Here is a 57671-nt window from a genome sequence, read left to right as displayed (position 1 = left end):
TCCGTTACTTCGGTGACAAGATGAAGACGGCTCGTATCCTAATCAACATCCCGACTACTCACGGTGGTATCGGTGACTTGTACAACTTCAACGTTGCTCCTTCTCTAACGCTAGGTTGTGGTTCATGGGGTGGTAACTCTATCTCTGAGAACGTAGGTCCTAAACACCTAATCAACAAGAAAACTGTTGCGAAGCGAGCTGAAAACATGTTGTGGCACAAACTACCTAAGTCAATCTACTTCCGTCGCGGTAGCCTTCCAATCGCGCTTGGCGACCTAGAAGGTAAGAAACGCGCATTCCTGGTAACTGACCGTTTCCTATTCAACAACGGTTACGCAGATGACGTAGTGAAACTACTGAAAGCACAAGGCATGGAAGTTCAAACGTTCTTCGACGTTGAAGCTGACCCAACGCTATCTGTAGTAGAGAAAGGTGCTGCTCAAATGGCGAGCTACCAACCAGACGTGATCCTAGCGCTAGGCGGTGGTTCACCGATGGATGCTGCGAAAATCATGTGGGTAATGTACGAGCACCCAGAAACGCACTTCGAAGAACTAGCAATGCGCTTTATGGACATCCGTAAACGTATCTACAAGTTCCCTAAAATGGGTCAAAAAGCTGAGCTTGTTTGTATCACAACAACTTCAGGTACAGGTTCAGAAGTTACTCCATTCGCGGTTGTTACTGACGACAAGACTGGCGCTAAATACCCACTGGCTGATTACGAGCTAACTCCTAACATGGCTATCGTTGATGCGAACCTTGTTATGAACATGCCTAAGTCTCTAACTGCATTCGGTGGTTACGATGCAGTAACTCACGCTCTGGAAGCTTACGTATCTGTTCTTGCGAACGAATACTCAGATGGCCAAGCTCTACAAGCACTTAAGATGCTAAAAGAGTACCTACCATCAAGCTACGCGAACGGTGCAAACGACCCAATCGCTCGTGAGAAAGTACACAACGCAGCAACTATCGCTGGTGTGGCGTTTGCGAACGCATTCCTAGGTGTATGTCACTCAATGGCGCACAAACTAGGTGCTGAGTTCCACGTACCACACGGTTTGGCTAACGCACTGCTTATCTCTAACGTTGTACGTTACAACGCGAACGATAACCCAACTAAGCAAACTGCGTTCTCTCAATACGACCGTCCACAAGCACGTCGTCGTTACGCTGAAGTTGCAGACCACCTAGGCCTAAGCCAAGCTGGTGACCGCACTGCTCAGAAGATTGAACGTCTACTAGCATGGATGGATGAGCTAAAAGCGAACCTAGACATCCCAATGTCTATTCAGGCGGCTGGGATTAATGAAGCCGACTTCCTGAATAAGGTCGAACAGCTAGCGATAGAGGCGTTTGATGACCAATGTACTGGTGCCAACCCTCGCTACCCACTCATTGGTGAGTTAAGAGACATTCTCAAAGACTCTTTCTACGGACGCGCTTATACCGAGTCAGAGACAGAAAACGGCGTGACCGATAAAGAGGCCGAAAAGAAACCCGCAAAGTGTAACGTAAAAGCAACCAGCAAAGCTGCGTTGGCATAACCACTAAAACACGCCTCCTCTACGTCTGAGGGGGCGTTAATCTTACGCTACATACTTTCCATCAAAGCGGTCTCTCTGATAAGTCACAGCTCCACCAAATATTCTTATCAATGTACATCATCGCTTGCTTCTCAATGTCCACCACGCCTATACGTTACCTATCTCATTAAAAGCGGATGCCTTGATACATGACGCTATTGTCGTCGCTTTTAATGTAACTTTTTCACGGCTTCAATCGACTTTATTAATGCCTTAGGAGGCCGATTTTTCACACGCTCTAACGGCAAGAAGTTGGCAAATGTAAATTTTCACTCTCTTTTATCTCATGAAATGAAAATTTCGTAATTTTGCAAAAAGTATCATCCATCACACCATTATTTTGTTTTTAGTGAATCAACACGCCACAATCTAATCAGGATCACAAAAGCTGACAACATTTCAGAAAAACATTGCAATGAAATAAATGTTCCATAATATCTAAATCATTAGATTTAATATGCTAGCAAGGCATCAGGTCACAAGTTTCGTCTCACCTGCTGTCGACTAAATTATCTGGAGTAAAGTGGTTATGAACACGATTAAAATGACAACCGCACAAGCGCTGGTTAAGTTTATGAATCAACAGTATGTTGAGTTCGATGGAATAGAACATAAGTTTATTCATGGCATCTTTACCATCTTTGGTCATGGCAATGTTGTCGGTCTGGGACAAGCACTAGAAGAAGACGCAGGCTCACTCGAGGTATATCAGGGCTGTAACGAACAAGGTATGGCTCATATCGCGATGGGTTACGCGAAACAAAACAAGCGCAAAAAGATCTATGCCGTCACCTCTTCTGTCGGCCCTGGCGCAGCAAACATGGTAACAGCAGCGGCGACAGCAACGGCGAACCGCATCCCAGTGCTTTTCTTACCGGGAGATACTTACGCGACTCGTCAGCCAGATCCTGTTCTACAGCAAGTTGAGCAATATCACGATGCATCAATCAGCACCAACGACTGCTTCAAACCCGTTTCACGTTACTGGGATCGCATTACTCGCCCAGAGCAATTGATGTCTGCAATGGTTAACGCGATGCGTGTATTGACGGATCCTGCCGACACTGGCGCAGTCACGATTTGTTTACCACAAGATGTGCAGGGTGAAGCTTACGACTTCCCAGAGTACTTCTTCAAAAAACGCGTACACCGCATTGAACGTCGTCCAGCGACTAACCCAATGATTGATGACGCGGTTGCTCTAATTAAGAGCAAGAAGAAACCGATGCTTATTTGTGGTGGTGGCGTACGTTATTCAGAAGCACACGATGCATTCCGTCAGTTTGCTGAGCGACACAATATTCCTTTCGGTGAAACTCAAGCGGGTAAGAGTGCGATTGTCCACGACCACGAACTTAACTTGGGTGGCGTAGGTACCACAGGTTGTCTTGCTGCTAACCGAATTGCGCGTGATACAGACTTAGTCATTGGTGTGGGTACTCGCTTTACCGATTTCACCACATGCTCTAAATCACTATTCCAGAACCCAGATGTGGATTTCTTAACCATCAACGTCTCTGAGTTTGATGCAAGCAAATTAGATGCAACTTCGGTTGTCGCTGACGCCCATATCGCTCTCGAAGCAATCGGTGAAAAGTTAGCTCAACTTGGCTATGTAAGTGGCTACAGCGACGAAATTAAAGCAGCTAAACAAGCTTGGGACAAAGAACTAACCCGCTTATTCAATGTTCAAATAGGCGAAGGTTTCGTTCCGGAAATCGGTGGTCACTTTGATGATGAGTTGGCGGAATACCGTGAAGCACTTAATACCGACTTAGCCCAAACCCGCGTACTAGGCTTGCTAGATGAACATCTTGAACCTGATGCCATTATTGTCGGTGCGGCGGGCTCTCTTCCAGGCGATCTACAGCGCGTTTGGCGACCAAAACGTCCGGACACTTACCACATGGAGTATGGATATTCATGCATGGGCTACGAAGTGGCCGCGTCGATTGGTGCGAAAATTGCGAATCCAGAGCAACCGGTTTACACCATGGTCGGTGACGGTTCCTACATGATGCTGCATTCAGAGCTACAAACATCGATTCAAGAGGGCGTGAAAATCAACGTACTCTTGTTTGATAACGCGGCATTTGGCTGTATCAATAACTTGCAGATGAACCATAAAATGGGCAGCTTCGGCACCGAAAACCGTTTCAAAGACCCGAAAACAGGCAAGATGAGCGGTGGATTAGTGCCTGTTGATTTTGCAAAAAACGCTGAGAGTTACGGCTGTAAAGCCTACCGAGTGCATACAGAAGAAGAGCTCATCGCCGCATTGGCTGATGCTAAACAGCAAACGGTATCAACCCTGATTGATATAAAAGTGCTACCGAAAACCATGACAAACGACTACGAGTCATGGTGGCGCTGTGGTACGGCTCAAGTCGCTGCGAAACCAGAGATTGAAGCTAAAGCTCAGGAAAACTTAGAGAAATTGAAAAAAGCGCGTCAGTACTAAACGATCAAGAGCTCGGGGTAAATAAAGTCTCACTCACTTCCTCACCCTGAGCTCAGGATAAATACTAACAATAAGTTTAATCGAGCGGTTTGCCCGTCCAGCGTGACTCCTGAGACGGGCTTTTTTATTTGTCGTAGTTCGAAATATCGCCTTGGTTATAACGAGCCACCAGCGCTTAAACCCTATTTTTCAGCTACGCGAATCCATTTTTTCAACTTCCAACAACATTTGAAATTTATTTTCCGACTTGATCACAAAACGAATCAAATATCCCACTTTAAATTGAAAATGAAACAAATATTCCGTACAAAGGTTTTATTGAAACGTGAAACGCATATGGGCATTGCCTTAACGCAGACACAAAAACTTTAGCATTGGAACCATCCTAGTGATGACGGTAAGAGTTTAAGCTCTGAGGAGAAGAATGTGAGTATTGAGAAAAAGCTAGATGTCATTTGTATGGGCCGCATTGCGGTTGATCTTTACGGTCAACAGATCGGCGCTCGTTTAGAAGACATGGGATCTTTTAATAAGTACCTTGGTGGCTCATCAGGTAACGTGGCTTACGGCACAGCAGTACAAGGATTGAAATCATCAATGCTTGCACGCGTTGGTGACGAGCACATGGGCCGTTTCCTACGTGAAGAACTCGAGCGTGTTGGCTGTGATACTAGTCACTTGATCACTGACAAAGAGCGTTTGACGGGGCTGGTTATTCTGGGCATCAAAGACGAAGATACTTTCCCTCTGATCTTCTGCCGCGAAAACTGTGCTGACATGGCAATCAGCAAAGATGACTTTACTGAAGAGTACATCGCGTCTGCTCGCTGTCTGGCAATCACTGGTACTCACCTATCCAATCCAAAAACGCGCGAAGCCGTACTTACCGCATTGAAATACGCTCGTCGCAATGGTGTAAAAACAGCGCTAGACATCGACTACCGCCCAGTACTTTGGGGGCTGACTTCACTGGGTGATGGCGAAACTCGTTACATCGCTTCAGACAAGGTAACTCAAGAACTGCAAGAAGTACTTGGCCTGTTCGATGTTATTGTCGGCACAGAAGAAGAGTTCCATATTTGTGGTGGTACAGATAACACTATCGATGCACTAAAAGCCGTACGTAAAGTTTCTGATGCTGAACTAGTGTGCAAACGTGGTGCACTGGGCTGCTCTGTATACAGCGAAGAAGTGCCAAACGATCTTGATGACGGTCTGACCATTCACGGTGTTCGCGTTGATGTACTTAACGTTCTTGGCGCTGGCGATGCATTCATGTCTGGTTTGCTACGTGGCTACCTAAACGACGAAGGCTGGGAAAAAGCATGTGCATACGCTAACGCCTGTGGTGCATTGGTGGTTTCTCGTCACGGCTGTGCTCCGGCAATGCCAACTAAGTTAGAGCTTGATAATTACATCACTCGCGCTGCTGATGTGAAACGTCCTGACCTGGATGTAGAGCTCAACCACCTACACCGCGTTACGACACGTAAAGCTCCTCAGTGGGATGAGTTATGTGTGATGGCATTTGACCACCGAAGCCAACTTGAAGACATGGCTCGTGAAGCGGGTACAGACACGGCACGTATCAAGACACTGAAAAAACTTATCTTTAAAGCAAGCCAACAAGTCGCACAAGAAGCGAACTTAGCGGGTAAAGCAGGCTTACTGTGTGATAGCACATTCGGCCAAGATGTACTCAATGAAGTGACAGGACAAGGTTGGTGGATTGGCCGTCCTATCGAGTTACCGGGTTCACGTCCACTGTGCTTAGAGCACGGTAACATCGGTTCACAATTAATCGACTGGCCTCTTGAGCACGTGGTGAAATGTTTGGTGTTCTACAGCCCAGAAGACGAGTTAGATATTCGTACAGAGCAAGAAGAACTGGTTCAAGAAGTCTACCAGGCATGTTGTAAATCTGGTCATGAGTTGCTACTGGAAGTCATCCTACCTGCTGGCGTGAAGAAAGAAGACAGACTTTACATTCAGGCTCTGGAGCGTTTCTACGACCTGGGTATCAAGCCAGACTGGTGGAAACTTCCGGCTCTTGAAGCCGATAGCTGGGACACGGTCAGCTCAGTAGTCACAGAACGCGATGCATTCTGCCGTGGCGTAGTCATCCTAGGCCTAGATGCACCTCAGGAAGAGCTACAAAAAGGCTTTAATGCAACAGCGGGTAAAGAGATCGTAAAAGGGTTCGCGGTTGGTCGTACGCTATTTGGTGAGCCATCACGTCAATGGCTGGCGAATAGCATTAACGATGAAACGCTGATCGAAAATATCAAGCAGAACTACCACAACCTGATTGCACTTTGGCGTCAGCGTGGTTAATTCCCAATAAAAACGCTAGATAGGTATGACAGCTTTTTCTGTTGGGCTTAAGTACCTGTTCTTAGCAACCCCAAAGCGCCCATCTGGGCGCTTTTTACATGGAGCGAAGAAATGATCATCACAGACCCATGGTTTTATATCGTATCCATACCCGCGGTCCTCATCTACGGAATCGGTAAAGGGGGACTCGGTGGCGCTTTAGGTGTCATCTCAGTACCACTGATGGCTTGGACCATCTCACCAACCCAAGCCGCTGCGATTCTGCTGCCGATCTTATGTGTGATGGATTTCTTTGCCGTTAAACACCACCGCCATTTTGCAGATACTCGGGTGATAAAACGCATGTTACCAGCATCGGCCCTCGGAGTAGCTCTGGCAGCGTTGTATTTAGGAAGTATGACCGAGTCTAGCGTGAAGCTGATTGTTGGACTGTTGTCGGTACTGTTCTTCTTTATGCACCTGTTCCAGCGCAAACAACCAAAACCCGGAGGAACGTTTTCAGCCTGGTTCTGGAGTACGTTATGTGGCTTTTCCAGTACCGCCATTCATGCTGGAGGTGGCCCTGCCAGTCTTTACCTGCTCCCGCTAAGGCTCGAAAAAACCACATTAATCGCAACGATGGCCGTCCTGTTTGCCATTATCAATCTGTTTAAACTGGTGCCATTTACTTTGCTTGGCACCTTCGACAGCACCAACTTACTGACTTCTTTGGTTCTCATGCCATTGGCACCAATAGGCGTAAAAATGGGTGTGTGGTTACTGGATAAAGTCCCTCAGCAAACTATCTACCAACTGTGTTACGGCTTCTTACTCTTATCCGGAACAAAATTGCTCCTTGAAGGGATAAGCTAAAACCATTCTTTTACCCGATAATTCTTATTACAAAACGAAATGACAAAAGGAGCCTTGTGGCTCCCTTTTATCGTATCTGCAAAAATTAAAGACGATTAACTCACGCCCAATATCGAAAAACCTCGATAAATCATCTGAAAGTAAATGAATGCCAACAAGGTTTGTGTCATCAAGAAACTTATCTAAAAACTATCAACGAGCACCGAAGATGATTTGAATTGATTCATTAGAAGTAAATGAGAAATAGATCGAATTTGTCAGATATGACAGCTATATGAACGATTTCATTTTTAAGCTAAAATGAAACACTTAAAGCAAGTCACAGAATGAATCTATGGAGAACATAATGTCAGCACCAACCACACTAAGTGAATTGCAAGACCAAATCAGGAATCGCTACGGTGATTTAAGTAAACGTCTTCAACAAGTTGCAGCTTATGTACTTGATAATAAAAGCAGTGTCGCGTTTGAAACTGTTTCTGTTATTGCTGAACAAGCTGATGTTCCGCCATCGACATTGATTCGTTTTGCCAGCGCTTTCGGCTACAGTGGCTTTAACGAAATGAAACAACTATTTCGTACAAACTTACTTGAAGAGACATCTAGCTACACTGACCGAGTGAAACTTTCAAAAAGCATGGATGCCGACGAAGAGCCACCAGAGCGCCCTATTGATATTCTGCAAGCTTTTGCACGCGCCAATACCAGTGCAATACAACAACTTTCGACTCAAATCGACGAAGACAGCCTCAACAAAGCGGTAAAACTGCTCTCTGAAGCAGACAATATCTACGTCATCGGTCTTGGACGCTCATTCAGTATCTCTTCATACTTAACGTACGCATTCCGTCACCTGAACAAACGTGCGTTTCTTATTGATGGGCTTGGTGGCATGTTCAAAGAGCAAATCAACATGATTCGCGAAAACGACGTAGTCGTAGCGATCAGTTTCTATCCGTACGCGCAAGATACGACTGATGTGAGTGATGCGTTAGCAAACACAGGCACAAAGCAGATCATTCTTACCGACAGTCAAATCAGCCCACTTGCAGCCTTCAGTGATGTCTGCTTTGTCGTCAAAGAAGGCAAGGTAGATGCATTCCGCTCTCAGGTGGCGTCACTATGCCTGGCCCAAACGTTAGCGGTTTCACTGGCTTTTCAGGAAAGCGAAAACAATTCGGCAGCATAGTCCGCTCAAAAATTCTGGGTGTATTGAGATACGCCCAGCGTCCACCTCTCCTCCCTTTTTTCCTGTGTTGTTTCGCTATTTGTTGTTGAGATCCCAATTAAATAGATAAAACAAATGAAAAAATAATTTCATTTTAATCTATAATTGAATATTAATTCCTTTAAATATTTTCAATAGGTAGGAGAAAGATGAAGTTATTTGTTTTTGAACATTGCCCGTTTTGTATCAAGGCGATGATGCTCGCGAACTTAAAGAACATGCCTGTCGAGTTTGTGTACTTACAAAACCACGATGTGGATGCGCGTATCGACAAAGTTGGCGCAAATATGGTTCCTATCCTTGAAAAAGAAGATGGTACCTACATGGCAGAAAGCCTTGATATTGTGAAATATTTAGATGAATGGGATGGCAACCCTGTATTATCAGAGGCTGTACATCAAACTGATATCGACCGTTACAATCAGGCAGTCAAAGGTGTTGAAGGTCCACTTGTACATCCACGCTGGATGGCAATCACTTTGCCCGAGTTTGGTAGTGCAGAGGCCAAAGCTTGGTTTACCACCAATAAATCGAAAATGATCGGAATGTCATTTGAGCAGGCGATGGCGCAAAGTAATGAGTTTCTCATTCAACTGAACCAAGCGCTGCTCACTCTGGAGTGGCTGACGCTGCCTTCAAGTCGCGATAATGTTCTCAGTTACGATGACATTAATTTCTACCCTACTCTGAGAAACCTTACCCTAATCAAAGGCGTGGAGTTCCCACCAAACGTTCGTCTCTATATTGATGAAGTGACGGCGTTAACCAACATTCCGCTTTATGACCACGTAGCGGTATAACTAACTTAGCGCCCAATCACACGGGCGCTGATTGTTTTTAAAAAGCACATTGTTTTAAAAAGCACGCAGCCTCTTCACCTTCACTCGTACTAAGTCCCAGCATCGATAAACCATCAACGCGGTTAAAATAAGTACGATACCCAGAATTTTATTGGTCGACATCACTTCATTTAGCCACACCACACTGATCAACACCGTCCATAAGGGCTCTAATGTCATCAACAAAGCAGCATTGGTTGCATTTGTGCCGCTCTGACCTTTGATTTGAATGAAAAAGCGCAGACATGTCGCCGGAATGACACTAGCGGCAAACCAACCCAACGTACTCATACTGATTGAAGTGGGCCAAGACTCTATACAGGCGGAAAAAAGAATTGCCAATAGGCCGCCAGTGAAAAACTGAACACAAGTGAGGTAAAGCACGGGAATAGTTTGAGAGTGATGACTATTACAAATGAAATGTAACGCCACAAAAGCCGCCGAAATAAAAAAGAACAACTCACCCGTAGACATTGAGAAACTGCCCGAGAGGGATAGAAAATACAGTCCCGCGCTGACGAATGGAAGAGAAGCCCAAAAAGGGCGTGTTGGCCGCTGTTTAAACAGCATCCACCCCCAGATAGGTACAAATAGCATAGAAAGGCTCATGATAAATGCGCCCACACCCAGTTCATCACTGACCGAGACGGCATAAATCCACAAAGATAGAGACAAACCTTGCAGCAGCCCTATCCATCCCGCTGTGACAAACTGCCGGCGATCGCCACGAACCAGCTGCTTCATGCCGAATGGCGCGATAATCACAGCGGCGCAAACAAACCGAAATCCAATAAACGCGAGTGGTGGTAGCTCCGCAACAGCCTGCTTTGAAAACAACCATCCCAGACCCGCTAATATGGTGGCAGAAAACAGATACAGTTCCGCTTTTTTATTTGAAGTCATTACCGCCTCTACGTTTATGGAGAACCAGCTACACCCTATTAAATATCCAGAGCGTCGACCTGCGTCTCTTCATTTGTGTTGTAAATAAGTGCAACCACAAGTGACTGAATCAAACATTGGGTTGCGGATAAAGTCCGATACTTTTCTAACTGCGACTCTTTAATCACAAAACAGGCATCGCTATTGGTTGCTATAGGGCTTACCTGGCTGTCAGTAATCGCTATCTTCTTTACGCCTTTTTCTTCCACGACTTCACTAACCATTACCGATTCGTCAGAATAAGGTTCACTGCTGATGATGACGACCACATCGCCTCTGTGTATCGTCTGCATTTGCTGCAGATAAATTGCCCCCAAACCATCAACAAGAAACACCCGGCGGTCAATACGTCTCAGTGCGTAAACAAGGTATGATGCCATGCCAAAGCTTTGCCCGAAGCCAACCACATATATATTATTCGCCTCATTAAGCAACGTAACCGCTACTTGGAGTGTGTCGTGCTCAATTTGCACGTTTAAGTCTTCAAGGGAGTTGATGTTCGCCTTAGCTAACTGAGCAAGAATATTCGCTGGAGTCTCGATATTCTGATCATCATCTAGGCCCGCACCAATCCGGGCATAGCCGGTGTAACTCTCCGTTTGTTCAGCTAAATTAATACGAAACACTTTTTTAATGTCATTGAATCCACGATAGTGAAATGCGTGCGCAAACCGAGTCAGCGTCGATGGCGGAACCTCCGCATTACGTGCTATTTCGGACACTGAATCGAACGCGATACTTTCCGGTTTTTCAACGACATACTTAGCAACTTGTTGTAACCGTTGACTCAAATCTTCATACTTTGCGTATATGTCCCTTTGCAATTCTTTGACGTTTGTTGCTGCAATCATATTCCCTCCTTGGAATAAGCTGTGCTTTATGAACAAGGCAACCATCAACCATCTCAACAAATACAATCCCAGCCAGAAAAACGTGTTGTCGAGAAGTTCGGGATTTACACAAAAGATGATCAGGCAATATCAATTCATTTTTGGAAATTTCATTCCATTTTAAATTAAAAATGAAATAACAGTCAATATAAATGATTTTCTGCGATGAAAGCGAGAAAGTGCCAAACATGAGCAGGTCAGAGCGCTTGATAATCCGCACTCAGTCAGTAGCTGACTGTTCGATGGATTTATTAAGCGGCCAAGAAATTGATTTTAATTATCAATTAAACTCAGGTGATTCATTGACTAAACGAAGATTGGCACGAGTTTTCCCGTGGTACTTTGCTGTTCATTGCAAGGGATTTGGTCTTTTCGCCCTTCTATCTTACTTCTAGCTCACACTATTTCATGAAATTTAATATTTAAAATTAATTAATTTGAAATTTAAATTCCAAAAAATATACTAATAGTATGACATCAATACAAGGACTCCCTTATGTTAAAAGCTCTACATGGTATTTCTACAAAAAGTAGTAACGTTATTACGGATGCTCATATTGCACATGATATTGGTTATGATTGCTTAGAAATTCTGGGCGATAAGCTTATTCGCTACCAAGATAACGGTGGAACGAATAAAAAATTAAAGGAAGTTCTTGATGGCTATGGTTTAAGTGCTGGGTGTATCAATGCCCTTCTTTCTATAGAGCGTCATCAAGGCGAAGAACGTACGCAAATGCTCGAAGAGGCAAGGAGGTTAACTCAAGCAGCAGCCGAACTTGATTGTCCAACGGTGCAAATTCTTGCCCTCAATGGTATCGATCACCTCCCGGACGATCAAATCATGGATATTATGACCGAGAATATTGGTTCCATCGCTGATATCGGTAAAGAATACGGAGTCCGATATCAAATAGAAGTTATTGCCTTTACTAAGTTTCGCTCGCTAGAACAGGGGCTTGAAGTTATCCGTCGCTTAGGCCGTGACAACGTGGGTATGGTGGTCGACTTTTGGCATTTATGGGCAACGGGATCTAAACCAGAAGACATCGCAAAATTAGATAAGAACCTCATCTATGGTGTTCACTTTTGTGACGGCCGATTACCCTATGAAGGCGAAGATTGGGATCAACTCGTCCAACGTGGTTACATGCCAGGAGAAGGTGATATCGATATTCAAGCTTGGGTGGATGCAGTTAAAGCGACGGGTTATGACGGTATGTGGTCAGCAGAACTACTGAGTCCGAAGCACTGGGAATATGACTTATATGATATTGCACAACAATGCTTTGATAATATGAAAAAGTATATTGGTTAATATTTCATTTTAATCATAGATAAAACGTGCCGTTAAAAATAAGCGATTAGAATTAACGGCACATATAGGGCATGAAATTCACTTTAGGTTTACTATATGTTTTCTCGACAGTAAGTATCTATAAGCACAGGTTCAAAACTTAATGGCGACTGGTTATTACCCTCTGACTGATAAACTACTTTAAACAACTGCTCGATCAGCTGCTCTTTTCTCGTTGATAATACGGTGTGAACTAAACCTTCATTCAAAGCGTCTCGTGTTACATCTGTTAGTTCATGACAAACAGTAAAAATTTCCTTTTTAGTACGATGATTTTTTAGCGCTTCAATAACACCTTCACTTCCACCTCCTGCACAATAAATAGCAGAAAGATTTGGATGACAAACGAGAAGCTCTTCTGCCGACTCTAAAGCAAGCGAATAATTTTCAAGGCTCATTGTCGATTCAATGACTTCAGTATCAGGAGCATTTTCCTCAAAATAGGAATAAAACCCACTCATATACCCAGATTGGCAATGGAACCTTTTACTTCCGGAAATAATACCCACTGCCCCATTATCATTAGCCATATGATGAATGTACCAGGCTGCAAGCCTACCCATTACATTGGGATTAATACCTAAATGGTGTATCACTTCCGTTGTATTTAATTGGCTAAGTAACGATATGAGGTTGACGCCATTGCTAGCTAGCTTGTCAACGGCTTCTATAATCTGGGGGTGTTCAGGAGAAACCAGTGCAATGGTGTCGTATGCGTCTGATATTCGATTGAGCAGTGTGGTGTAAGTCAGGTGGTTTAAGTCGTCTAGATAAAATATCTGTACCTTGCAGTGTGGATATTTATAATACGCCTCCTGTTGAATACTTTCGCCTAACAGCTTATAGAAATGCTGGTTTTGGGAAAGAAGAATTACCGCAAGATTTTTCTCCAGGTATGTATCATTTAAGGCAGTTTCGACCAGACGAGTTGCGCGGAACCCAATCTCCTCGGCTGAAGCGAGTACTTTTTCTATAGTTTTACGTCTAACCGTCGAGCGTCGATTCAGTACCCTATCAACCGTTGCAGTACTAACACCCGCATGCATAGCAAGATCCGCTATTGTTACTCTTCTATTCTTTGCTTTCTTCGTCATTAAATATCTTTATTAAGAGTGGGTTATAAGGGTAGCCTTTCAATAGCTTTGAAACGATATTGAGCCAAACACCTATCTACGCTCGACTGGTCTGATCATAAGAATGGCGCACAATCCAGTGACCTAACCGATTCAAAAGATAACAGGCTTAGTATGTTCAAAAACAAATAACGCTAAAGTTTAATAACCTTAGCGCTACGCATTAATAAACGTTGATCCTTCTTATGCTTTACTGCCTAATATGTGCTCTTCCATCTTTTCCAATGAAACGCCCTTAGTTTCTGGCAGGAAGCGAGCAATAAAGAAGTAAGACATCGCCATACACGAAGCAAAGAGCCACATAGGGAATGCACCATTAAAATGCTCATTTAACCATGCGTTATCGTTCATAATTGGGAATACAAGGCCGATAAAGAAGTTACTTACCCACATGCTTCCGATAGCAAATGACATACCCAACGAACGCATTCTATTTGGGAAGATTTCAGAAACGACAATCCACGCGCCCAAGCTCCATGAAAATGCGAAACAAATCATAAAGACCATCATCCCGAATAATGTCCAGTAGCCCATTCGAATGGCTTCTTCGCCCACTAGACCACTTGATTGATAGATGAAGTACGAGGTGAGTAATAAGCCAATTGTCGCGCCAATCGAACCAGCCTTGAGAAGCGGAGTACGACCCACTTTATCCATTAATAAAGAACCAATGGATGTACCAATAAGTTGAATCACACCAACCCAGATGGTTAAGAATAAAGAAATTTCTGCATTTCCAGTTACTTTTTCTAAAACAACAGGGGCAAAGTACATCATGACGTTAACGCCACTGGCCTGTTGAAAAATCGCAATTGCAGATGCAATAAAGACAAAAAACCAAAAGTGTTTCTCACGTACTACTGTCTGCTTGCTTGCGACTTGCTTGCTCACGCTTTCATCAACAATTGATTCTTGAATAGTAACAAGCTTTTCTTTCGCTTTTTCTGGATTGAATACACGAGCAAGGATTTTCTCGGCTTTAGCCATCTCCCCCTTCATCACTAGCCAGCGCGGAGATTCAGGAATGATCAAGGAAGCCACCAGAAATAACACACAAGGAATCACTTCCGAACCGAGCATAACCCTCCAGCCAGTATCAACTAGCCATGTTTCAGCCATACCTTTCGCAATTAAGTAGTTGACGACAAATATCACCACTTGGCCACCAACAATGGCGAAGTTTTGCATGCTGAGCGCTCGACCACGAACTATCTTTGGCGACACTTCCGAGATATACATTGGCGAAATGGAAGAAGCTAGCCCGACAGCCAGTCCTCCGATCATACGAAATACAATGAACCAAAAGAAGGTGTCAGCAAGTGCCGAACCTACCGCAGAGACTGTGAATAGAATTGCCGCAAAAATTAGCGAACGTTTTCGACCATATTTAGCACCAATTCGACCCGATGCCAGCGCACCGATAATACAGCCAATCGCAACATTTGATACCGCCCACCCCACACCGAATGAGTCGAGTTGGAAATATTGTTTTATTGGTCCGATTGCGCCGGAAATAACGGCAGTATCATAACCAAATAATAAGCCGCCCAGTGCAGCAATACTACAAATCAATAATACGTACCTAACGTTGTACTCTTGTGATATGACAGGCTTTGATATATCGCTTATTGCGGACATACATCCTCCTTGAAAGATCAAGCTCTTTATTTTTTAAAATTAGATTCGGGTCGTTCCACTCACTTTATTTCAAGGTTAAGTGCAACTCGTTCTTTATTGTATTCGGCTCAATTAACAATCTGAGAAGTCATTCTCAATGCATACAGATATCGACAACAATCGCGTATCTATCGGCTGACAACGATTACTTCTGACCAGATGGTTTTGTGCTAAAACAACCTTCTTACTTTTTGTGAAACTTATATTTTACTTTTAAAATATTTGAAAAAATTAGTTCACAAAAAGAAATCTAAACGATAAACCGTGATGAGACCGTGACAAGGCTCTCATAACATTTCATTAACAAGCCTTAACGTCAACTCCATCAATACTTCATATTCAAAAATGATGTAAGCCATCATTTTTTGAATAACTTATAATTATCATAAAGTTAAGACCAATCTTCCTTATAACAATGTCCAATAAAGACATTAAACATCATTCAATACAGGCTATATCTAGTGAGATTGTGGTAATAGTTACGCGCTCTACAAATAAACCATGTTGCTAAAACAAAAGACCAATCACACAAAAAACGGGGGATCCGTGTATCAAAAACACCCACAAGATGAAAATTTTCGAATAATTTATTTCATTTTTATGCAATTAAACCTTTGTGCAAAAGGCATTGTGTAATCTAGCTCTAAGGCTGTCGTTCCCCAATTACAGGTAACTTATCCGTGATTAAGCGTATAATTGATGCTCTAAACGCTGCCTCCTTACTCTGCGCTGCTAAGTCGCTACAAATCGAGAAAACTAGGGGAAACGGAAATCTTTTTGGCTTTTTTAAACAAAAATCCCTCAAAATTTATTGAGGGATTTCGACTAAATTAAGAGTCCAAGACTATCTGAAAATAACGATCAAATCGCAAAAGTAACCGACTGTCTAGCACTCTGTGCAGTAACTATTTTATTGAATTCTATTTGTAGAACTCTGGCGTTTCCGGCATGTCGATATCAACAACCTTGCCTGAAACGCGTGCTTCAGCACATGCATCTGAAGTAACCGCTGTGAAGTAGCCATCCCATGCATTAGGGCCATTTACTTCACCTGCGTGAGTTGCATCAATCCAGTCTTGAAGCTCCACGTCATACGCTTCAAAGAAGCGGTCTTTCCAATCAGTCAGAATGCTCGTAGAAAGTTTCGCATCTTTACGAGTCAATAGGCTCATTGGCTCTGGCAGATTAGCAATCCCCTCTTCACCAACGACTTGGCATTGAATATCGTAACCGTATTTACAGTTAACAAAAATTTCAGCATCAATATGAATGCCACTCCGAGTTTCTACGATCACCATCAGTGGATCCTGTAGCTTCGCATGGGTGTATTTCGTACGTTTTGGATTAATAACCTGAACAGATTTGTAGTCGTCACCCACTAACCAGCGCAATACATCGATTTCATGGATAAATGTATCCGAGAAAGGCATATCGCCATGGTAAGCTTCTGGAACTTCAGGGTTTCTGTGAGCACAGTGTACGAGCAAAGGCTCACCGAGCTCACCATTTGCAATTGCAGCTTTAAGCAATTTGTAGCCCGCATCGTAACGACGCATGAAACCAACCTGTACCAGTTTTTTACCAGCAGCCATTTCGGCTTCAACAATACGTTTGCAACCTGCAGCAGTGTCAGCGAGTGGTTTTTCACAGAACACAGGTTTTCCAGCTTTGATCGACTCAAGAACAAACTCTTCGTGCGTCGGTCCCCAAGACGTCACAACAACCGCATCGACGTCTGACGAGTTAATCAGATCCTTACCATTAGCGTAAACTTCAGCCGGAATATTCTCTTCGGTCAAAAATGCTTTTACTGCGTCAGGATCCACATCGGTAGCAGCAACCACTTTTGCACCTTGTAGAAGGTTATGAATCCTTTTTGCATGTTCTTTACCAATTGCACCTAAACCAATCACACCTACTTTTAAAGTCATGATATTCGTCCTTTAATTTTCATTTATTTTAGAGGTAATAAACCGCCGTCTGAATTGCAGAGTTTTATTTTTATATGAATAAACCAATACAGATTCAAATTAAATAGTGTTTATAATTTTTAATAAAATAAAAAGTTAATAGTTACATTTATAAAAATAATTAGTTCGAATTAATTTATAATAAACGCATTATATTGATTTTAAATTCCTGCAACTTCTCGAATATATTTTCGCGCTTTTTGTGCGTACTCTAGTGGATCTGCAACGCTAGGGTCCTGCTCTGCTTCTATTACCATCCAGCCTTCGTATCCAGCTTTATCTAACGCGTCAAATATTGGTTTAAAGTCAATTACACCGTCGCCAGGAACAGTGAAAGCACCTAAACGAACGCCATCAAGAAAACAGCGATGCTCATCGATGACTTGTTGACGCTTTTCATTACGAATGTCTTTTAAGTGGACGTGTGGAATACGACCAACATGTTTATCTAAAACTTCAAGGATCGCTGCTTGCGTACCTTCTGAGTAGTAGATATGCCCCGTATCTAGGAGTAAGCCAACATTATCGTTCGTCATCTCCATAAATCGGTCTATCTCTGATGGGGTTTGAACACCAGTCCCCATATGATGATGCAGACAAACTTTCATGCCCTTTGCGGCTGCAAGCTCAGCAATTTTATTGTAGCCATCAGCAACACGTTGCCACTCTTCGTCAGTCCAGTGCGGTTTTTCTTCAAAGACAGCTTTTTCAGTGCCCTGAATACTGCCACTTTGCTCCGAGCAACCAATAACCTTTGCGCCCATTTCATGTAGGAATTCCATATGCGCAATAAATTCAGTAATTGATTGATCTTCCTTACCATCTGCAAAGAAAGTGCTAAACCAAGCGTTACAAATCTGAATGCCACGAAGCGCCAATTTCTCTTTTAGTACCTTGGTATCTTTAGGGAACTTACAACCCACTTCACTACCAGTGAATCCAGCCAGAGCCATTTCACTAACACACTGTGCAAATGTATTTTCTGCCCCTAAACTTGGTAGATCATCGTTTGTCCATGCAATCGGCGCTGCACCAAGTTTTACTTTATTTTTGTCCATTAACGGCCTCCCAATATAGAGTCCACTATTAACGAGTTAATAATGGGTTAAATACGCTCAAGGATGAATTCAATACTTTCTTTCGCTGCTTCAACGTGATCTGGAAGTTCCCAAACAGGCGCAGAGAATGGTTCAAATGAGAAATAGCCTGTGTAACCAGCGTCAAGCAATTGTTTGATTTGGCCAACATTATCCAAACGGTCTTGAGCATTAATCATTAGACGGTGGGCGTCTAACATTTCATCAAACGTTATGGATTCATCTTCAACACCTGAGATATGAACTAAACCCGTTTGCTGTGGGAAAAGTTCAGTTTCTGATGCGCCCTTGTGGTGGAATGTGTCGTGAACGATCTTGAACGTATCTTCGAAACCGAGTTCTTTAATCGCTTCCACCGCTTCAGCTTTAGTGCGAAGGGATGAAATAGGAAAACCTAGGGGCTCAACATAGCCTTTGATGCCGTATTTATCTAAGATAGTTTTGAGGTGAGTTAAAGACTCTTTCACTTGTTCCTTCGTACGTTGGTTACTGTCATTCAAAGGGCAAAGAACCAGCGCCTCCGCACCACATGCTGCGGCTAAATCAGCCAACGTTTCTGCTTTCTCTTTTAATTCGTTATCCCATACATTGAACGGGTATACGGCATTAATAGTTAGAATTCGAACACCTGCGGATTTTGCTTTAGCGCCAATAACTTTAGCTTGCTCAACAGAAACCAAGCTATTCTCGTTTACGTCATTACGTAATTCGATAGCATCCAGTCCCAGCTGCAGTGCATAATCAATAAGAGCTTCTGCCGATACTTTTGGACAAAGCATGTGATTTAAAGCAAATTTAATTTTGGTGGTCATGTTCACTACCTCGTTATAATTTCACGTATTTATTAAATTAAAATATTAAATGTGGCTAACTAAGTAATAAACTTAGTAATCGGCGACCCAAAAATAGTAGCGATTACATATCGTTTTTGGTACTTATGTTTTGATGGGTTTTCATCAATGAAATGTGATCTAGTTTAAAATTAAGTAGCCATTGCTTTTTAAGTTTTATTTGCGTACTCAACCAGCTTGTTGTTCTGTTATTAATCAGCACACTTTATCTTCAGCTGACGATTAAGATAAACGAGAATGAAGTAATTATTCTAATAAGCGAAGACAAAGAGTTATCTCTAGAAATTTAACCATGCCTAGAGTATTGTCAGCGCTAGGGAAACCGAATATTCGTCAAGTGATACCCATTGATACACCAAACCACTGCCGTGTACGAACTATAGAGTTATGAAGAAATCAACTTTTGCTGTAATTGCAGAAAAAGCGCAGGTAGGCATTGCTACCGTAGATAGAGTTCTGAACGAGCGCGGAGGCGTCTCTCCAAAAACGGTTCAGAAAGTGATAAATGCAGCTCGAGAGTTGGGGATTAAACGTACACTGCCAGAAATATACCAAGCTCCTTGGAGGATAGAACTTATCCTCAGTCAGAACCCTTCACAATTTTTCAAATCTTTAACCCGAGGATTTAGTAAAGTTGCTCAAGGACACCAGTATCGTAATTTTCGCTTACGATGCAGCTTAGTACCTGAGAGTCAGCCCGAAAAGCTTGCTAATCATCTAGAGAACAGCGCCGATAAGTATGACGGTATCATCGTATTTGCAAATGACAATGACACCATTTATCAAGCACTTGAGAAATGCCATTCTAAGGGAACCCCTGTTATCACACTAGCTACCGATTTGCCTGATAGCAAAAGGTTATGCCATGTGGGGATCGATCAGTATCAGATAGGAAGAACGGCCGCTTCACTGATGTCTAAAATGCTGCCAGAGCAAGGAAAAATCCTTCTTATGAGCGGGCGATTCGACTATCAGGCTCATATACAAAGAATGAAAGGCTTCAAAGATGTGATAAGAAAGCGAGATAATATTGCGTTAAGTGATGTTCTATATGGCAATGATGATAAAGAAACCATTAAGCGTATTTTGAGTCAACAAAATAACAGTGACATCATCGGTATTTATAATTCTGGAGCAGGAAACAAAACCATCGGTAATTGGATATCAAGTAGAGGTAAGGCTGGTTCTTGTGCTTTTATCACTCATGAGCTTTACGATACTACCGAAGAGCTATTAAAAAATAATACGCTTTCTTTCTCGCTAGACCAAAATGCTCAGCGACATGCAGAACTGTCGCTGGATATTATGTTTAACCACTTATCTAACGGCTACTCTCCCGATACTTATACAGATGGGAAAGTACCATTTAGAATTATAACTGAAGAAAATATCATCTAATTTAACGCGAAATAAAGAAGCATAAGCCATTAGCTTGGTGATTAGTTAATACTTACGTTATTACACAAAGATTGATGCCATAAATAAGTAGTCGTTTTCTGATTGTCATTTTGAAACTTCCATTTTCTCATTTTGAGAACCCCTTCCAGCCACAACCTAAACCATTGATATTTAGATATATAAACTTTGGCACACTACCTGCAATCCTGCTGTAAACACTAGCAGGAGATACGATTATGGAACTTCGTAAAATTGAAACAAACGACACTATCGTGACATGGGTGATCAACGGGAACCTTGACGCAGACGGTAGCCGCCAGGCGCAGCCACACATTGATGAAATTTTGGCTGAGCCATCAACTCGAGAAATAGAAATTGACTTCAGCAGAGTCCAGTTTCTTGATTCATCAGGCGTAGGTGCGATCGTGTACCTATATAAACGGCTTATCGAGAGCCAGAGAAGTATGCGCATTGAAAACGCTTCAGGCCAACCTCTCGAAATAATGAATCTGTTGCGTATTAACCAAGCGATACCAGTTAATTCTCGTAGTTACTAAATAACATCACTGACAAAGGACGTTGGCATGAACTTTTCTTTCAAACACATAGCCCTAGCTGTATCTATAACTTCCATGATTGGATGCAGTAGTTACCCAGAAGAAGGCCGTGGTGGTCTTGGGGAAAACTACATCCAATCAAACTTCACCCCCGTGATGCCAGATGAGCCCCTCGGTCCTGAGCACGGACTTCGGTTTGACTGGCAACTGACCAAGCTGCAATTAGACTCGTTGATCATCGAAGGCGCGCGTTGGTGTTTTCCGGCTGCAGTTGTACAAGCGTTGGAAAAACAAAACCGTATCGCTAGAGAGCTTGAAGGTGGTTTACTGCTTGATGCTGCCAACGACATTGTTATTCAGCGCAAGCGTCTTAATGAGCTAGAACTTCAACTGGACTATGCGACCTCACAGACCAAGTGTGTACCTCCTATGGATGAAAACGCATTTCAGAAGCGCTTAGCTATGATTGATCAACTTTATAGCTTGCTTAACGTCGATAATCAATTTGCATTTAATTCCACAGAAGTAAATCCAAAGTACATGGGCCATCTAGCCCAATCCGCGAACATCTTAAATGAGCACCAAAGCTTAAACCTCAAAGTTACTGGTCACGCTGATTCTGTAGGTGATGGTCAGTACAACCAGGAACTTGCCATGGGACGAGCGAATCAAGTCAAGCGCTACCTGACCATTTTTGGTCTTAACCCAAAACGTATAGAAACACAATCGGTCGGCGACACGCTTCCTCTCTATGAGGGTGAATCGGAAGGTGTTCGTCTTACCAACCGCCGCGTAAGCATCGAAGTGGTGGATACTCAAGAACAAACCAAGCAGCGTTTGCAGGGAGGCTTACAATGAAATGGATTAACCTAATTGCCCTACTTCTTCTTACTTCAGTTTTCTCTGTGGCGCACGCGAATGAAGAACGAGTACAAATTGGCGATCTCATTCAGGTCAACTTACCCGGTGAGTCATCGTTAAATAAAGGCTTTCAAGTCGACAAGCGTGGCCGCATCACTCTGCCTGAAGTTGGCGCGCTATACGTCGCGGGTTACAGTGAAGCTCAGCTTGAACAAGCCGTTAAAGAATCTCTGGAGAAAGTGTATCGAGACCTCTCCTCTGCATCTGTCTATATCGCTGAGCAACAAATTTTAGTCTCGGTACAGGGGTATGTGGCCTCTCCGGGCGAATACACTTTATCTAAGTCTTCTGATGTCCAAATGGCCCTTCACGCAGCGGGCGGATTACGCTCCGGCGCGCAGCTCAACAGTCTGTTTATCAAACGTGGCAAAGATAAGATCACCTTTAACTACAAAACGTTTCTCGATACAGGAGATGAATCACTGCTACCTGAGCTGGTCTCACTTGATACGATATTTGTGCCTGCGTCTCCACTGGTCGGTAATATCGAGCAAGAGTTCGATGCGAACAAACTCGCTAACGCGGGTGACAGTGCCGACGGCAGAACAGCAATTAAAGTGTTTGGCGAAGTAAACGCGCCGGGTTCATTCAGCTTTAAAGCCAATAGCGATCTGGTTGACATCATCATGCGAGCTGGCGGCGTTACTCGCTATGCCTCTGTCGAACAAATACGTGTCATTTCAAACAATACTCCTAAGCTGTTTAACCTTAAAACCTATCTCGATAGCGGTGATATCTCATTGCTACCGCCACTAACACCGGGAACCACCATCTTCGTTCCTAAACAAGAAGAAGAGATCAAGGCAGGCGCGAACGTGGTTTACATTATGGGTGAAGTAGCAAGCCCAGGTGCCTATGAAGGTAAAAAGAACGCGTCGTTTATGGATATTCTGGCTAATGCTGGTGGTCCGACTCGTTACGCAGAATCACGCCAGATTCGCGTCATTAAGTCCAACGGTCAGGTGATCAAATTTGATTTAACCGCGTTCACTGAGGGTCTGACCCGTAAAAGCCCGCCTAAAATTGGCCCGGGAGATGCGATCTTCGTTCCTGAGAAGACAGATATGAACGAAAAGTCTTGGCTGAAAATTGCACCCAATCGCGCCGTCAGTGTGATTGGAGAAGTGGTTCGCCCCGGACGTGTTGAGTGGTCAGATGAAATGGATCTTATGGACTTGCTATCTCATGTTGGCGGCCCAACGCTTCGCGCGGACACCTCGAAAATTGAAGTGGTCGCCGCTGATAACCAGCTACACATATTTGATCTCGATGATTTCATTCTAAAAGGCGCGCCGAACAGCGAATTACCTAACATCAGTGCTGGTGCAATTGTACGTGTACACGATCTGCCCCAAGATCCTTCCGACAACAAATCACAATGGGTTCGCCAAAGTTCAGATGCATCCATTTATGTATTTGGCCAAGTCAATGCCCCTGGCCGCTACCGTTTCACTAAGGATATGCATTTCCTCGATATTTTGTCTGCGGCAGATGGCCCAACAAAAGATGCGGATATCCATAACATTCGTATCACACATCGTGACAAAAGCTATTCCAAAGTAAGCAAGCTTAACCTATCGTTATACTTTGAGACTGGGGATGAAAGCTTGCTTCCAAGTGTCACCATGGGCGACACCATTTACATCCCTGAAAAAGATAAGATTTGGTTGGATCGTTCTAAGGAGTCAACGGTACGCGTACTAGGTGCAGTCAATAATCCAGGTCGATATGTATTTGACGACAACATGACCTTGTTAGACTTACTTGCCGAAGCGGGCGGCCCGTCTGACAGAGCCTATTTAGAGAAAATTTCGATCGTCAATATGTCGTGTTGCCAAGGCCAAGCAAGAACCTTTGACCTGGTTGACTTCAGTAAAACGGCCAACATTTACAAACTTCCGGTACTAAGAGCTGGCGATACCATCTATGTGCCCGATAGAAACGAAAGTATCTTCGAAAAAGCACGTTTGGGTCTGGAAGACGTTCTGCGCCTGACGACAACCATCGTGTTAATAGGAGCTCTATAATGATTATTCCTGCAACTCATACAGAAATAGAGCAAATCTATCTTGCAGCAGAAATGCGTGACAGTCGCTCATTATGCATTACCGCATGTCAATCTGGCGATGGCGTGACTTCCGTTGTCGCTGCACTGGCGGAGCGTTATCTGCTCGCGGGTCACCGAACCTTGGTGGTGGATCTTAATACCTTCCACCCAGCTTTCGAATGCATTGATATCACACCAGATATCGACCATCAGATTGGTTCTTTGGTCGCGCACGCTTCAACGCGACAAATGTTTACCGGGTTAACCGTGCCGAACAACCAATCAGCAGTTCTGGCGTACAAAGATCCCACACATCTAAGAGCCACGGTCAAACAATGGCTTTGCCAATACGACCGCGTTATTTGCGACACGTCACCGCTGCTTCAAGTCAATAGAGGAAATATTCCTGCACAAGTCGTTGCGAGCGCATGTGACCAGACAGCACTTGTGGTGATGGGTGGTAAAACGTCTTCCAGTCAACTTGAAAAAGCCATGCAATTAATTGATTCGCCTTCAATCACCTTGTTAGGCTCGATACTGAATTTAAAAGACCAGGCATCACTGGCTCAGGAGATGGTGCGCGAGCTGAATCGGCTCCGCTTTATCCCCAAAAGTTGGCGCGAAAAGTGGTCGCAGAATATTCTTACCAACGAGTTCCTTGCTCAGTCTGCTTAGGAGTTGCCATGAGAAAAACCTTTATCGCCCTTTCGACTCTGTTACTTTCGGCAGTAACCGTTGCTGAAACTCTTACATTTGGCGTTGTCCCTCAGCAATCTGCCAGTCGACTTGCCGAGCAGTGGGAGCCTCTCGTTGCTGAAATAAGCAGAGAAACCGGTTACGACATTGCCTTTAGCACGGCTCCTAACATTCCGGAGTTTGAAAAGCGTTTGTCGGCGGGCGAATACGATATCGCTTACATGAACCCATATCATTACACCGTCTACAGCAAACAGCCGGGCTATCGAGCCTTCGCCAAAGCCAAGGATAAAAAAATAAGCGGAATTCTGGTAGCAAGGAAAGCCAACAATATTGAGTCTTTACAAGCGCTACAAGGACAAAGGCTCGCTTTCCCTTCTCCTGCTGCCTTTGCTGCAACGGTTTTAACGCAAAGTGACTTGAGAGAAGCTAACGTCGAGTTTGAGTCTGACTACGTAACATCACATGACTCGGTGTATTTGTCTGTGGCGAGAGGTTTTTACCCAGCAGGCGGCGGTGTGATGAGAACCTTTAACTCATTACCTGACGAGGTTAAATCTCAGCTAGAACCGATTTGGACAACAAAACCGTACACACCACATGCCATAGCCCATCACCCGAGAATGACTCACAACCAAGTCAAATTGATCCAACAAGCGCTCAAGTCTATAGATCAAACACTCGAAGGGAGAACGTCCCTAAAATTATTAAATATCAACGGATTTGAATCAGCTATCGACACCGATTGGGACGATGTGAGAGCACTCAATATCAAAGTACTGGACTAACCGGAGGCTTTAATGACGTTGCGTTCTAAAACAATTCTTGGCATAGCTCTCATCGAAATTACGGCCCTCATCATTCTCGTGGCTAATGCGATGAGTTTTCTCTCAGATTCCAACGAGAAGCAGTTACTCCAAAGAGCTCATTCAAGTGCAGTTATGTTTACTCATGCTGCGAAAGACGCGCTACTTTCTACTGATTTAGCGACGTTGGACGACTTAGCTCAAGAGTTCATCAAGTTAGAAGATGTCGCTTACGTTCGTGTGTTACGCGGTGGCAACCAAATGGCCACAGCAGGCGACACTGCGCTACTTGCACGCTCAATGGTCAGTGATGAAACTTTAAAAGACGTTAATGACGGTATCTTTGATCTGCGTACCCCCATTGCAAGTAACGGTAATATCTATGGGTATGTAGATATGGGGTTTGAGACACACCCTATCAGCAATATGCTCATTAACGCGCAGCAAGCAATCATCAGTATTGCAACCATCGAAGTTATATTGGTGGCGTTTTTCTCCTTTATCCTTGGAACCTATCTGACTAAGAATCTCACCCGTTTAGCCTCTGCCGCCCAAACACTTCGGGAAAAAGGCCCGGGGTTCCAACTTAACCACTATTCCAAAGATGAGCTTGGTGAAGTCACCAAAGCATTCGATGAGATGTCGGCTAAGTTAGAACAAGACTACCAAAACCTCACTGCAGCACGGGAAGGTGCCGAACTGGCAAACGACTCTAAAAGCCGCTTTCTCGCCTCCATGTCTCATGAGATACGTACTCCAATGAATGGCGTATTGGGCATATTAAATATTCTTGAAGAGACCAACCTCACTAACGAGCAAAGAAAGCTGGTCGCAACCGCTACTGAATCGGGCAACTTCCTCCTTTCCGTCATTAATGACATTCTTGATTTCACTCGAATGGAGTCCAATACGCTTATTCTGGAAGATAAACCTTTTGACTTCAGACAGTGTGTCGAAAGCGTGGTGAATTCATTTTTGCCCGCAGCCAAGAGTCAAAACCTTATTTTACATTGCTACATTGAGGGCACTGTTCCAAGCAAAGTCAGCGGAGACAAAAACCGCGTCAAACAGATACTGCTCAACCTGATAGGCAATGCCATCAAGTTTACTCATGAAGGCAGCGTCACGGTTAAAGTTGGGTCGGAGGCATTGGAACAAGGGCGAGTAAAAATCACCTGCCAAATTCAAGACACTGGGATTGGCATCAAAAATAGCTCGATTGATTACTTGTTTGATGAATTTACGATGGCAGACCAAACCTATTCACGCAGCAAAGAAGGTTCGGGGCTTGGCCTCGCTATCTGTCGCCGACTCTGTACCCTTATGGATGGTGACGTCACGGTCGAGAGCACACCCGGCGTAGGCAGTACATTCACATTTGACATCACGCTCTCGGTAGCCGATGAGTTGCTGACCTCTCCAAATATTGATTCACTCCGTCAAGAATTGATTCGTTCGAACGCTCGTATTCTTGTCGCAGAAGATAACAAAGCAAATCAGCTCGTCATTCGAGAAATGTTCAAACGGGTTGGTCTATCTATCGATATTGCCGAAAATGGCAAACAAGCGGTTTCCATGGTTCAGGACTATCAATATGACCTGATTTTTATGGATATCTCCATGCCTGAAATGGATGGCATGCAAGCCTGCAAAGCGATTCGGAGCCTTGATGACAGTAAGGCGTGTGATATCCCAATTATCGCCCTAACTGCACACTCACTGGCTGGTGATAAAGAAAAGTTTCTTGCATCGGGCATGAACGACTACTTGTCAAAACCCCTAAGGCTGTCACAACTAATTGAAAAAATTAACCTATTCTTAAATGATGACCAAGAGGAAAACAAAGATCTAAAATCAGGCCCCTGTCATTTGATTAAGCATCAGAATTCATATGCAAATACCAACGTAGGTCAATCGAACCAACGTGAGGAAGCAGTAAATTTGGATTTAGTAGACGAACAGATTTTGCAGCAAATGATCGCAGACACCAGTGCCGATGTCATTCCATTGCTCATCGAGCATTATCTTGAAGAATCTCAGCAGCGTTTAGCAAAAATATATCTGGCTATGGAGTCTCAAGACAAAGAAACATTAGAGTTTGAAGCGCATACCCTAGGTAGTTCAGCTCTGGCACTCGGTAATAGAACTTTGTCCAATTTCGCGCGAAAAATCGAGCATCTTTGCTTAGACGGCAAACAAGAGCAGGCTTTCAGCTACAAACAAAAACTTGAAGTTGTTGCCTCAGAGTCACTAAAAGCATTAGAGGAAAGGAAACAGCAAGGGTTTATTGAACCAACACAACTATAAAGGCTTAAGAGAGGACAGCTCCAATGAAACCAAAAGTACTACTAATCGAAGACTCAACTTCTCTTGCTATTTTGTACAAACAGTATGTACAGCACGAGCCCTATGACCTGTTTCATGTAGAAACAGGCAAAGAAGCCATCGCCTTTATTGAAAGAAATGTTCCCCAATTAGTTATTCTGGACTTTAGACTGCCCGACATGGATGGCGAGCAAATTCTGGATTGGATTAACGAGAACCAAGTCCCGACATCCGTCGTCATTGCCACAGCGCATGGCTCAGTAGATCTGGCGGTTAGCCTTGTGCAAAAAGGAGCGAAAGACTTTCTGGAAAAACCAATTAATGCTGATCGTCTAAAGACCTCCATCGCTCTGCACTTGCAGCAAGTTAAACTGGAGAACCTTGTCGAAGACATAGAAAACAAATTCGATCGAAACCGATTCCACGGCTTCATCGGATCTAGCCTTCCAATGCAAGGTGTGTACAAGATCATCGATTCAGTGGCACCAACGACAGCAAGTGTTTTTATTGTCGGTGAAAGTGGCACAGGTAAGGAAGTGTGCGCCGAAGCCATCCACCGCGAGAGTAAGCGTAAAGATAAACCGTTTATCGCCATTAACTGTGGTGCGATTCCAAAAGATCTCATGGAAAGTGAAATCTTTGGTCACGTCAGGGGCGCATTTACAGGCGCAACTGCCGATCGCAAAGGTGCGGCCTCAATGGCCAACGGTGGTACGCTTTTTCTTGATGAGCTGTGTGAGATGGAACTTGAGATGCAAAAGAAATTACTCAGATTTTTGCAGACAGGTACCTTTACCCCGCTAGGCGCAAATAAAGAAATGAAAGTCGATATTCGTATCATCTGCGCGACGAACCGAGATCCTCTTGTTGAAGTAGAAGAAGGCCGTTTCAGAGAAGATCTCTACTACCGCGTGCATGTAGTGCCTATTGATATGCCACCATTACGCGAGCGCGGCAATGATATTACGACGTTAGCGACTCACTTTCTTAAACTATACGCTAAAGAAGATGGCAAAAAGTTTAACTCGATCCACCGAGATGCAGAGCCAACGCTAAAACGCTATGCGTGGCCGGGTAACGTCCGTCAGCTTCAAAACATTATTCGCAATATCGTGGTCCTTAATGACGATAGTCATTTGCGCCTTGAGCATTTGCCATCTCAGGTCACATCAAGCCGTGCGCCAAAGCAAAACAGCGTAGCTAAACCTGAGCCAGTCATCACTCCACAACCCGTCGTGATCAATGAGGCTCCTGAAAATAGTCACGACGCGGTTACTGAGCCGCAAATTGAAAGACCTGTAGCGATAAGGCCAATGTGGCAAATTGAACGTGAGGCAATACAGCAAGCCATTGATTACTGCGACGGAAACGTGCTGAACGCGGCGGTACTTTTAGAGCTTAGCCCTTCTACGGTATACCGTAAGAAGCAAGCCTGGGAAGCTGAAGATGAGCAACAACTCGTGTAACGAAGTCTGGCTAGTCATCGACAGCCTGACTTTCGGTGGCATTGAAACACATGTGCTTGAGCTCGCAAATGGACTCAAGCATTTTGAAGTTCCTGTCAAAGTCATGTTTCTGCGCTCTTATTCCAAACCGCAATTGCTCAAAGACAAGCTGAAATCAAGCGGCATTGCTGTCCAGTTTTTGGGCTCTGCAGGCACGAATTACTTTAGCGACTTAATTAGCCAAGTACGAAAGCAAAAACCCGCTCTTCTCCACGCTCATGGCTATAAAGCAAGCCTAGTGTGCAAGCTGGCAAGGGTTATAACCGGAGTTCGCCAAATATCTACGTATCACGCAGGAGAAACTCCAACGGGTAAGGTGTGGTTATATGACTGTGTCGACCGGTTCACCACGTTTGTGTCAAATCACTCAATCGCCGTGAGTGAAAGAATCACCCAAAAGCTGATAACCAAATCAGAAAGTTTCAATAATTTTATTGATACCAAGACGCTGTCTACCTCAACAGGAAACCAAATCGCGTTTGTTGGCAGGCTTAGCCATGAGAAAGGCCCCGATCGATTTATTGACTTGGCGCGCCTAAATCAAACATTGTGTTTTGATCTTTATGGCTCAGGGGCCATGCAATCGGAGCTAACACAGGGCGCTCCGGCAAACGTCAGGTTTCATGGTCACCAAACCAACATGGACGCCATTTGGCAACATATTGGCATTTTGATCATTTGCTCTCGTTATGAAGGCTTACCCATGACAGCGCTCGAAGCGATGGCGAGAGGTATCCCTGTTGTCTCACTTAATGTTGGCAATATGTCGAAGCTTATTAAACACGAAACCAACGGGTACTTAGTCGACAACGTCAATCAATTGAATGAGGCTTTAAACACCTATCTGTCCCTCGCCCCCCACCAGCAATTAGCAATAAAAAAGCAGGCGATTGATAGCGTTGAACAACACTATTCTCAATCTGCCGTCATCCCAAAAATGATCAAACTCTACTTCCCCAATAGCTCTCAATCTGATTGTCAAATTGAGAAACAATAAAGCCCCACCTCAAGCCTCCTATAAATCACCTTAAAAACAATCACATAGAACCACCGTCTTCTTGGCATCACATTTGCGTTAGTCCTATCGAAAAGTGCAATTAACGGTTTTATGCAAATGCGATGTGAGGGGTGGGTATGAAGAGAAAGATTCTATTTGTACATTACGGCGATGACTGGATCCGAGGCAGCGAGAAATGTTTGCTCGATCTTATTAAGTACATGGAACACCATCACTACGCTTGTTACGTTTGGACCAATAGTTGTGAACTCTCAAAACAGTTAGACCTGATGAATGTTCCAACTCAGCTTAATCATTTTCCACTGCTGCTTGGCTGGAAACCACCTAAATACAACGTATCAGGTTGGCTTGGTCTGACTAAGCAAGGTTGCGAGATCATCGAACGCGAAAAAATAGACCTTGTACACATTAATAGTGGTGCGCCCTGCCAGTGGATGTTAGCCGCTGCACGAATGAAGAAAGTACCCGTCGTTACCCAGCTCCACTGCCCTTACCCAGCACGCGACCGCCTCACGCTTGGCCTTCACCTTTCTCCTCACATTATTTCAGTCAGTCAGTACGTCGCTGAATTCATGACTAAAGATGGTTACCCTAACGAAAAAATATCGGTTATTCACAACGGTATTGATACCGTCTCCCTCTCCGCGCAGCAAAAAGTCGATGTTAGGCAAGCGTTATCTATTCCGGAGCAGGATTTTGTTTTTGCGACGGTTGGCTCTCTGATCCACCGTAAAGGTGTAGACCGGATCATAACCGCAATGCGTCACGTGACTTTTGAGTATCCTAACGTCAGTCTCGTTGTCATTGGCGATGGCGATTTAATGGACAAGCTTGTTCAACAAGCCAGTCGCCTGCACCTAAGCAATCGTATTCACTTTGTTGGCGAACAATCCAATGTCGTTGGATGGCTAAAGGGGTGTGATGCCTTTATCAGTGGTGCTCGCAGTGAAGCCTTTGGGCTGGCTGTAGCAGAAGCAGCCCTTGCTAAAATCCCGGTTATCGCGCCGCTTGAAGGTGGAATTCCTGAATTCATTACCCATGGTGAAACTGGAGTTCTGTATCCGAATCAGGGCATTGGCCCAATAGCAAAAGCGATGCGCGTACTCATCAATAGTCCTGAACTATGTGAACAGTATGGGATGAGCGGTTTTGACCACATTTCCCAAAATCATGATCTCTCTGTCAGTTGCCGAAAAATAGAACTTCTTTATAGAGACTTATTGGAACAGCCATTTGTGGCCAATCGGTCTCTAATAAGCACTTTATCCCCCCTCAAAACCTATGTGGTAAACCGTTTGTCGTTTGGAGGCCAGCATGACTAGTCAAAACAAGAAAACGCTTATTTTTGACCCTATCGCATTTAAAGGCGGCTCTAAGATTGCCACCAGTGATGCGCTCAATGTATGCCGTGTTGAGTCCAATGATTTCATTGTCGCAACCGTAGACACGGCATTCTGGAAGCAAACAGAGTTCTACGCCAAACACAATGTTACTTTGATTTCCATTTCCCCAGTTCCTTGGTTAATGAGTCAGCACAATGGGATTCTCTACTGGCTAAACCAACTGTATCTTCTATTGGTATTGCTAAAGACATTGATTGGGCATCGCGGCATTACTACGTTCATCGGCGCTTCAGGGCCAGGTATGGATATGCCAGTCTATTTGTTACAGATGGTTCTTAATATTGAAGTCGTTCAGTTTATCCACGGCAACGTCGGGCTGTCACGCTCTATTGGCTTCTGTCTTACCCGAGCGAACGCCGTGTTTTACTTACCCTCTACCCGTTGTAGCCTCAAAGCGGCACTAGAAACTTACCTTAAAACCGCGACCAAAATAAAAGACACCTCGGCAATGGCTGAAAGTTACTTAAACTCATCGCAATATCAGTCATTTGTGAATGGCATTCCGGCATCTCGTTGGCCACAGGAATGTCAAAAAAACACGCCAGTTTACTTTTGGGCTGCATCGCTGCTGAAATGGAAAGGTCTGGAAACGTTAATAAGAGCATCCAAACGTGCCGCTATTCGTCAGTCTGTCGTACTCAATGTTTGCTACATTCGCCCCGTCGATACGTGTTTACCAATCTCCAACGCTCCGGTTTTACTCTCCCACACCATATGGTACGAAGACCCTGAAAACTTGGATGATATCCGGAGTCAATCCAACATCTTTGTTTCAACCAGCTGTAATGAGCCATTCGGTTTATCAATTCTAGAGGCTCTGGCTGCGGGTATGTGCGTTGTCATTCCTCGAGATGGCGCATATTGGGACAAGACACTGACCCACAATGAAAACTGTATTAAGTATCAGCCGGGAAACCCTGATTCTTTGTGTGATGCTCTGCTCTACGCCAGTAACGACCAACAAGCATTTCATCGTTGCAGCCAGCGTGCGTTAGAAATAGCGGCCCGCTATAAAGCTGAACATTGCTACCAAAAATTTGCACAGCACATTAATGGTGACGTGGTTACATCCGCCCTTCACGCATGCAATTAATTCAGTTTGAATAGGATATTTTGCAATGAATGTTAGCCATCTGAAAAACATCAGTTTATATGCAGTCAGCCTGTTCCTCATTTAGGATATTTTGCAATGAATGTTAGCCATCTGAAAAACATCAGTTTATATGCAGTCAGCCTGTTCCTCATTAAAGGTGTGTCACTATTCACTTTGCCACTTATGGCTCAATACTTGTCACCGCAAGAAATCGGCCATCTCGAGTTGCTCGGTATCACAACGGTATTCTTTAGTCTGATTGTGGGCATTGCAATGCATGAAAATCTCTATCGATTTATAGGCACAATCAGTCGCTTCACGGTGCGAAAAAGAAAAGCTTCTCAACTGTACAGTGCATCGCTCATTGTTTCTTGCAGTCTGAGTTTGTTTATCTTGTTCATTTATTACCTGGTCCCTTTTAAGCTCTCGACGTTCACCAGTGAGCAAATCCTATTTATGGCTTTGGTTTTGTGTTACGAAGCGCCCCTTGCTATCAGCCTTGCCTGGTTAAGATTGCATAATCAAGCAAGCTTGTTCTTTAAGATATGTGTCGTGACCGTATTAGCTCAGGTTTCTTTACTTGTTGTCGTCCTGACATACAAACCCGACGTGACACTCGTTTTTGCCCTCAATATCGTGTGTACCTTTATCCAGTTTTTGTTTTTGCACGTTTTCATCAACTTTCCATTTTCCCTACCTAACAAACAACGCTTTATTCGTTATATACGCTACTCTGCGCCACTAATGTTGTCCGGTGTGGTGGCATTTGGTTTAAGTGGTGCAGAAAGGTGGCTGATCGCGGGAGCAACCGATTTAGAAACCTTAGGCATGTATGCGATTGCGGCTAAATTCGCGCTTGGCGTCGGTATTCTTATCCAACCTTTTCATATGTGGTGGATGCCAAAACGTTTCGAAACCATGAACAAAAATGGAGGTGAACATGTCGCTAGCGTGACGACTCAAGGGATACTGCTGTTGTGCGTTATTGCTGTCGCTGTGGCATGGCTTAGTCAGCTTTTTATTTCGTTCTCTTTACCGGACTCTTACCAGCCTGCCATCGCTTTGGTTGGAATGACCATAACAATGATGCTATTCAAAGAGCTGGTCGAGTTGACTAACTTTGGCATTCTCTACCAAAAGCACACCTCTCAGCTTTTGTACATTAACCTCGCCTCCACCGCATTGGCGATGGTGATTTGTATCCTTTCTGCTGACCTTGGCATTGAAGCAATGCTTTACGGATTGATCGCGGGGCAATTAAGTCGATTCATATTCACAATCTGGTTTAGCCAACGTGCGCATTATCTGGATTATCAAACCAGTCCTATCTGTGCGCTGATAGCGTTAACGGTGCTGTTTCTATTAACCAGTCGGTATCATCAAAGTATCGAGGTGTCCGCGTTAATGCTGCTGCTTCAGCCGTTAGGCGTTGTCGCTTTTTCCATTCGGTTCCAGTTGATTTCGGGGGCTTCACTCAAACGTCTTTCAAGTACGTTAACTCGCTACGTGGGTCGCTCACTATGAATAGTGTCAAACACGCCAGGCCAATAATGCTCATGACGCTGGTTACGTTTACGCTAGCCATGGTTTGGTATGTTATACCTCATCCAGCCATTGTCGTTGTGCTCTGCTTTTTACCGCTTGCGGCATTGTTTGTGCTCAATCAGACATTCTGGTTGGTGAGTCTATTTGTACTATTTTCCTTCTTTCGAATTCACGAAGCTTTACCCGCACTTTATTCATTAAAAATCCCTTTACTCCTCTCTTTAGGAGCGCTTGGCGCTTTGATTTGGCACACCTTGATCAGTCGCCAGCTACAAACTTTCTGGCACCCGAGTATGACGTGGCTCGTCCTATTTTGGGGGCTTGTTGTCATAGGCATTGTCTTGTCGTCTAACCCGGGCGTTGCCATAACCTATTTTAAAAATATCTATTGGAAAATCATCATCATGACTCTAGCCATCGCTTGGTTGGTGAATACGGAAGATGCAGTGCGAAAAATCGCAACCTTGATTATCTCAGCGGGTGGATTAATCGCCGTAGTTGCTTTGTATAACTCGGCTTCGGGGATTGGTTTAGTTGAGGGCACGAGAGTCACCATCGGTCGTCAGTTGGGCTCTGTGCTTGGTGATCCGAATGATTTGTCGCTGGTATTAATGTTCCCTCTGGCGTTTGCGATCAGCTTTGCCACCACAAAAGGCATAGGCTTCTCACGTATTCTTGGTATTACCGGGCTAGTACTGGCAATGGCAGCCGTTATCGCGACACAAAGCCGTGGTGGGCTTCTTGGATCAGTTGCTGTATTTGGTATTTTTGGTCTGCGCCTGATTCGCTCAAAATCACTATTGATCTTCATCGCTGTAATTGGGTTGCTGGGACTGTTTGCCGTAGCCGGAATTTCCGACCGTCAGTCAGGCGGTGCAGCAGAAGACGGCATCGACGCATCAGCCATGGGACGCTTATATGCATGGGAAGCCGCGTTTAAGATGGCGGTGGTGAGCCCGTTTAGTGGCGTGGGTTTAAACAATTTCTATTCGAATTACTACTATTACAGCTCACATTGGGACGGGCTCAACCACGCGGTTCACAGCACTTGGTTCGGTGTGTTGGCTGAAACCGGATTTCTTGGCCTGGCTGTGTTTATTGGTATGATCATTTCGCTTATTAAAACGAGCCGACAAACACTTTCTATCTTAAATCAGCGAAAAGGCTTGGTTTCCCCTTATCTCACAGCAACAGCGCTTGCGGTGTATGCAGGTGTAATAGGCACTGTGGTTTCCGGTACTTTCCTAACCCAAGGCTTCACGTGGCCGATTTATATCCTCGCAGCGCTTTGTATCGCTATCTCCCGAATTACTCAAATCCGTTCTCAAATTGAGAATACCAAATAAACACTCAACAAATAATTTTTATATCACTGTTTTTAAACAATTTATTTTTTGGCACGCAACGTGAAATAGTCTCTTTATCACCTCAATATAAGGGACAATATCATGTTGGCTCAGCAGTTAAATGACTTCAAAGTGTGGTTACAACACCACGAAAACCCTTCATATCGCAAATTGTTTCTCATTTTGAAATCGATTCGTGCATGTGATCTTCCTACACCGACGTGGATGAACAAGACGGTTCGCACTGTTTATTCAGCGAGTACCTCCATTTGGAGCAACTTGGTTCGGGTATTTATCCATACCCCCGCCTTTAAAGGTCGCCTTTCTCAATATGGTCGAGGGCTTTATCTCTTTGGTGGTGTGCCTTTTGTTTCGGGACCACTTTCTATCATTCTTGGAAACGATTGCCGCATCTCTGGTCAAACAACGTTTAGCGCCAGACCCCAATCCAGTGATCCACAACTGATTGTTGGCAGTAACGTCGATATCGGTTGGCAGAGTACTTTTGCGATTGGGAGCCGAATTGAAATTGGAGACAATGTTCGAATTGCCGGTCGCGCCTTTCTGTTTGGATATTCTGGTCACTCACTTGACGCTGATTTAAGAGCGAAAGGCTTTGGCGATCTCGATTGCGATGTTGGAGACATCGTACTTGCAAAGGACGTATGGCTAGGAACAAACGTCACGGTTTGCCCCAATGTCACGATTGGCGAAGGGACCATCGTGGGTGCTGGTAGTGTGGTCACTAAAGACCTGCCTGCGTTTGTTGTTGCTGCTGGTAATCCTGCCAGAGTGATACGTTCACTTAATCACTAAGGAGTTCACTATGCGAGATCTTATTGTTTTTGGTGAAGATTTTGGTGGCTTACCATCGAGCACACAACATCTGGTTACCCGGTTAGCAAAACAACGCAAGGTACTTTGGGTTAACTCGATCGGACTCCGTCAACCCAAGTTAAATATGCGCGATGTTAAACGCGCTTGCGGCAAGCTTGTGGGTAAAAGTAAAGGTGGTTACACCGACCAGCGAGAGCATCACGTAAATATTACGGTGATCAACCTTAAAACGCTTCCCGCTCCTAAGTCAGCATTCGCACGTTATGTCGCCAAAACCTTGATGCGTCTTCAGCTGAAACCCGTTATCGAGAAGCTTCAGCTGCACAAACCGATTTTATGGACTTCACTTCCGACTGCAGCCGATTTATGTGGAACTCTCGGTGAGTCATCGGTGGTTTATTATTGTGGAGACGATTTCTCATCGCTTGCCGGTGTGGATCATGAGGTGGTCAAACAGCACGAAGACAAACTCGTGGAGCACGCGGACCTTATTCTCGCAGCTAGTGCGCCGTTGCTAGCAAAATTTCCCCAAACCAAAACTCACTACTTGCCTCATGGCGTAGATACCTCACTTTTTAGTCAGCCAAGCCACCGTGCCACGGATTTACCTTCTCCAAATCACAAGATTGCTGGGTTTTATGGCAGCCTGTCTAACTGGCTAGATTACGAACTCATCGAGCAAGTTTGCCTCGCGAACCCTAGCTGGCAATTTGTGTTTATCGGCCCAATTGAACTCCCAAACTATCCGCTACCGAAACTGGCGAATGTGCACTACCTTGGCCCTAAGCCACATCGCGACTTACCCAGTTACAGTCAACATTGGGATGTGAGTTTACTTCCGTTTAAATCCAATGGACAAATTGCTTCATGCAGCCCTTTAAAATTACTGGAATACTTTGCGGCAGGCTGTCCCGTCATTACTACTCCTTTTCCCGCGTTATCGCCTTACAAAGCCTTGGTTTCAACCGTCACTGATTGCGAGCAATTCACAGACGCATTAAATCAGTTAGATCGTCAATCAACCTCTGAGCGACAAAAGTCAGTTATCAACGAAAGTTGGGATGCACGTACGCTTAAATTGAACTGTATGTTGGAGTCATTATGAACGAGTTAAAACGGAGATTTATCGTCATACTCAATTCAGCATGGCGACAACGGTATGTGATTGTCGTACCGATTCTTATCCTTCCATTCGTTGGATACTTTATTGGCAAAATTGCACCGACCAACTACGTGTCGCATACGTCAATGCTGATTCAGGAAACCGCGAAGATGAATCCGTTTCTGGAAGATATCGCGGTCTCAACCATGCTAAAAGAACGTTTAAATGCCTTGAGTACGCTACTGAAAAGTCGCCATGTACTCACTGCGGTGGCAAATGAGCATCAGCTGATTAACGACTCAATGCCACCAGCCAAGCGTGATTACATCATCAATCAGCTTTCAAACAGCTTAACGATCACTCAACCGGGCAAAGACTTTCTTAAAATCTCACTGACCGCTCCCCGCCCCGACGGTATGAAAGATTTATTAGAGTCTATCAGTGAACATTTCATCGAGCAGCTTCTCGCACCAGAGCGTTCATCTATTCAGGACTCGTCAGAATTTCTCGCTATTCATATTGAGAAACGCAGACAGGAACTCGACATTGCTGAAAACGAACTGGCTGATTTTAAAAATCGCTTTGCATCGGTAACGCCAGAAATGCAAAGTCAGTCGCTAGGTCGCCTGGCCTCTCTGAAACAAAGCTACGCAGAGAAAAAAGCCGAACTCGCTGGGGTTGAAAAGAGCCTGGGTTCTCTCGATCAACAACTATCTAAAACCAACCCCGTGGTCGGAAAAATTGAAGATCAGATCATCGAGATTCGTAGCGAGCTGACTCTTCTCAAAGCGAAGTACACAGAGAGTCATAGTGCTGTTCAAGGCAAAGAACGCGAGTTACGCCGTTTAGAAAATGAACGCGCCTTATTATTGAAAATGGAGCAACCTAATATCAGTAGCGATCAGCTTTGGGATATTGCCAGCAGCAATAAATCAAAAGATCTTGGAGAGATTCAACCTTTACTCGTCACCCAGCTACAAAGCTTGCAACTCGTGCGAGGTCGTTATGAATCGCTCACAGAAGAAACAAAAAGTTTAAAAGAAATGATTTCCAGTCTGGAGCAAGAAGCCAATCGATTCGGTGATAACGCGAAAACCATGCATCGTTTAGTTCGCAATGCTGAAATTAAGCGTCAACTCTATGATGAATTAATTCAACGTTACGAAATGGCTCAGCTCACTGGTTCTTTAGGGGTTTTCGAGCAAAACAAACGCGTCAAAATTATTGACCTTCCCTATACCCCTAGTCGTCCGGCGAACCTTCCGGCGATTGTATTTGTCATTGCAGGTTTGGTGGCGGGGATTGGTTTAGGTGCTGGTATTGCGTTATTGATCGAGCTGTTTGATTCATCGATCAGACGCAAAGACGAGATCGAAGCCATTACCCAGGCGCCTGTACTCACGCACATCCCAAGAATAAAGCCGTATTAATCATAACGATTTTCAAATTGACTTTCAACTTGAGAAACACGACAAAAAACTCGTAAACCATTGTATTAATTAGATAATAAATCTGGCACACATAATGCTAATACTAGTTCAGAGCTAAACATCCGTTAGGAGCGAGTATGAGCATAAAGTCCAAAACGATTATTCACGTGGTTCAACATCTTTCCCCTGGTGGATTAGAGGCGCTCGCACTCAACATGCTGGCGTTTTCGTCCCCACACCAGAAAGTACTCATTGTTAGTTTGGAAGGTACAAAACAAGAATCAGTATTGAAATGGTCAAAACTGAAATCGGTTGAAAACCAATTAATCTTTCTAAACAAACCGTCAGGCTATAGCGTTAAGACGCTGATACAGCTGGTTAAACTGTTTCTCACGTTAAAGCCAAGCGTTGTTCATACCCATCATATTGGTCCGATTCTATACGGCTCCGTTGCTGCTCGCTTGGCCGGGGTAAAAACTCGAATTCATACCGAACACGATGCATGGCATCTATCAGACCAAAAGCACCGCGCTTTACAAAACCTGGCACTAAAAATCGCTAAACCCTGCGTTGTTGCCGATGCACTCCTGGTAAAACAACGAATTCATCAACATTTTGATTATCAGGATGTCAGGGTGATCAAAAACGGTATCGACTGCGAGAAATTCACCACTGGCTCCAAGCACCTTGCCCGTCAGCTTTTCGGACTGCCTGTGCAAAGCACCATTATTGGTACGGCAGGTCGATTAGAACAAGTCAAAGGTCACGACATTTTGATCAACGCGATGGCATTACTTCCGAACCATATACAGCTAGTTATCGCTGGGGATGGTAGCCAACGTATCAAATTAGAACAGCAAGTGAAACAACTTGGATTAAGCAGTCGAGTAACCTTTCTTGGTCTAGTTGATGACATGACGCGATTTTATCAAACGCTGGACTTATTCTGTTTGCCCTCACGTCGTGAAGGTTTCCCGCTCTCTACTTTAGAGGCTCAAGCATGTGACATTGTCACTTTAGCAAGCAACGTTGGTGCAACAAAAGAAACCCTTTGCCCAAGCACCGGAGTGTTGTTTGAAAGTGAAAACTCACAGCAGTTGGCCGCTAGTATAAAAACCGCCTTAAACAAACCAGTAAAAGCATCCCCAAGACATTTTGTCTTAAAGCATAACGACATCAGGGACATGATGCGTGCATACGAAACATTAGCTGAGGAGAAAAGCGCATGATTGATTTACTACTTACCACACTGTTTATTATCAGTTGCGTGTTGGTTATCTATCACCACGTTGGCTACCCTGTTTTACTGTCTTGGTATTCTAAAAATCACCCTTACAAAGCCCGCCGCCATAGAACGCGTGGATACAAAAATATCAAAAGCGATCAAGGATGTTCAACCATCACTATATTGGTGCCGGCCTACAACGAAGAGCAGTGGATAGCGGACAAAATTCGCAACCTATCTTCGCTTGATTATCCAAAAAATAAGTACAAAGTCATCATCGCATGTGATGGCTGTACCGATAAGACAGTGAGTATTGCAGAGCAAACCATCCAAGAAGCTATTTGTTCCGATACACATTTTGAAATCCGGGCATTTAAAACCAATCGTGGCAAAGTTGCCCTGATAAATGAACAGATGAAAACCATCACCAGTGATATTACGGCCTTGAGCGACGTGTCCGCCCTTGTTTCCATTGATGCGCTATGGATTGCAAATACACATTTTCAGGACAGTAAAGTCGGCGTCGTCAATGGTCACTATCAATTGTTTAAGCCGGGTAATGCTGGGGAAGCAAGTTACTGGAAATACCAAAGTCAGCTTAAGATGCGTGAAGCCTCACTTGGCTCAACGCTTGGAGCACATGGCGCATTTTACCTATTCCGCACGCACCTGTTTGAATCTATGAGTGCCAATACAATCAATGATGACTTTATAATTCCTATGTCGATCGTACGTCAAGGGTATATTGCTGAATATGAGCCTGAGATGGTTGCTCTGGAGATGGAAGCCACCAACGAGAAAGATGATTTTAGCCGAAGACTGCGTATCTCTGCTGGCAACATGCAGCAGGCAATCCTGCTTTGTGAGATGTTCTTACCGAAGTACAGAGGTGTTGCATTTGCATTCTTTTCCGGCAAAGGGCTACGTCTCATGACCCCTTACCTACTTCTATTTTGTTTTGTTAGTTCTATCGCCATGATGGACAACCCATTTTTCATGGCTGCACTGGTCACCCAAATCGCGATCTATTCACTGGCGATTGTGATTTATCACCTACCACATATATTTTGTCACAAAGCCTGCAAGCTACTGCTTTACATCGTTGCTGGTCATTGCGCAAATTTCATCGGTGGTATGCGATACCTATTTGGTCTTGAATCAGGAAAGTGGTCTCGTGTGGGCCAAAAAGGAGATGTACTATGAGAAACGTATCCGCACATATTTCAATTTGGTTTGCAAAACGTCTCTTTGATTTGTTCGGCGCGCTATTTGGTTTACTGCTTCTGTCACCAGTAATGCCTTTTATCGCGATAGCAATCAAACTCTCCTCTTCGGGCCCTGTATTTTATAAACAGCTTCGAGTCGGTAAATCTACACCAGAGAAAATGATGTTTTTCGAAATCATTAAATTTCGCACTATGTACCAGGATGCAGAACAACATACAGGGGCCGTTTGGGCGACGGAAAATGACCCAAGAATCACGCCAGTTGGACGATTTTTACGTAAGACTCGTTTGGATGAAATCCCACAACTTTTTAACGTAGTTAAAGGTGACATGTCACTGATAGGTCCACGGCCTGAACGCCCTAGCTTCTATAGCAAACTGGAGAGTGCGATCCCTTATTTCGCTGATAGAACCTATGGCGTGATGCCGGGCATTACCGGATTAGCGCAAGTCAATCAGGGTTATGATACCTGCATTGATGACGTGCGAAGAAAGGTCGGCTATGACCACAGTTACGCGCTTTCTCTATGCTCGATGAAGTCTTGGCTCAGTATGGATATGAGCATCATTACCAAAACCATTGTGGTGATGTTTGATGGTCGGGGGCAATAGTATAGATATACACTGGATTTCATCATTGTGACACACAGCGAATATCGAGTTGTTGGGCTTTGCTTAATAACGCAAGAGGCTCAAAGGTTAACCCCTTTGCGCCTCTACTGTGCTTGAGACAACCTATTGAAACGCCTTGCCATGATTAGCTAGAGTTTCTTTAGCACGCTTAATACTCTCAATGTGTCGCTGACACTATTTAGTTCTATCTTCAATTTCGTCGAATGCTTCAACCGAGATACGTTCAGCAATTTCACGCATCTTCTGCATTTTTTCTGGATTACGATTTTCCCAAAACTGTTCCCAATTTTCGCGCGTTTGCCATTTGGCAACAGTGAGAACCTTTTCAGGCTTATCATAGGAATGGAGCATAAAGCTACCGAGCGCACCTTCTACCGAATGGTGGATGGATTCGGTCGCCAAACGCCAGGCATCTTGAAACTCGTCCATTTTCTCGATTGGTACACGCCACTCATACACAACTCTAAACATAAAACTCCCTGTAAGATACTCAGTTTCTAAACTCCAAACCATCTGGCACATAACGTCACGTTATGGAGTGAACCAAAGCAATGCTGAAGACGCTGCAGCCATCTTAAACACAAAAACCAGCGCATAGTAAAAATGCCACGCATTGCGAATCACTCTTGAACGCTTTGTTGGCTATGTTGTTCCAGCTCTGCTTTGAGGTTAGCTACGGTATATTGACTGAATACTTTAATACCTTCACGTTCTAGTAATGTGGCCGTGACTCCCGAGCCATTTATTTTGTTGCCACTAAATGTACCATCGTAGATTCTTAAACTACCACATGAGGGGCTAGCTTCAGCGAGAATGGCGTACTTTATACGTAGCTGTTGGCATAGTTTCAGTGCATTTTGGGCGCCAACAATAAACTGATGAGTGACATCAATCCCATCATTACCGACAACACTCGCAGTGCCTTGAAGGACGTCTGCACCTTTACCCCCGATTATTTCTGCTGGAGCTCGGGGAATGGGTAAACCTGACGAAACTTCAGGGCAAAAAACCACAAGTTCAACACTTGATTGGAGCCAATTCAAGTCAGACTCTGACATGGATAAACAACTCTCATTGTATCGAACTTTGTTTCCAACCAAACACGAACTGACTAAAACCTTTTCCAAAAGTAGCTCCTTGTATTTCTGAAAATAGCTAGCGCCCTACTTAGGGATCAGCAACATAATATTATGGTTTCGTTGCCTCGACCTCATTGCCAGTAATGGTACACAAAACCAAGCCACTTTCTGTGAAACTATCACCGATAACGCGCTCTCCGGATGAGTTCCAGACAGAACTTTTACCACAGGTTTCCCAACCTCCTGTTACTGAAATGTGGTTACTTAACAGTACAGGGAAGCCGTGTTCTGACGCTATTTCAGACAAAATTTTCGAATCAGGAGCAAAACCTTTCTCTGAAATCAGCGCGCTTACTAAGTAGATATCTGCGCCTAACTTTTTAGCCTGTTGGGAGTGCTCTGGTTTTGTAAAATCAGCGCAAATCGCTAATGCAATTTTATACCCATTGACGTTAAAAAAGTAATCATCTGCCCCACATAAGCAATAGTTTTCCTCGCCTGGATGTAGGAATTTTTTCGAGTAGAACTGGACTGCGCCATTTGGAAAACAAGCCACAGCGCCAATGGTTGGCTTTAATGAATCACTAACTTGTAAAGGGCAACCTGCTATAAGGATAATCTCATTTTCAACAGAGGCTTGAGATAACTCTTTAAAGCTCGATGCCTCCGGAGCAAAAGCAAGATGAGCTGCCAAGTCAAGTTCATAGCCTGTTAGGGAGAGCTCTGGAAAAACAACAACATCGGCGTTGTAATTAGATGACAGCTCGATCATTTTAAGATGATGTTCAAGATTTGTATCTAAGTCGCCTCTAGCGACAGGGATTTGAGCCAAGCTTATCGTTACACGAGTTTTCAAGTTTCCTCCTTAAACACAACTAGTACATATAACCTAACCAGTCCATGTGTCCAACTGCCCAGGTTTTCCCGTTCATTGACTTTATATACAAATCATTCACCCGCTCCACTGCGACACCATAATTTCTGTGTTCAGATAGTCGCAACCATGAACTGAGCGTATCAACACGCTGATAACCATTTTGTGTATAAAAGCTATGCAGATCAGATATTAAGATTATGAAATCGACATCTTTAGTAGAAGCATAATCTGCAAGCTGAGATAACATTGAAGAGCCAATACCTTTACCTTGATGAGCGCTGTCGATACAAAAATCGATCACACCTAAGACTTTGTAGGTTTCTTCTCCCACGGCTATCACTCGATAGTCTAAGCCCATGTAACCAACAAGTTGATTACCTTTATATTTCAGAGCTCTCATGTGAGGAAGTTGCTTGTAATAAGAGCGTGCCACTTGATCTTCAGGAAACGACTGGTTTCGCAAAGACTGAATCTCAGAATGCTGATCTCTCGATAATTCTATTTCCGGGTAAATATCCATATTTGACCTTTAAAGGCTATCACTGTGTTAAAGCGCCGCATAGCTACATTATCAAAACTTAACCCAAAAATGAGTACCCCTGACGCATCAACATCACAGCCGCGTCCATTCCAGTAGACTCTGCCATCAACTCTTTTACGACTTAGCTGCTTGTAATATCAGCTAAGGTTTTTGACCGCAGGCCACCATACGCAGACCCTGGCGCATCAGCTGCATAAGACAGAGCATCAATTATCAAACTGATGCTCTGTTCACTACACTCCTCGGCAGTTCCTCCTTAAGAACTTATTTCACCGGCTCTTCCAAGTCACCTTGGATTAGCAGCTGAGGTGTATATTTACCGCCACTGTGCTCTTTGGTAGATAAACCGACATAACCGCCTTGACCTTTCTCGTCGATATTAACCAGAACCAGATCCAGTGAACGCTTGCTGTCCAATTTGTTGACGATATCAGTTACATCCAGCTCAATCCATTTCTGGCTTTGACCATGGCTGGCTGTGGCAATGCCAGATGCTGTGGCGCCATCGGTGGAAGGTAGAGTATTCCAAGTGATGCTTTCTTTTTCAACCCAGTCGCCGGCGTTTGCAGCAAAAGCCTGCAAGCGGGTGTCTTTATTACCGCCAGTTTTGTCTGGACGGGTGTCAACACCTCGGATATGCAACTTTAATTTGGCGGAAGTCGCTTTTAAGCCCGTCAGGCCGTTTGTATCAAAGCGAAGAATACTTATATGATCCAGTGCCGGGTTATTGTAGTGATTTTCTACCCCCATGAACCCCCAAGCAATACCGTCGAATTTGTCAGCCTGATTACCACCGCGCACATAAGCGTCCTGAGTCACTTTCAGCTCTAGTCCGCCAGCTGCCAGATCTTGCTTGGCCTTAGCTCTGGCTTCTGCATCAGCTTTTGCTTGGGCTTCAGATGCCTCTTTGGCTGCAGCTTCCGCTTTGGCAACAACTGCGGCTTGGGCTTCAGCTGCGACTCTTGCTTCTTCTTCTGCTTGCTTGATTTCATCCCTGAAAGCTTGGTTTATCTTCTCCGCACCTTGGTAGAACGGGAAGGTTACGCTGTTACCTTGTTCCGCAGTTTTGCCGTGTGTCATCACCATGCGAGTTACCGCTTCGCCCTTGGCTTTAGAGTCCAGCGTCAGCTTAACTTCGGCGTAAGACAAACCCGGTGTGGATAAGGTTACGATCGGTTCAGCGCCACTTTCATCTACCAGCAATACGCTTGGTTTATCTACAGAAACCGTAAGATCGTCGCTGATCACTACGCTGCCGGCCTGATGGAAAACGACACCAGTGATCTTAAGATCGGAATTACGCACGGCCTGTACGCTGGTGCTGTTCTGCAGTACGGTCACTGGCATCATCTGCTGATAGGACGCCGTCTGCTCTGCGGTTAGCTCAGGCACAATAATGTACTGGTAGTCGGCGTCACTTGGTTTCACACCGTGGCTGATATGCAGGGTGAAGACATCCTTAGAGACTTCATTGGCGGAAGATCCACTGCGGATCCGTTTCCAGTTACCTTTCCGCGTCTGGTTGGACAGATGGCGTTCGCCGTTTTGCGGGAATATATAGCCTACGCCATCATGGTGCACCCAGTTGGCAGAGCTGATCTCGCGTACACCGTTTTCAACTTCCACACCATCAACCGTCACCTTACCGTTGAGCAGGGTCTGGTTGAGAGTAGTGTTCACATTTTCAGCGGATGTTGAAGAGATGCCAGCGCCCAACGCAACTATCTCGTTTTTAAAGCTGAACCATGATTTCTTCGCTTTAGTGTTGAATGCATCACCTTTGGCTGGACTGGTATCCAGGTTCATATCCATGGTTGTTACGCCATAATTGCCGTTAGACACGCCACCCACGAAAGCAACTTCTGGCTGTTCAACCTTACCCCAGTCATCCGGCAAGCCTTCATATTCAGGCGCGGTTACGCCCGGCACCAACTTCCAGTTCCATACCGGGAAAATGTTGTGGTATTCGTCGCCGCGCAGTTCCAGGAATGTGCTGCCGAAGCCCAGCCAATAGCCCAACAGGTTTTCACCGTTACCGCTTTCATTAGGATAGGTTCGTTGGGAGTTCATACGAATGCCAAAAAAGTGACCATCGGCCATTTTGGTGGAATAGTCACTGCGCCAGAAGTGTTTAAAGCCATTCAAACCGGAAGGTACGCCATGTCTGGAACCTGTAACGTGCGCTTTAAAGGCCATCGCTTCAGCTGTGCGTTCAGGAGTTAATGCCGCCACCATATCCATCTGGGTGATATTATTGCTTAGTTTTAACGGCGGTAACTCAGCCAGAGGAGTCAGTTCTGGTTTGCTACGGCTGATACCGCGTCCCCAGGTGTTGTAGTCCAGACGGCTGCCGCGCTTCATCCAGCGCCAGCCATCCAGGAAGAAGTTGGTGAGAATATCCGCCTTCTCTTGGCTAAACCGCCATTCGGTATCGCGGACCATATAGGCGACTCGCAAGGTTGCGCCAAACCAGACTTCGCCATAGCCTGCGCTGTACAGTTGAGCGCCGTGCTGGTGGAAAGAGTAATCCGCCTGAATGCCTTCGCCATTGGTGAGTTTGACGGTATTTTCCATGTCTTTTACTGCGGCGCCAACCAGAGATTTGCTATGGATCAGCAGGCCACGGTAGATTACGACCAGGTTGATGTCACTACGGTTACCACCTGTTGTCTCAGCATTATCACTCTTACGGACCCCAGGAGTATCTGACATGATCATCGCGGTTTGAAAGCGCTGCTCCATCGGCAGAAGGTCACCCAACATCAGAGCAACTTCACCCAAGAATTGAGGCTGACCAATGTCTGCCCACCACCAACCGGTTTTGAAATCTTGTTGATGCCAATAGGTCAATCCACGGATAGCGGCATCCGCCAAATCGGCATTATTTGATTGCACGAAAGCGGCGCCGATCATCCGCAGGCGTCTTAGGTGATCTCCGGCTTGCCAACCAGTTGGATCTTCGTCGGCATATTCAATATCTTCCCAACTGCCATCCGCGGCCATGCTGTCAGCATACTCTTGCGCTAGCTCCGACACTGATTTCTGTTGTCTAGCGGCTATGTCGGTTTGGCGCTCAACAAAACCACTCAGCATATTCTGGCGCACCAGCTCGAACTCATTGGCTGCCTGAGATTGAACTTCGGAAGCATGTTGACTTTCGACTTCTTTGATTATTCCATTACATCCAGTAATGGCTAGCACCGATGCGGTAATTACCGATAATTTGAACTTCTTCAACTTCAACTCCACATTTATTCTGACAAAAGAACAAAGGAAACCTGAAACAACGTTTCTCTTGTGGTGAAACAATAAATATTTTATTAACTTGTATTAGTTCTGATGAAGATAACGCGAAGCAGATCAAATCATCCTAGCCATCTGTAGTGATTTTAATCACAAAAGGTGCCGTGTTGAGTAACAACCTCTTTTTTGAAATGTGCCATTTACGGATAAAATGGGCATCATACATTTCTGATCACCAATATATTCTGTCGTAAGTTGCATTGCTGCCGATTTGTACAGACTCCCCATCCCAAAAGTAATGGACAAAAGCAACGGACTGATCAGATTCGAGGCTTTCAGGGTAACTTGTGAAACATAACGTTCTATTTAGGGGTGAACAACGCAATACCTAAGCCGCGGAAAACCAACTTATTCACTTAAAGCAACGCATAGTAAAAATGCCACGCGTTGCGAATCTGTCTTAAACAGTTTGTTATATTTAAACTATCTGCTTGGCATAACTGTTTCGGTCTATATCTACAACCTCTACTGTTAATGAAGCACTAACTAACTGGATTGATTTCAGCCTGGACATGACACTATGAGACAAAAGTAACTTGTCTTGTTCATTACGACCAGAAAGAATACGCAAAGTTACGTGAATAACGTCTTCTTTAGCGGAGCCTGTTTGATAGTTTTCATATGCAATACTTCTAACCTTTATATCGCTACCATCTGGCTCAAACAAATTAGACTCTAAAGCACCCAAAAACACTTTCTGATTCAAGTCTACCGATTCGATAGACGATGAATGCTCAATAATACAATGAGGCAAAACTTACTCCTTAAATATAACGCCGCGTTAAGGGGTGAACAACGCGACCACCAAACCTAACCATTGTGCCGTAAACACTAAAGTTGAATCAAACTGAAAATGCCAAGCGTTGTGAATCCGTCTTAAACGCTTTGTTATACAAACTGTTACAGCTTATCCGCCAACTTCTTAAGGTAAGATTTGGCTAGTTCATTTTTACCCCGGCTTAACCACTTTACACACTCTAAAAGTTCCCAGATTAAGCCTTGGTCACCATTTGTATATGCAGGAAAGTCTTCATGCTTTGGCGCTGGAGCATCGGTTAATCGTGACTCCACCGCACCTGCTTTATCAAATAGCACTTTGAAAGGTCTAGAGATATCAAAAGGTGATCCGCACTAGCAGTTTTGGACACTGAGTTAAGTGAGTACAATCACTAACGAGGTGAACTATGACAAACAAGAAGAAACGTATTATCCATTCTCCTGAATTTAAAGCCGAAACTCTGAAGCTAGCAGAGAACGTGGGAGTCGCTGCGGCAGCAAGACAGCTCTCCTTACATGAATCTCAGATCTACGCTTGGCGCAAGACTGTAAAGAAAGACACCACAACCAGTCAGCGAGAACAAGAGCTAGCCGCTGAAGTAGCCAAGCTTAAAAGGCAGTTGGCAGAACAAGCAGAAGAGCTAGATATCGTAAAAAAGGCCGCCACCTACTTCGCGAAAAATCTAAAGTAGATTGCTATGAATTCATGCTCGAACACCTGCTGTGCTTCAGTGTTGTCCGCATGGCTAAGGTGTTCAGGGTTTCTCGAAGTGGGTTTTATTATTGGATTAAGCATCGCCACAAGGCTATTCAACGCGAAGCAACTCGCCAAGAACTTGATACAAAGGTTAAAGATGCTTTTGACAACAGTAAGGGGAGAGATGGTTCAAGGCGCATCCAGAAAGAACTGTCTGAGAACGGTGATAGCCATGATGTTAAAACCATTGCAGCCAGCATGAAGCGTCAGGATTTAACGCCGAAAGCGGCACGCAAGTTTAAGTGTACAACGGACAGCAAGCATAAGATGCCTGTAGCTCCGAACTTGCTAGCTCAGGACTTTAATGCAACGGCCCCGAATCAGAAATGGGCGGGAGATATCACGTATCTTGCCACAAGCGAAGGCTGGCTGTATTTGGCTGTGATCATTGACCTTTACTCACGACAAGTAATCGGCTGGTCGATGGATACGAGGATGACGGCAACACTGGTCTGCGATGCATTATCAATGGCTCTGTTCCGTCGAGGCTTCCCAGAGGAAGTTATTGTTCATAGTGATCGTGGTAGCCAGTATTGCTCGAAAGATTATCGAGACCTCATAACTGCTTATAATCTAAAACAAAGTATGAGTAGGAAAGGAAACTGCTGGGACAATGCTTGTGTTGAGAGCTTCTTCCATTCGATGAAAGTAGAAGCGATTCAATACGAACCGATAATGACCAGAGATGAGATGCGCCAAACGGTCTTCGAGTACATAGAGGTTGATTATAATCGGACGAGAAGGCACAGTGCTCTTGGGTATCTAAGCCCAGTTAACTTTGAACAGCAAAATGTCGCTTAATGAAGTGTCCAGTCTGGCTGGAGCAGATCAATCCCAAAGATAGTAAAACAATCGTCAGTGTCGAATATTTGTTGTGTTTAATTAGACGCCTTGAAGCTTGAAACCTAGTCTTTGATGTCGCATCTATTTTCTTATACAAGGTTTGGTAAGAAGTCGGTTTATCAACCACTACCTGTACCTTTTGCTTTCCTGTCATTTCTATTTATTTACTCCGAATTGATTGAGCGTATAACGCCGCGTTAAGTGGTGAACAACGCCTACCACCAAACCTAAACCATTGTACCTTAAACACTAAACCTGACTGGACCTGAAACCGCCAAGCGTTGTGAATCCGCCTTAAACGCCTTGTTATTGCGATTTTTCCTTGAGAATCATCGACCGAGCAAAAGTCGCTATTAAGATACCTACCACTAGCCCTAAACCATTTGCACCTAAATCGAGCCATTCACCATAGCGATTTACATATGGTTGAACTAATTCAATAACCCCACTACACGCTAAAAACCCTACTATCAAGAATAGCCACTTCTTGGGTCTAGCTAACGAAATTGGAAATGCCAAAGCCCCATAAGCAATAAAATGGTGAGTTTTGTCTGAGCCAGGAACAGGAGGAAGACTTTCCACTGGATATAGAGACAAACCCGTGATTATGAGGGCTATTGCAATAGTAAATAGCAACCAATGGATTTGAACTAAATTTAATACAGATTTCAAGATACACTCCAAATCGCTATAACGCCGCATTAAGGTGTGAGCAACGTTTGGCTATACTTGAGCAAAGCGAAAGCGCCAAGCGTTGCGAATCACTCTTAAATGCTTTGTTAAATGGCTTGAACTACTTATCATTCGCTGATTGCTTCAATGATTGAAGCTCAATTACAACAAATAGACACATCCCTCCAAAAATCAATATAAAGAACAAAAAACCCAACTTAATATATATAGACTTCTTAAGTTCTATGTTTTTAGGAGAAAGTATCGTTAGTTTCTTTCCTTTTAACTTGGGGTATTTCTCATAAATCGAACTAATGTAATTATCTCTATAATCAGAGTCGGGGATCAATTTAAAGTACTTAACATCAGAAAAGTCATAACTATTCACATGTTGCCTTGACATATGCCTTAGGGCGTGAATGGAAGAATTCAGCATTGTCTCGCTTGAATTTGCTTTAATATCCTGACTAAAAGGAAATACAGCCCAGACTGTCATACTTATATTTAAAGGAACTGAGACGTGATTTGAAATTGAAATTATAGCCCCCCCCCTAGCAGATCTACTGTTAAGGCTAATTTTATCAATAATCTTGTTCCTCATGACATTGTAGTTCTTTAAAGTTATGTTTCCTTGGTGTGAACTTGAATTCAGACTATAGGGATCATTGTATGATTTAACTTCATTTGAACAACAACGAGGTAGGTCTTGTACCATTGTGATTAACATAGAAAGATAAAAAACCATGATGATAAGAACTAATGAACGACTAAAATTACCTTTATATGTAAGTATCCCTAACGGTTTTACCATCACGATACAAAGAGCTGCTGACAATAAAAACGGAAAACTGGATAAGTAAAAGTGGCGATTAGCCAAAGTGCTAAGCTGCTCACCAAACAACCAATTCATTAGTATTAAGCTACTAAGGGTAAAAAAAACCAGTTTTACAAATGGTATATAGATAGCTTTAGTTTTCTCCGAAAAATTATCCACTTGTACTCCTTTACTATTCTTGTGATACCAAAGCTAGATGCCATTTAACGCCCAATTAAGTAGTGAGCAACGTAATACAAAAGCCACCGCATTTGCGCCATAAACACAAAACTCTCTGCAAACCAAAACTGCCACGCGTTGCGAATCTGCTTAAATTGTTTGTTATGCGATTTTTTCGACAATGCTAAATTCGGCGTTTTTCAAGGTAGTTGTCATCATTTGCTTGCTTATTAAGCAGCTTCTCTTTCTGGATTTAGGTGAACTTCACCGACTGGTTCACAGTTCCTGATATCACTAGGCCAACGCTCAGGTTTTCGCTGCTTTGCTGCGAGCAATACCTCAGCTCGGCGCTTCAAGATCTCTTCATCTTGTCCATTATGACGCTCTGAAGGCGTGACATAATTTAGCTTACTGTGCTTGTGTTCAGTGTTGTACCAGCGCACGAAGGCTTCAACCCAACTGCGACTACTGTCAAGAGTTTCAAAGCCCTTTGTCGGCCAGTTTGGCACGTACTTAACCGTGCGGAACAACGATTCAACATACGGGTTGTCATCACTGACTCTTGGGCGGCTATACGATGAGGTAATGCCTAATTCATCCATCTTCGCTTTGAACGTCAGCGATTTCATGGGCGCACCGTTATCCGAGTGAAGTACCAGCGGTTGATTGAAGCACTGTTCTCGCATCAACGTCCGTTGCAGGAGTTGTGACGCTAACTCACCGCACTCACGTTCATACACCTCATAACCCACGATTTTTCGGCTGTAGATGTCCTCAATGACGTACAGATAATAGTGTTGGCCTCGAACCTTTGAAGGCAAGTAAGTGATATCCCATGTGTAGATTTGATTCGAGCCTGTCGCCGTATAACTCGTTGGCTTCGCTTGCTTTTGTCTACTCCGCTGACGGCCTCGATTATGAAGTTGTCCTTGTGCACTCAGTATCCGATAATAGCTCGACTCTGAGGCGATATATTCACCTTTATCAAGCAATGTTGGTACGATTTGAGTCGGAGGTAAGCTCGCAAACTCAGGGCGGTTACATACCTCGATAATCGCATCACGCTCTTGCTGCGAGAGCTTGTTAGCTGGCTCTGCTCTGGCACAGGTCGGTCTTTTATCCGCCTGAACCTCTCCTTGTCGATACCATCGACGATACGTTCTCACGTCAATTTGAACCTCATGACAAGCTCGTTCTAAGCGGCAACCGCTTTGCTTGGCATCGTGGATAAGAGCAATCAGGTACTGCCTTTCATCGGTTGAGGTTAGTCGTCCTCTGGCTCTTCCCCGTAAAAGGCTCTGAGCTTTTTTCGTAGAACCAACAGGGCAGCAGTTTCAGCCAGTGCCTTTTCTTTGTGGCGTAATTCCTTCTTAAGCTCTTTGATTTCAAGCTTATCCGCTTTGGCCTGCTTCTTTGCTTCCGCTTCCCGCTCTTTACTCGACATAAACCCCTGCATACATTCGCTGCGCCAGCTTTGGACTTGCTCAGGAAACAGACCTTTTTCACGACAATATTGGCTGAGTTCATTCTCGGTCATCGAGTAAGTCTCGGCGACGATGGCAAGTTTAGTTTGAGCAGACCACTGCTCTGTTGAAGTGTTGCTGTTTGGCACTGCGGCTCCTGAATGTCTTAGTTGCTGTCGCCAATGATACAGGGTCGCGGTGCTAATGCCTTCTTCTTTTGATAATTGGCTTACTGACATGGAGTATGGAGGCAGTAGCTTCTTCAATATGGCTTCTTTTCTTTCTGCTGGAATACGAGACAAGGTTCACTCATTACCACCCATACTGGTTAAATTTTAACAGTGACAACTATCCTGCCAGAGGGGGAATTGGCTAGCGAAAACATTACTTTAAACACGAAAAACTACAAACGCACATATGACTTTTTGTGATTCAAGAACCAACGAATTCAACATTTCGTAAAAAGGCCGCCACAACTACGGAGCGCTGCCTTAAAGCGAAGATATGGCTTTTGCTTGCAAGAAACTCAACGAGCCGGAATTTCAGCAAATACCGACTTTCCATGAACTTGCCCTTTTCACACTTTGCACCCGAGAAACTTCCCGTGACCAAATACGATTTTTAATGAGGCAACTTCTCGAACTTTGACATTTTTTACGGTTTAAGTGATTCAAGAATTTGAGCCGACAATGCTGATTTGCCGAAACCGAAAAACGAATTGCCAGAGAGATTAAATTAGGAGAAACCTAAAATTTTGCCTTGTCGCATAACGCCCAATTAAGGGGTGAACAACGCCTCCACCCAAACCTAAAGCATTGTGCCATAAACACTAAATTTGAAGTAGAAGCAAAAATGCCAAGCGTTGTGAATCCCTCTTAAATTGCTTGTTATGTTCTACCACAAACACATGATTTACTTGAGAAAGAACTGCTATTTCTAACTACTTTTCTGAAGCAAACCACAAGGTAAGAACCAACTTGGCTACCAAAGGCGATTAACCAAAAACGTGTAATTCCACTTCTTTGCCCAATGAGGCAACCCAACGAACTTTCAACAAGCGCCCTTTCTTTCCAACCAAAGTGCAGACAATGGCAAATTGCCGAGGCAACTGCCAAGCCAAAATGCCAATTGACTAAGAACCTAAAAGCGACTTTGAGCCAGTTAAACAAGAAGCCAACCGCCACGACCTGACAATGAAGCAACCCTCGAACATTGGCATGTTTTACGGGCTGAGAGATTCAAGAACTTAGACCGACAATGCGGATTTGCTGAGTCTACTAGGGACGAGTTGCCAAAGGGACAAAGAACTAGAGCCTAAGACCATTAAACCTTTGAATTACAAGTAAACATAACGCCATGTTAAGGGGTGAGCAATGCAATACCGATGTTGCTGCAAACCACCTTAAACACAAAAACCAACGCATAGCGAAAATGCCACGCGTTGCGAATCCCTCTTGAACATTTTGTTAGCTCTCTGTATGTCGCATAAGCTATTGAAACTCTTGACCATGATTTTCTATGGTTGCTTTGCCACAAATCGTACAAACAACATACCTATCAGTTAACTCTAAAGAAGCACCTCCAGGTAAAGAAGCGGCGGAACCACTAAAGAAGCCATCTAAAAACGCTTTGAACTGTTCTTTTTTGGACTTGCCGTATTTCGATGGTTTTTGCTTCATTGTTTCTTTGTGTTCAGTGTCCTTCCCACATTTTTCGCAAAACCTAGTGTTCATAATGCCTCCTGAATCGATTGCTACAGAGAAGGTAACCCACAACACTCTTTGATTTTGTGATGAAATTCATAAGAGAGCTAACGCCGCATTAAGGGGTGAGCAACGCCACGACCCAACCTAAGCTATTGTGCCGTAAACACTAAAGTTGATTCAAACCAAAACTGCCAAGCGTTGTGAATCCCTCTTAAATGCTTTGTTATGTGACTAGCGCCTTTGATAGGCAAATTGACCGTTTTACACCAACGTATTTTCCATATTCACCTGACTCTGAATAAGAGTTACGTTTATAGAAGTTCACCGCTTTTGAGTTAATTCTACGTGTAGACAGGACGGCTTTTTTATAACCTTTTTCAACCGCATAACATTCTAGTTGTTTGAGTAAATAACCACCTGCGCCAGGTTTGTTTGAGTACATTCGCTTTAATTCACAGACTTCATTTTGATGGTGCCTAAAAACCCCACACGCTACAGCAACTTTGCTTAGGTAGACCACAATACATCCATCTTTCGACGAATCGAAAGCATCAGATGAAAACGAGCTTTCGCCAGAATCATTAGTGATCTGGCTAAGTGAGGAGTTCAGTTCAGCCACGAGTGACTGAAAATCAATATTGTTTGGTTCTACTTTCTTGTGTTCGAATCTCATACCTGTCACATAACGCCCTGTTAAGGTGTGAGCAACGCACTGACCAAGCCGCTGCATTGCACCTTAAACACAAAACTCACTGCAAACCAAAATTGCCACGCGTTGCGAATCTGCTTGAATTGTTTGTTATGCGAATTTTCGACAACGCCAAATTGAACAACGAAAACATTACCTTAAACACGAAAAACTACAAACACACAGATAACTTTTTGTGATTCAAGAACCAACGAACTCAACATTTCCAGAAAATGTCCGCCACAAGCGCTGAACGCGGCTTGAAAGCGAAGAATTAGCTTTTGCTTGCGAGAAACTTAACGAGCCGAAATTTCAGCGAATACTGACTTTCCGTAAACTTGTCCTTTCCACACTTTGCGCCCGACAAACTTTCTACGGCCAAATGCGATTTTTAATTGAGGCAACTTCACGAACTTTGACTTTGGCATGTTTACGGTTTGAGTGATTCAAGAATTTGAGCCGAAAATGTCGATTTGCCGAAACCAAAAAACGATTGGCCAAAGAGATTAAATTTAGAGAAACCTAAAAATTTTGCCTTGTCGCATAACGCCCTGTTAAGGGGTGAGCAACGCAATACCGAAGTCGCCGCATACCGCCTTAAACACTAAAACCAACGCATAGTAAAAATGCCACGCGTTGCGAATCCCTCTTGAACAGTTTGTTATGTGATTACTGACAGTTATCGCTACACTCTTGTACAACTGAACACGTGATGCTCATTAAACTCAATTTCATCACCCAGCTGCAAGCTCTTGAACGCGACGCTAATACTTGGTTCAAAACCACTAATTTTACCTTGGTATGTTTTCGCAGCTATCTCTTTAACAGATGTTACTGTAATTCTTTCAGAATCATATTGAAGCGTTACAGAGTCGCCTGTATTGATACCGGAATACTCGATCGGTTTCCCTGGAGTATGGGCACTTATTACTGAATATGTAATCGCTGTTTCAAATCCTAATTCTTCTGCATTTTTCATAATATTTCCTCCAATCACATAACGCCGCATTAAGGTGCGAACAACGCTAAACACCTAACCTAAACCATTGCACCTTAAACACTAAAACCAAGTTTAAACTTAGATCGCCAAGCGTTGTGAGTCACTCTTAAATGCTTTGTTAGTTGGCTATTCCCAAGGTTCCACTGTAATGTCAGGCCAACGCTTACGATAACCACCGACCATTTGATTATAGCTTTCGCGTGTCATTGCAATAGGATTTGGCTTTACCCTTTTATTGAATGCATCAGATAGCCCATAAGGCGAGTAAACACGCATTATACCGTTTGAATTTAACTTAAATCCGATTGCAAATGCAGATAACCAAGAATCAATGCCCTGCTCTACTTTTGTATATGCAGGTATAGTTTGACCAAATCTATGAAGATACCATTCATGAACACGCGCTTGGTTTACCACATCAATTGGGACTTCATGCTTCACAATACTGTTAATTCGGCTGCTGTAGCGTTCTTCATTAGAGATACTAGCGTTATCGAAGTAAACAATATCGAAATCCTTAACGTTCTTGAGTGGTCTTTCACCTGAGAGTGAGTTCCAAATCAGTTGTGTGACTGAACCGCCTGCAATGAAGTAGTCAGGTAATCCAACCTCAATACATGCCTGAGCAGTTTCCATTA

General features: G+C 44.1%; 48 protein-coding genes and 1 pseudogene (1 of these 49 running past the window's edge). 27 read left to right on the top strand and 22 right to left on the bottom strand.

Annotation, left to right across the window (positions count from 1 at the left end; all coding sequences use genetic code 11):
- From adhE to grxB, 6 genes are all read left to right on the top strand, one after another.
- On the top strand, positions 1–1550 hold the 3' portion of the coding sequence (gene adhE, locus L9Q40_RS21015) for a bifunctional acetaldehyde-CoA/alcohol dehydrogenase (RefSeq protein WP_498794519.1). Its footprint begins 1147 nt before the window's first position; only the last 1550 of its 2697 coding nucleotides appear in the window; the start codon falls outside the window, past its left edge; the stop codon is at positions 1548–1550.
- A gap of 568 nt (positions 1551–2118) precedes the next feature.
- On the top strand, positions 2119–4050 hold the full coding sequence (iolD, locus tag L9Q40_RS21010; protein ID WP_498794518.1) for a 3D-(3,5/4)-trihydroxycyclohexane-1,2-dione acylhydrolase (decyclizing): 1932 nt from the start codon (positions 2119–2121) through the stop codon (positions 4048–4050).
- Between the two features lie 426 nt (positions 4051–4476).
- Positions 4477–6384 (top strand): bifunctional 5-dehydro-2-deoxygluconokinase/5-dehydro-2-deoxyphosphogluconate aldolase, encoded by a 1908-nt coding sequence (locus L9Q40_RS21005; RefSeq protein WP_498794516.1) that lies wholly within the window; start codon positions 4477–4479, stop codon positions 6382–6384.
- Positions 6385–6495: 111 nt separating this feature from the next.
- Complete coding sequence (locus L9Q40_RS21000; RefSeq protein WP_498794515.1) at positions 6496–7236, top strand: sulfite exporter TauE/SafE family protein; 741 nt, start codon at positions 6496–6498, stop codon at positions 7234–7236.
- 346 nt (positions 7237–7582) lie between these two features.
- Complete coding sequence (locus tag L9Q40_RS20995; RefSeq protein WP_014232094.1) at positions 7583–8425, top strand: MurR/RpiR family transcriptional regulator; 843 nt, start codon at positions 7583–7585, stop codon at positions 8423–8425.
- A 188-nt stretch (positions 8426–8613) separates the two neighbouring features.
- Positions 8614–9264, top strand: coding sequence for a glutaredoxin 2 (gene grxB, locus L9Q40_RS20990; RefSeq protein WP_498794514.1), 651 nt, complete (start codon positions 8614–8616; stop codon positions 9262–9264).
- Between the two features lie 54 nt (positions 9265–9318).
- Here the strand turns inward: grxB and L9Q40_RS20985 are convergent, their stop codons facing one another.
- Positions 9319–10206, bottom strand: coding sequence for a DMT family transporter (locus tag L9Q40_RS20985; RefSeq protein ID WP_329351470.1), 888 nt, complete (start codon positions 10204–10206; stop codon positions 9319–9321).
- Between the two features lie 38 nt (positions 10207–10244).
- Complete coding sequence (locus tag L9Q40_RS20980) at positions 10245–11096, bottom strand: MurR/RpiR family transcriptional regulator (protein WP_065296969.1); 852 nt, start codon at positions 11094–11096, stop codon at positions 10245–10247.
- A 535-nt stretch (positions 11097–11631) separates the two neighbouring features.
- Here L9Q40_RS20980 and L9Q40_RS20975 point away from each other — a divergent pair.
- Positions 11632–12453 carry a sugar phosphate isomerase/epimerase family protein gene (locus L9Q40_RS20975; protein ID WP_498794513.1) on the top strand — a complete coding sequence of 274 codons (822 nt, stop codon included), beginning with the start codon at positions 11632–11634 and terminating at the stop codon, positions 12451–12453.
- Between the two features lie 92 nt (positions 12454–12545).
- Here the strand turns inward: L9Q40_RS20975 and L9Q40_RS20970 are convergent, their stop codons facing one another.
- The 5 genes from L9Q40_RS20970 to L9Q40_RS20950 all read right to left on the bottom strand — a co-directional run bounded on the left by L9Q40_RS20970 (position 12546) and on the right by L9Q40_RS20950 (position 19181).
- Positions 12546–13586: a LacI family DNA-binding transcriptional regulator gene (locus L9Q40_RS20970; protein WP_498794511.1), complete on the bottom strand. Its 1041-nt coding sequence runs from the start codon at positions 13584–13586 to the stop codon at positions 12546–12548.
- Between the two features lie 222 nt (positions 13587–13808).
- A complete protein-coding gene (locus tag L9Q40_RS20965) occupies positions 13809–15263 on the bottom strand; it encodes a sugar porter family MFS transporter (protein ID WP_498794510.1) in 1455 nt (484 codons plus the stop codon).
- Positions 15264–16222: 959 nt separating this feature from the next.
- Positions 16223–17233: a bifunctional inositol 2-dehydrogenase/D-chiro-inositol 1-dehydrogenase gene (gene iolG, locus L9Q40_RS20960; protein ID WP_498794509.1), complete on the bottom strand. Its 1011-nt coding sequence runs from the start codon at positions 17231–17233 to the stop codon at positions 16223–16225.
- A 200-nt stretch (positions 17234–17433) separates the two neighbouring features.
- On the bottom strand, positions 17434–18330 hold the full coding sequence (gene iolE / locus L9Q40_RS20955; protein WP_420658885.1) for a myo-inosose-2 dehydratase: 897 nt from the start codon (positions 18328–18330) through the stop codon (positions 17434–17436).
- Between the two features lie 47 nt (positions 18331–18377).
- Positions 18378–19181, bottom strand: a complete 804-nt coding sequence (locus L9Q40_RS20950) for a TIM barrel protein (protein ID WP_498794508.1) — start codon at positions 19179–19181, stop codon at positions 18378–18380.
- Positions 19182–19607: 426 nt separating this feature from the next.
- Between L9Q40_RS20950 and L9Q40_RS20945 the strand changes: the two genes are divergently transcribed.
- The 19 genes from L9Q40_RS20945 to L9Q40_RS20855 all read left to right on the top strand — a co-directional run bounded on the left by L9Q40_RS20945 (position 19608) and on the right by L9Q40_RS20855 (position 42312).
- Entirely contained in the window at positions 19608–20618 is a 1011-nt protein-coding gene (locus L9Q40_RS20945; protein ID WP_498794507.1) for a LacI family DNA-binding transcriptional regulator, read from the top strand.
- Positions 20619–20854: 236 nt separating this feature from the next.
- On the top strand, positions 20855–21175 hold the full coding sequence (locus tag L9Q40_RS20940; protein WP_319554049.1) for an STAS domain-containing protein: 321 nt from the start codon (positions 20855–20857) through the stop codon (positions 21173–21175).
- Positions 21176–21202: 27 nt separating this feature from the next.
- Positions 21203–22033: an OmpA family protein gene (locus tag L9Q40_RS20935; RefSeq protein WP_498794506.1), complete on the top strand. Its 831-nt coding sequence runs from the start codon at positions 21203–21205 to the stop codon at positions 22031–22033.
- Positions 22030–24123, top strand: a complete 2094-nt coding sequence (locus tag L9Q40_RS20930) for an SLBB domain-containing protein (protein ID WP_498794504.1) — start codon at positions 22030–22032, stop codon at positions 24121–24123. The genes L9Q40_RS20935 and L9Q40_RS20930 overlap by 4 nt, the downstream gene beginning before the upstream one ends.
- Complete coding sequence (locus L9Q40_RS20925) at positions 24123–24818, top strand: P-loop NTPase family protein (RefSeq protein WP_409391321.1); 696 nt, start codon at positions 24123–24125, stop codon at positions 24816–24818. Before L9Q40_RS20930 ends, L9Q40_RS20925 begins: the two co-directional genes overlap by 1 nt.
- An 8-nt stretch (positions 24819–24826) precedes the next feature.
- Entirely contained in the window at positions 24827–25627 is an 801-nt protein-coding gene (locus tag L9Q40_RS20920; protein ID WP_498794502.1) for a phosphate/phosphite/phosphonate ABC transporter substrate-binding protein, read from the top strand.
- 12 nt (positions 25628–25639) lie between these two features.
- Positions 25640–27952, top strand: a complete 2313-nt coding sequence (locus L9Q40_RS20915) for a HAMP domain-containing hybrid sensor histidine kinase/response regulator (protein ID WP_498794501.1) — start codon at positions 25640–25642, stop codon at positions 27950–27952.
- A 23-nt stretch (positions 27953–27975) separates the two neighbouring features.
- The gene (locus L9Q40_RS20910) at positions 27976–29436 is read left to right on the top strand and encodes a sigma-54-dependent transcriptional regulator (protein ID WP_498794500.1); all 1461 of its coding nucleotides are present in this window, start codon (positions 27976–27978) and stop codon (positions 29434–29436) included.
- A complete protein-coding gene (locus L9Q40_RS20905; protein WP_498794499.1) occupies positions 29417–30472 on the top strand; it encodes a glycosyltransferase family 4 protein in 1056 nt (351 codons plus the stop codon). Before L9Q40_RS20910 ends, L9Q40_RS20905 begins: the two co-directional genes overlap by 20 nt.
- 137 nt (positions 30473–30609) lie before the next feature.
- Positions 30610–31815 carry a glycosyltransferase gene (locus tag L9Q40_RS20900; RefSeq protein WP_498794498.1) on the top strand — a complete coding sequence of 402 codons (1206 nt, stop codon included), beginning with the start codon at positions 30610–30612 and terminating at the stop codon, positions 31813–31815.
- Entirely contained in the window at positions 31808–32989 is a 1182-nt protein-coding gene (locus L9Q40_RS20895) for a glycosyltransferase family 4 protein (protein WP_498794497.1), read from the top strand. The genes L9Q40_RS20900 and L9Q40_RS20895 overlap by 8 nt, the downstream gene beginning before the upstream one ends.
- A 96-nt stretch (positions 32990–33085) precedes the next feature.
- On the top strand, positions 33086–34513 hold the full coding sequence (locus L9Q40_RS20890; protein ID WP_498794496.1) for a lipopolysaccharide biosynthesis protein: 1428 nt from the start codon (positions 33086–33088) through the stop codon (positions 34511–34513).
- Entirely contained in the window at positions 34510–35880 is a 1371-nt protein-coding gene (locus L9Q40_RS20885; RefSeq protein WP_498794495.1) for an O-antigen ligase family protein, read from the top strand. The genes L9Q40_RS20890 and L9Q40_RS20885 overlap by 4 nt, the downstream gene beginning before the upstream one ends.
- Before the next feature lie 102 nt (positions 35881–35982).
- The gene (locus tag L9Q40_RS20880; RefSeq protein WP_498794494.1) at positions 35983–36696 is read left to right on the top strand and encodes an acyltransferase; all 714 of its coding nucleotides are present in this window, start codon (positions 35983–35985) and stop codon (positions 36694–36696) included.
- 10 nt (positions 36697–36706) lie between these two features.
- A complete protein-coding gene (locus L9Q40_RS20875; RefSeq protein WP_498794493.1) occupies positions 36707–37822 on the top strand; it encodes a glycosyltransferase in 1116 nt (371 codons plus the stop codon).
- Complete coding sequence (locus L9Q40_RS20870; RefSeq protein ID WP_498794492.1) at positions 37819–39249, top strand: GumC family protein; 1431 nt, start codon at positions 37819–37821, stop codon at positions 39247–39249. Before L9Q40_RS20875 ends, L9Q40_RS20870 begins: the two co-directional genes overlap by 4 nt.
- 137 nt (positions 39250–39386) lie before the next feature.
- Positions 39387–40478 carry a glycosyltransferase gene (locus L9Q40_RS20865; RefSeq protein ID WP_498794491.1) on the top strand — a complete coding sequence of 364 codons (1092 nt, stop codon included), beginning with the start codon at positions 39387–39389 and terminating at the stop codon, positions 40476–40478.
- A complete protein-coding gene (locus L9Q40_RS20860) occupies positions 40475–41677 on the top strand; it encodes a glycosyltransferase family 2 protein (RefSeq protein WP_498794490.1) in 1203 nt (400 codons plus the stop codon). The genes L9Q40_RS20865 and L9Q40_RS20860 overlap by 4 nt, the downstream gene beginning before the upstream one ends.
- Positions 41674–42312 (top strand): sugar transferase, encoded by a 639-nt coding sequence (locus L9Q40_RS20855; protein ID WP_498794489.1) that lies wholly within the window; start codon positions 41674–41676, stop codon positions 42310–42312. Before L9Q40_RS20860 ends, L9Q40_RS20855 begins: the two co-directional genes overlap by 4 nt.
- Before the next feature lie 195 nt (positions 42313–42507).
- Here L9Q40_RS20855 and L9Q40_RS20850 read toward each other — a convergent pair whose 3' ends face one another.
- From L9Q40_RS20850 to L9Q40_RS20820, 7 genes and pseudogenes are all read right to left on the bottom strand, one after another.
- A complete protein-coding gene (locus L9Q40_RS20850) occupies positions 42508–42804 on the bottom strand; it encodes an antibiotic biosynthesis monooxygenase family protein (protein ID WP_498794488.1) in 297 nt (98 codons plus the stop codon).
- 149 nt (positions 42805–42953) lie between these two features.
- Positions 42954–43460, bottom strand: coding sequence for a 2-thiouracil desulfurase family protein (locus L9Q40_RS20845; RefSeq protein WP_498794487.1), 507 nt, complete (start codon positions 43458–43460; stop codon positions 42954–42956).
- A 61-nt stretch (positions 43461–43521) separates the two neighbouring features.
- On the bottom strand, positions 43522–44268 hold the full coding sequence (locus tag L9Q40_RS20840) for a carbon-nitrogen hydrolase family protein (RefSeq protein WP_498794485.1): 747 nt from the start codon (positions 44266–44268) through the stop codon (positions 43522–43524).
- 19 nt (positions 44269–44287) lie between these two features.
- Positions 44288–44809, bottom strand: coding sequence for a GNAT family N-acetyltransferase (locus tag L9Q40_RS20835; protein ID WP_498794484.1), 522 nt, complete (start codon positions 44807–44809; stop codon positions 44288–44290).
- Between the two features lie 285 nt (positions 44810–45094).
- A complete protein-coding gene (locus L9Q40_RS20830) occupies positions 45095–48067 on the bottom strand; it encodes a polysaccharide lyase family 8 super-sandwich domain-containing protein (RefSeq protein ID WP_498794483.1) in 2973 nt (990 codons plus the stop codon).
- A 484-nt stretch (positions 48068–48551) separates the two neighbouring features.
- The gene (locus L9Q40_RS20825) at positions 48552–48887 is read right to left on the bottom strand and encodes a 5-carboxymethyl-2-hydroxymuconate Delta-isomerase (protein ID WP_498794482.1); all 336 of its coding nucleotides are present in this window, start codon (positions 48885–48887) and stop codon (positions 48552–48554) included.
- Between the two features lie 146 nt (positions 48888–49033).
- Positions 49034–49255: pseudogene (locus L9Q40_RS20820) on the bottom strand (hypothetical protein); the annotation flags it as partial.
- A gap of 62 nt (positions 49256–49317) precedes the next feature.
- Here L9Q40_RS20820 and L9Q40_RS20815 point away from each other — a divergent pair.
- A protein-coding gene (locus L9Q40_RS20815) for an IS3 family transposase (protein ID WP_140369639.1) occupies positions 49318–50468 on the top strand; the annotation gives its coding sequence in 2 pieces (ribosomal slippage) (positions 49318–49561 and positions 49561–50468; 1152 coding nt in all).
- On the opposite strand, the gene L9Q40_RS20810 is transcribed toward L9Q40_RS20815, so the two are convergent.
- The 8 genes from L9Q40_RS20810 to L9Q40_RS20775 form a co-directional block, all read right to left on the bottom strand.
- Positions 50440–50664: a hypothetical protein gene (locus tag L9Q40_RS20810; RefSeq protein WP_498794481.1), complete on the bottom strand. Its 225-nt coding sequence runs from the start codon at positions 50662–50664 to the stop codon at positions 50440–50442. The two genes, L9Q40_RS20815 and L9Q40_RS20810, sit on opposite strands and share 29 nt — an antisense overlap.
- A 152-nt stretch (positions 50665–50816) precedes the next feature.
- Positions 50817–51182 carry a VanZ family protein gene (locus tag L9Q40_RS20805; protein ID WP_038217559.1) on the bottom strand — a complete coding sequence of 122 codons (366 nt, stop codon included), beginning with the start codon at positions 51180–51182 and terminating at the stop codon, positions 50817–50819.
- A 121-nt stretch (positions 51183–51303) separates the two neighbouring features.
- The gene (locus L9Q40_RS20800) at positions 51304–52176 is read right to left on the bottom strand and encodes a hypothetical protein (RefSeq protein ID WP_158133723.1); all 873 of its coding nucleotides are present in this window, start codon (positions 52174–52176) and stop codon (positions 51304–51306) included.
- A 230-nt stretch (positions 52177–52406) separates the two neighbouring features.
- Positions 52407–53941 (bottom strand): IS3 family transposase gene (locus L9Q40_RS20795; RefSeq protein WP_498793765.1). Its coding sequence is split into 2 segments (ribosomal slippage): positions 52407–53488 and positions 53488–53941, totalling 1536 coding nucleotides; the frame shifts between segments, so codons are not numbered across the junction.
- Positions 53942–55129: 1188 nt separating this feature from the next.
- On the bottom strand, positions 55130–55372 hold the full coding sequence (locus tag L9Q40_RS20790) for a hypothetical protein (protein WP_014232280.1): 243 nt from the start codon (positions 55370–55372) through the stop codon (positions 55130–55132).
- A 196-nt stretch (positions 55373–55568) separates the two neighbouring features.
- On the bottom strand, positions 55569–56018 hold the full coding sequence (locus L9Q40_RS20785) for a GNAT family N-acetyltransferase (RefSeq protein ID WP_140137367.1): 450 nt from the start codon (positions 56016–56018) through the stop codon (positions 55569–55571).
- A gap of 700 nt (positions 56019–56718) precedes the next feature.
- Complete coding sequence (locus tag L9Q40_RS20780) at positions 56719–57012, bottom strand: hypothetical protein (protein ID WP_498794480.1); 294 nt, start codon at positions 57010–57012, stop codon at positions 56719–56721.
- Between the two features lie 147 nt (positions 57013–57159).
- Positions 57160–57669, bottom strand: a complete 510-nt coding sequence (locus L9Q40_RS20775; RefSeq protein WP_498794479.1) for a nucleotidyltransferase family protein — start codon at positions 57667–57669, stop codon at positions 57160–57162.
- Positions 57670–57671 lie beyond the last annotated feature (2 nt).

The sequence above is a fragment of the Allocatenococcus thiocycli genome (genome assembly GCF_921292965.1).
In the GTDB taxonomy this organism is placed as follows: domain Bacteria; phylum Pseudomonadota; class Gammaproteobacteria; order Enterobacterales; family Vibrionaceae; genus Vibrio; species Vibrio natriegens.
Note: the sequence above shows the minus strand (reverse complement) of the source record. Positions and strands in the feature narration are given on the sequence as shown.

Excerpts from the sequence above, each read along its gene's own strand:
- iolD (WP_498794518.1), top strand. The coding sequence starts at position 2,119 with ATGAACACGATTAAAATGACAACCGCACAAGCGCTGGTTAAGTTTATG.
- L9Q40_RS21000 (WP_498794515.1), top strand. The coding sequence starts at position 6,496 with ATGATCATCACAGACCCATGGTTTTATATCGTATCCATACCCGCGGTC.
- L9Q40_RS20995 (WP_014232094.1), top strand. The coding sequence starts at position 7,583 with ATGTCAGCACCAACCACACTAAGTGAATTGCAAGACCAAATCAGGAAT.
- grxB (WP_498794514.1), top strand. The coding sequence starts at position 8,614 with ATGAAGTTATTTGTTTTTGAACATTGCCCGTTTTGTATCAAGGCGATG.
- L9Q40_RS20985 (WP_329351470.1), bottom strand. The coding sequence starts at position 10,206 with ATGACTTCAAATAAAAAAGCGGAACTGTATCTGTTTTCTGCCACCATA.
- L9Q40_RS20980 (WP_065296969.1), bottom strand. The coding sequence starts at position 11,096 with ATGATTGCAGCAACAAACGTCAAAGAATTGCAAAGGGACATATACGCA.
- L9Q40_RS20975 (WP_498794513.1), top strand. The coding sequence starts at position 11,632 with ATGTTAAAAGCTCTACATGGTATTTCTACAAAAAGTAGTAACGTTATT.
- L9Q40_RS20970 (WP_498794511.1), bottom strand. The coding sequence starts at position 13,586 with ATGACGAAGAAAGCAAAGAATAGAAGAGTAACAATAGCGGATCTTGCT.
- L9Q40_RS20965 (WP_498794510.1), bottom strand. The coding sequence starts at position 15,263 with ATGTCCGCAATAAGCGATATATCAAAGCCTGTCATATCACAAGAGTAC.
- iolG (WP_498794509.1), bottom strand. The coding sequence starts at position 17,233 with ATGACTTTAAAAGTAGGTGTGATTGGTTTAGGTGCAATTGGTAAAGAA.
- iolE (WP_420658885.1), bottom strand. The coding sequence starts at position 18,330 with ATGGACAAAAATAAAGTAAAACTTGGTGCAGCGCCGATTGCATGGACA.
- L9Q40_RS20950 (WP_498794508.1), bottom strand. The coding sequence starts at position 19,181 with ATGACCACCAAAATTAAATTTGCTTTAAATCACATGCTTTGTCCAAAA.
- L9Q40_RS20945 (WP_498794507.1), top strand. The coding sequence starts at position 19,608 with ATGAAGAAATCAACTTTTGCTGTAATTGCAGAAAAAGCGCAGGTAGGC.
- L9Q40_RS20940 (WP_319554049.1), top strand. The coding sequence starts at position 20,855 with ATGGAACTTCGTAAAATTGAAACAAACGACACTATCGTGACATGGGTG.
- L9Q40_RS20935 (WP_498794506.1), top strand. The coding sequence starts at position 21,203 with ATGAACTTTTCTTTCAAACACATAGCCCTAGCTGTATCTATAACTTCC.
- L9Q40_RS20930 (WP_498794504.1), top strand. The coding sequence starts at position 22,030 with ATGAAATGGATTAACCTAATTGCCCTACTTCTTCTTACTTCAGTTTTC.
- L9Q40_RS20925 (WP_409391321.1), top strand. The coding sequence starts at position 24,123 with ATGATTATTCCTGCAACTCATACAGAAATAGAGCAAATCTATCTTGCA.
- L9Q40_RS20920 (WP_498794502.1), top strand. The coding sequence starts at position 24,827 with ATGAGAAAAACCTTTATCGCCCTTTCGACTCTGTTACTTTCGGCAGTA.
- L9Q40_RS20915 (WP_498794501.1), top strand. The coding sequence starts at position 25,640 with ATGACGTTGCGTTCTAAAACAATTCTTGGCATAGCTCTCATCGAAATT.
- L9Q40_RS20910 (WP_498794500.1), top strand. The coding sequence starts at position 27,976 with ATGAAACCAAAAGTACTACTAATCGAAGACTCAACTTCTCTTGCTATT.
- L9Q40_RS20905 (WP_498794499.1), top strand. The coding sequence starts at position 29,417 with ATGAGCAACAACTCGTGTAACGAAGTCTGGCTAGTCATCGACAGCCTG.
- L9Q40_RS20900 (WP_498794498.1), top strand. The coding sequence starts at position 30,610 with ATGAAGAGAAAGATTCTATTTGTACATTACGGCGATGACTGGATCCGA.
- L9Q40_RS20895 (WP_498794497.1), top strand. The coding sequence starts at position 31,808 with ATGACTAGTCAAAACAAGAAAACGCTTATTTTTGACCCTATCGCATTT.
- L9Q40_RS20890 (WP_498794496.1), top strand. The coding sequence starts at position 33,086 with ATGAATGTTAGCCATCTGAAAAACATCAGTTTATATGCAGTCAGCCTG.
- L9Q40_RS20885 (WP_498794495.1), top strand. The coding sequence starts at position 34,510 with ATGAATAGTGTCAAACACGCCAGGCCAATAATGCTCATGACGCTGGTT.
- L9Q40_RS20880 (WP_498794494.1), top strand. The coding sequence starts at position 35,983 with ATGTTGGCTCAGCAGTTAAATGACTTCAAAGTGTGGTTACAACACCAC.
- L9Q40_RS20875 (WP_498794493.1), top strand. The coding sequence starts at position 36,707 with ATGCGAGATCTTATTGTTTTTGGTGAAGATTTTGGTGGCTTACCATCG.
- L9Q40_RS20870 (WP_498794492.1), top strand. The coding sequence starts at position 37,819 with ATGAACGAGTTAAAACGGAGATTTATCGTCATACTCAATTCAGCATGG.
- L9Q40_RS20865 (WP_498794491.1), top strand. The coding sequence starts at position 39,387 with ATGAGCATAAAGTCCAAAACGATTATTCACGTGGTTCAACATCTTTCC.
- L9Q40_RS20860 (WP_498794490.1), top strand. The coding sequence starts at position 40,475 with ATGATTGATTTACTACTTACCACACTGTTTATTATCAGTTGCGTGTTG.
- L9Q40_RS20855 (WP_498794489.1), top strand. The coding sequence starts at position 41,674 with ATGAGAAACGTATCCGCACATATTTCAATTTGGTTTGCAAAACGTCTC.
- L9Q40_RS20850 (WP_498794488.1), bottom strand. The coding sequence starts at position 42,804 with ATGTTTAGAGTTGTGTATGAGTGGCGTGTACCAATCGAGAAAATGGAC.
- L9Q40_RS20835 (WP_498794484.1), bottom strand. The coding sequence starts at position 44,809 with ATGGATATTTACCCGGAAATAGAATTATCGAGAGATCAGCATTCTGAG.
- L9Q40_RS20810 (WP_498794481.1), bottom strand. The coding sequence starts at position 50,664 with ATGACAGGAAAGCAAAAGGTACAGGTAGTGGTTGATAAACCGACTTCT.
- L9Q40_RS20790 (WP_014232280.1), bottom strand. The coding sequence starts at position 55,372 with ATGAACACTAGGTTTTGCGAAAAATGTGGGAAGGACACTGAACACAAA.
- L9Q40_RS20785 (WP_140137367.1), bottom strand. The coding sequence starts at position 56,018 with ATGAGATTCGAACACAAGAAAGTAGAACCAAACAATATTGATTTTCAG.
- L9Q40_RS20780 (WP_498794480.1), bottom strand. The coding sequence starts at position 57,012 with ATGAAAAATGCAGAAGAATTAGGATTTGAAACAGCGATTACATATTCA.
- L9Q40_RS20775 (WP_498794479.1), bottom strand. The coding sequence starts at position 57,669 with ATGGAAACTGCTCAGGCATGTATTGAGGTTGGATTACCTGACTACTTC.